General features: G+C 34.0%; 72 protein-coding genes and 3 pseudogenes (2 of these 75 running past the window's edge). 33 read left to right on the forward strand and 42 right to left on the reverse strand.

Annotated features, from left to right (window positions below; translation table 11 throughout):
- The 3 genes and pseudogenes from DSQ20_RS07520 to DSQ20_RS07530 form a co-directional block, all read left to right on the forward strand.
- Positions 1–156: pseudogene (locus DSQ20_RS07520) on the forward strand (DEAD/DEAH box helicase); it begins 1,190 nt to the left of the window's first position.
- A gap of 47 nt (positions 157–203) precedes the next feature.
- A complete protein-coding gene (locus tag DSQ20_RS07525) occupies positions 204–431 on the forward strand; it encodes an Lrp/AsnC ligand binding domain-containing protein (RefSeq protein WP_048109893.1) in 228 nt (75 codons plus the stop codon).
- Between the two features lie 52 nt (positions 432–483).
- Positions 484–699 carry a hypothetical protein gene (locus DSQ20_RS07530; protein WP_179365176.1) on the forward strand — a complete coding sequence of 72 codons (216 nt, stop codon included), beginning with the start codon at positions 484–486 and terminating at the stop codon, positions 697–699.
- A 22-nt stretch (positions 700–721) separates the two neighbouring features.
- On the opposite strand, the gene DSQ20_RS07535 is transcribed toward DSQ20_RS07530, so the two are convergent.
- The 4 genes and pseudogenes from DSQ20_RS07535 to DSQ20_RS07550 all read right to left on the reverse strand — a co-directional run bounded on the left by DSQ20_RS07535 (position 722) and on the right by DSQ20_RS07550 (position 4,931).
- Positions 722–1,522 carry an amidohydrolase family protein gene (locus DSQ20_RS07535; protein ID WP_179365177.1) on the reverse strand — a complete coding sequence of 267 codons (801 nt, stop codon included), beginning with the start codon at positions 1,520–1,522 and terminating at the stop codon, positions 722–724.
- Complete coding sequence (locus DSQ20_RS07540; protein ID WP_179365178.1) at positions 1,519–2,169, reverse strand: GNAT family N-acetyltransferase; 651 nt, start codon at positions 2,167–2,169, stop codon at positions 1,519–1,521. The genes DSQ20_RS07535 and DSQ20_RS07540 overlap by 4 nt, the downstream gene beginning before the upstream one ends.
- Before the next feature lie 40 nt (positions 2,170–2,209).
- Positions 2,210–3,055 carry a hypothetical protein gene (locus DSQ20_RS07545; protein WP_179365179.1) on the reverse strand — a complete coding sequence of 282 codons (846 nt, stop codon included), beginning with the start codon at positions 3,053–3,055 and terminating at the stop codon, positions 2,210–2,212.
- Between the two features lie 113 nt (positions 3,056–3,168).
- A pseudogene (locus tag DSQ20_RS07550) lies at positions 3,169–4,931 on the reverse strand (mechanosensitive ion channel family protein).
- Between the two features lie 150 nt (positions 4,932–5,081).
- Between DSQ20_RS07550 and DSQ20_RS07555 the strand changes: the two are divergent.
- The gene (locus DSQ20_RS07555) at positions 5,082–6,449 is read left to right on the forward strand and encodes a KamA family radical SAM protein (protein ID WP_179365180.1); all 1,368 of its coding nucleotides are present in this window, start codon (positions 5,082–5,084) and stop codon (positions 6,447–6,449) included.
- 71 nt (positions 6,450–6,520) lie between these two features.
- Positions 6,521–7,963, forward strand: a complete 1,443-nt coding sequence (gene glnA / locus DSQ20_RS07560) for a type I glutamate--ammonia ligase (RefSeq protein WP_179365181.1) — start codon at positions 6,521–6,523, stop codon at positions 7,961–7,963.
- 20 nt (positions 7,964–7,983) lie between these two features.
- On the opposite strand, the gene DSQ20_RS10835 is transcribed toward glnA, so the two are convergent.
- Both DSQ20_RS10835 and DSQ20_RS07565 read right to left on the reverse strand, forming a co-directional pair.
- The gene (locus tag DSQ20_RS10835) at positions 7,984–8,262 is read right to left on the reverse strand and encodes a CBS domain-containing protein (RefSeq protein WP_255458190.1); all 279 of its coding nucleotides are present in this window, start codon (positions 8,260–8,262) and stop codon (positions 7,984–7,986) included.
- A complete protein-coding gene (locus tag DSQ20_RS07565) occupies positions 8,256–9,611 on the reverse strand; it encodes a cation:proton antiporter (RefSeq protein ID WP_255458191.1) in 1,356 nt (451 codons plus the stop codon). Before DSQ20_RS07565 ends, DSQ20_RS10835 begins: the two co-directional genes overlap by 7 nt.
- 80 nt (positions 9,612–9,691) lie before the next feature.
- On the opposite strand from DSQ20_RS07565, the gene DSQ20_RS07570 reads away from it, so the two are divergent.
- Together DSQ20_RS07570 and DSQ20_RS07575 are read left to right on the forward strand one after the other, a co-directional pair.
- On the forward strand, positions 9,692–9,979 hold the full coding sequence (locus DSQ20_RS07570; protein ID WP_007551007.1) for a hypothetical protein: 288 nt from the start codon (positions 9,692–9,694) through the stop codon (positions 9,977–9,979).
- Positions 9,980–9,981: 2 nt separating this feature from the next.
- Complete coding sequence (locus DSQ20_RS07575; protein ID WP_179365182.1) at positions 9,982–10,473, forward strand: hypothetical protein; 492 nt, start codon at positions 9,982–9,984, stop codon at positions 10,471–10,473.
- 2 nt (positions 10,474–10,475) lie between these two features.
- Here the strand turns inward: DSQ20_RS07575 and DSQ20_RS07580 are convergent, their stop codons facing one another.
- On the reverse strand, positions 10,476–10,931 hold the full coding sequence (locus DSQ20_RS07580; protein ID WP_179365183.1) for a hypothetical protein: 456 nt from the start codon (positions 10,929–10,931) through the stop codon (positions 10,476–10,478).
- A gap of 75 nt (positions 10,932–11,006) precedes the next feature.
- On the opposite strand from DSQ20_RS07580, the gene DSQ20_RS07585 reads away from it, so the two are divergent.
- Positions 11,007–11,333: a hypothetical protein gene (locus DSQ20_RS07585; protein WP_179365184.1), complete on the forward strand. Its 327-nt coding sequence runs from the start codon at positions 11,007–11,009 to the stop codon at positions 11,331–11,333.
- 169 nt (positions 11,334–11,502) lie between these two features.
- The gene (locus DSQ20_RS07590) at positions 11,503–11,823 is read left to right on the forward strand and encodes a hypothetical protein (protein ID WP_179365185.1); all 321 of its coding nucleotides are present in this window, start codon (positions 11,503–11,505) and stop codon (positions 11,821–11,823) included.
- Here the strand turns inward: DSQ20_RS07590 and DSQ20_RS07595 are convergent.
- The 7 genes from DSQ20_RS07595 to DSQ20_RS07625 form a co-directional block, all read right to left on the reverse strand.
- On the reverse strand, positions 11,820–13,847 hold the full coding sequence (locus tag DSQ20_RS07595) for a thioredoxin domain-containing protein (RefSeq protein WP_179365186.1): 2,028 nt from the start codon (positions 13,845–13,847) through the stop codon (positions 11,820–11,822). The genes DSQ20_RS07590 and DSQ20_RS07595 overlap by 4 nt on opposite strands.
- Before the next feature lie 38 nt (positions 13,848–13,885).
- Positions 13,886–14,122, reverse strand: a complete 237-nt coding sequence (locus DSQ20_RS07600) for a hypothetical protein (RefSeq protein WP_179365187.1) — start codon at positions 14,120–14,122, stop codon at positions 13,886–13,888.
- 104 nt (positions 14,123–14,226) lie between these two features.
- A complete protein-coding gene (locus DSQ20_RS07605) occupies positions 14,227–15,636 on the reverse strand; it encodes a sorbosone dehydrogenase family protein (protein WP_179366353.1) in 1,410 nt (469 codons plus the stop codon).
- 281 nt (positions 15,637–15,917) lie between these two features.
- The gene (locus DSQ20_RS07610) at positions 15,918–16,271 is read right to left on the reverse strand and encodes a hypothetical protein (protein WP_179365188.1); all 354 of its coding nucleotides are present in this window, start codon (positions 16,269–16,271) and stop codon (positions 15,918–15,920) included.
- Between the two features lie 88 nt (positions 16,272–16,359).
- Complete coding sequence (locus DSQ20_RS07615; RefSeq protein WP_179365189.1) at positions 16,360–16,689, reverse strand: ATP-binding protein; 330 nt, start codon at positions 16,687–16,689, stop codon at positions 16,360–16,362.
- A 43-nt stretch (positions 16,690–16,732) separates the two neighbouring features.
- Complete coding sequence (locus DSQ20_RS07620) at positions 16,733–17,851, reverse strand: HAMP domain-containing sensor histidine kinase (protein WP_179365190.1); 1,119 nt, start codon at positions 17,849–17,851, stop codon at positions 16,733–16,735.
- 159 nt (positions 17,852–18,010) lie between these two features.
- Positions 18,011–19,594, reverse strand: coding sequence for a DUF4377 domain-containing protein (locus DSQ20_RS07625; protein WP_179365191.1), 1,584 nt, complete (start codon positions 19,592–19,594; stop codon positions 18,011–18,013).
- Positions 19,595–19,644: 50 nt separating this feature from the next.
- Between DSQ20_RS07625 and DSQ20_RS07630 the strand changes: the two genes are divergently transcribed.
- Positions 19,645–20,007, forward strand: coding sequence for a proteinase inhibitor (locus DSQ20_RS07630; protein ID WP_179365192.1), 363 nt, complete (start codon positions 19,645–19,647; stop codon positions 20,005–20,007).
- Between the two features lie 83 nt (positions 20,008–20,090).
- On the opposite strand, the gene DSQ20_RS07635 is transcribed toward DSQ20_RS07630, so the two are convergent.
- The 3 genes from DSQ20_RS07635 to DSQ20_RS07645 form a co-directional block, all read right to left on the reverse strand.
- A complete protein-coding gene (locus DSQ20_RS07635; RefSeq protein WP_179365193.1) occupies positions 20,091–20,822 on the reverse strand; it encodes a CbtA family protein in 732 nt (243 codons plus the stop codon).
- Between the two features lie 11 nt (positions 20,823–20,833).
- Positions 20,834–21,049 carry a CbtB domain-containing protein gene (locus tag DSQ20_RS07640; protein ID WP_179365194.1) on the reverse strand — a complete coding sequence of 72 codons (216 nt, stop codon included), beginning with the start codon at positions 21,047–21,049 and terminating at the stop codon, positions 20,834–20,836.
- A 452-nt stretch (positions 21,050–21,501) separates the two neighbouring features.
- A complete protein-coding gene (locus DSQ20_RS07645) occupies positions 21,502–22,611 on the reverse strand; it encodes a PEFG-CTERM sorting domain-containing protein (protein WP_255458192.1) in 1,110 nt (369 codons plus the stop codon).
- A 368-nt stretch (positions 22,612–22,979) separates the two neighbouring features.
- On the opposite strand from DSQ20_RS07645, the gene DSQ20_RS07650 reads away from it, so the two are divergent.
- A complete protein-coding gene (locus DSQ20_RS07650; protein ID WP_179365195.1) occupies positions 22,980–23,492 on the forward strand; it encodes an ABC transporter permease in 513 nt (170 codons plus the stop codon).
- A gap of 36 nt (positions 23,493–23,528) precedes the next feature.
- Here the strand turns inward: DSQ20_RS07650 and DSQ20_RS07655 are convergent, their stop codons facing one another.
- A complete protein-coding gene (locus DSQ20_RS07655) occupies positions 23,529–25,298 on the reverse strand; it encodes a cation:proton antiporter (RefSeq protein ID WP_179365196.1) in 1,770 nt (589 codons plus the stop codon).
- Positions 25,299–25,460: 162 nt separating this feature from the next.
- On the opposite strand from DSQ20_RS07655, the gene DSQ20_RS07660 reads away from it, so the two are divergent.
- Entirely contained in the window at positions 25,461–26,453 is a 993-nt protein-coding gene (locus DSQ20_RS07660; protein WP_179365197.1) for a hypothetical protein, read from the forward strand.
- 9 nt (positions 26,454–26,462) lie between these two features.
- On the opposite strand, the gene DSQ20_RS07665 is transcribed toward DSQ20_RS07660, so the two are convergent.
- The 6 genes from DSQ20_RS07665 to DSQ20_RS11030 all read right to left on the reverse strand — a co-directional run bounded on the left by DSQ20_RS07665 (position 26,463) and on the right by DSQ20_RS11030 (position 30,870).
- Complete coding sequence (locus tag DSQ20_RS07665; RefSeq protein WP_179365198.1) at positions 26,463–27,038, reverse strand: NADPH-dependent FMN reductase; 576 nt, start codon at positions 27,036–27,038, stop codon at positions 26,463–26,465.
- A gap of 34 nt (positions 27,039–27,072) precedes the next feature.
- Positions 27,073–27,498, reverse strand: a complete 426-nt coding sequence (locus tag DSQ20_RS07670; RefSeq protein ID WP_255458193.1) for a hypothetical protein — start codon at positions 27,496–27,498, stop codon at positions 27,073–27,075.
- Between the two features lie 73 nt (positions 27,499–27,571).
- The gene (locus DSQ20_RS07675) at positions 27,572–27,934 is read right to left on the reverse strand and encodes a helix-turn-helix domain-containing protein (protein WP_179365200.1); all 363 of its coding nucleotides are present in this window, start codon (positions 27,932–27,934) and stop codon (positions 27,572–27,574) included.
- 68 nt (positions 27,935–28,002) lie between these two features.
- Positions 28,003–28,917, reverse strand: coding sequence for a pirin family protein (locus DSQ20_RS07680; protein ID WP_179365201.1), 915 nt, complete (start codon positions 28,915–28,917; stop codon positions 28,003–28,005).
- An 84-nt stretch (positions 28,918–29,001) separates the two neighbouring features.
- A complete protein-coding gene (locus DSQ20_RS07685; RefSeq protein WP_179365202.1) occupies positions 29,002–29,859 on the reverse strand; it encodes a VOC family protein in 858 nt (285 codons plus the stop codon).
- A 45-nt stretch (positions 29,860–29,904) separates the two neighbouring features.
- A complete protein-coding gene (locus DSQ20_RS11030) occupies positions 29,905–30,870 on the reverse strand; it encodes a nitroreductase family protein (RefSeq protein ID WP_179365203.1) in 966 nt (321 codons plus the stop codon).
- Positions 30,871–30,974: 104 nt separating this feature from the next.
- Here DSQ20_RS11030 and DSQ20_RS07695 point away from each other — a divergent pair, with 104 nt between their 5' ends.
- Both DSQ20_RS07695 and DSQ20_RS07700 read left to right on the forward strand, forming a co-directional pair.
- Positions 30,975–32,006 (forward strand): alcohol dehydrogenase catalytic domain-containing protein, encoded by a 1,032-nt coding sequence (locus DSQ20_RS07695; RefSeq protein WP_179365204.1) that lies wholly within the window; start codon positions 30,975–30,977, stop codon positions 32,004–32,006.
- Between the two features lie 291 nt (positions 32,007–32,297).
- On the forward strand, positions 32,298–32,486 hold the full coding sequence (locus DSQ20_RS07700; RefSeq protein ID WP_179365205.1) for a hypothetical protein: 189 nt from the start codon (positions 32,298–32,300) through the stop codon (positions 32,484–32,486).
- A gap of 79 nt (positions 32,487–32,565) precedes the next feature.
- Here DSQ20_RS07700 and DSQ20_RS07705 read toward each other — a convergent pair whose 3' ends face one another.
- Positions 32,566–33,063 carry an ATP-binding protein gene (locus DSQ20_RS07705; RefSeq protein ID WP_255458194.1) on the reverse strand — a complete coding sequence of 166 codons (498 nt, stop codon included), beginning with the start codon at positions 33,061–33,063 and terminating at the stop codon, positions 32,566–32,568.
- Positions 33,064–33,208: 145 nt separating this feature from the next.
- On the opposite strand from DSQ20_RS07705, the gene DSQ20_RS07710 reads away from it, so the two are divergent.
- The 3 genes from DSQ20_RS07710 to DSQ20_RS07720 all read left to right on the forward strand — a co-directional run bounded on the left by DSQ20_RS07710 (position 33,209) and on the right by DSQ20_RS07720 (position 34,307).
- On the forward strand, positions 33,209–33,580 hold the full coding sequence (locus DSQ20_RS07710) for a CxxC-x17-CxxC domain-containing protein (protein ID WP_007551043.1): 372 nt from the start codon (positions 33,209–33,211) through the stop codon (positions 33,578–33,580).
- A gap of 82 nt (positions 33,581–33,662) precedes the next feature.
- On the forward strand, positions 33,663–33,860 hold the full coding sequence (locus DSQ20_RS07715) for a YwbE family protein (RefSeq protein WP_007551044.1): 198 nt from the start codon (positions 33,663–33,665) through the stop codon (positions 33,858–33,860).
- Between the two features lie 213 nt (positions 33,861–34,073).
- The gene (locus tag DSQ20_RS07720) at positions 34,074–34,307 is read left to right on the forward strand and encodes a hypothetical protein (RefSeq protein ID WP_007551045.1); all 234 of its coding nucleotides are present in this window, start codon (positions 34,074–34,076) and stop codon (positions 34,305–34,307) included.
- Here the strand turns inward: DSQ20_RS07720 and DSQ20_RS07725 are convergent.
- On the reverse strand, positions 34,297–34,779 hold the full coding sequence (locus tag DSQ20_RS07725) for a hypothetical protein (protein ID WP_179365206.1): 483 nt from the start codon (positions 34,777–34,779) through the stop codon (positions 34,297–34,299). The genes DSQ20_RS07720 and DSQ20_RS07725 overlap by 11 nt on opposite strands.
- 119 nt (positions 34,780–34,898) lie before the next feature.
- Between DSQ20_RS07725 and DSQ20_RS07730 the strand changes: the two genes are divergently transcribed.
- On the forward strand, positions 34,899–35,147 hold the full coding sequence (locus DSQ20_RS07730) for a hypothetical protein (RefSeq protein WP_179365207.1): 249 nt from the start codon (positions 34,899–34,901) through the stop codon (positions 35,145–35,147).
- Between the two features lie 84 nt (positions 35,148–35,231).
- Positions 35,232–35,444 (forward strand): hypothetical protein, encoded by a 213-nt coding sequence (locus tag DSQ20_RS07735; protein WP_179365208.1) that lies wholly within the window; start codon positions 35,232–35,234, stop codon positions 35,442–35,444.
- Positions 35,445–35,457: 13 nt separating this feature from the next.
- Here the strand turns inward: DSQ20_RS07735 and DSQ20_RS07740 are convergent, their stop codons facing one another.
- On the reverse strand, positions 35,458–36,147 hold the full coding sequence (locus DSQ20_RS07740) for a hypothetical protein (RefSeq protein ID WP_179365209.1): 690 nt from the start codon (positions 36,145–36,147) through the stop codon (positions 35,458–35,460).
- A 104-nt stretch (positions 36,148–36,251) separates the two neighbouring features.
- Between DSQ20_RS07740 and DSQ20_RS07745 the strand changes: the two genes are divergently transcribed.
- Complete coding sequence (locus DSQ20_RS07745; RefSeq protein ID WP_179365210.1) at positions 36,252–36,458, forward strand: hypothetical protein; 207 nt, start codon at positions 36,252–36,254, stop codon at positions 36,456–36,458.
- On the opposite strand, the gene DSQ20_RS07750 is transcribed toward DSQ20_RS07745, so the two are convergent.
- The 4 genes from DSQ20_RS07750 to pth2 form a co-directional block, all read right to left on the reverse strand.
- Positions 36,448–36,678 (reverse strand): Lrp/AsnC ligand binding domain-containing protein, encoded by a 231-nt coding sequence (locus DSQ20_RS07750; protein WP_179365211.1) that lies wholly within the window; start codon positions 36,676–36,678, stop codon positions 36,448–36,450. The two genes, DSQ20_RS07745 and DSQ20_RS07750, sit on opposite strands and share 11 nt — an antisense overlap.
- 58 nt (positions 36,679–36,736) lie before the next feature.
- Complete coding sequence (gene truD / locus DSQ20_RS07755; RefSeq protein WP_179365212.1) at positions 36,737–37,933, reverse strand: tRNA pseudouridine(13) synthase TruD; 1,197 nt, start codon at positions 37,931–37,933, stop codon at positions 36,737–36,739.
- Positions 37,930–39,456, reverse strand: coding sequence for a lyase (locus DSQ20_RS07760; RefSeq protein WP_179366356.1), 1,527 nt, complete (start codon positions 39,454–39,456; stop codon positions 37,930–37,932). The genes truD and DSQ20_RS07760 overlap by 4 nt, the downstream gene beginning before the upstream one ends.
- 93 nt (positions 39,457–39,549) lie before the next feature.
- Positions 39,550–39,903, reverse strand: a complete 354-nt coding sequence (pth2, locus tag DSQ20_RS07765) for a peptidyl-tRNA hydrolase Pth2 (RefSeq protein WP_007551055.1) — start codon at positions 39,901–39,903, stop codon at positions 39,550–39,552.
- A 66-nt stretch (positions 39,904–39,969) separates the two neighbouring features.
- On the opposite strand from pth2, the gene DSQ20_RS10845 reads away from it, so the two are divergent.
- Genes DSQ20_RS10845 through DSQ20_RS07790 form a run of 6 tightly spaced genes read left to right on the forward strand, consistent with a single transcriptional unit; the run spans position 39,970 to position 44,098 of the window.
- Positions 39,970–40,569, forward strand: a complete 600-nt coding sequence (locus tag DSQ20_RS10845; protein ID WP_255458195.1) for an NAD(P)/FAD-dependent oxidoreductase — start codon at positions 39,970–39,972, stop codon at positions 40,567–40,569.
- Entirely contained in the window at positions 40,470–41,105 is a 636-nt protein-coding gene (locus DSQ20_RS10850; RefSeq protein WP_255458196.1) for a hypothetical protein, read from the forward strand. The genes DSQ20_RS10845 and DSQ20_RS10850 overlap by 100 nt, the downstream gene beginning before the upstream one ends.
- 51 nt (positions 41,106–41,156) lie before the next feature.
- Positions 41,157–41,336, forward strand: coding sequence for a zinc finger domain-containing protein (locus tag DSQ20_RS07775; RefSeq protein WP_255458197.1), 180 nt, complete (start codon positions 41,157–41,159; stop codon positions 41,334–41,336).
- Between the two features lie 4 nt (positions 41,337–41,340).
- Entirely contained in the window at positions 41,341–41,622 is a 282-nt protein-coding gene (locus DSQ20_RS07780; RefSeq protein WP_007551058.1) for an elongation factor 1-beta, read from the forward strand.
- An 8-nt stretch (positions 41,623–41,630) separates the two neighbouring features.
- Positions 41,631–43,799 carry a CDC48 family AAA ATPase gene (locus DSQ20_RS07785; protein WP_048109923.1) on the forward strand — a complete coding sequence of 723 codons (2,169 nt, stop codon included), beginning with the start codon at positions 41,631–41,633 and terminating at the stop codon, positions 43,797–43,799.
- Positions 43,800–43,801: 2 nt separating this feature from the next.
- Positions 43,802–44,098, forward strand: coding sequence for a hypothetical protein (locus tag DSQ20_RS07790; RefSeq protein WP_179365214.1), 297 nt, complete (start codon positions 43,802–43,804; stop codon positions 44,096–44,098).
- A 7-nt stretch (positions 44,099–44,105) separates the two neighbouring features.
- Here DSQ20_RS07790 and DSQ20_RS07795 read toward each other — a convergent pair whose 3' ends face one another.
- Positions 44,106–45,014 carry a heme o synthase gene (locus DSQ20_RS07795; protein ID WP_179365215.1) on the reverse strand — a complete coding sequence of 303 codons (909 nt, stop codon included), beginning with the start codon at positions 45,012–45,014 and terminating at the stop codon, positions 44,106–44,108.
- 73 nt (positions 45,015–45,087) lie between these two features.
- Between DSQ20_RS07795 and DSQ20_RS07800 the strand changes: the two genes are divergently transcribed.
- Entirely contained in the window at positions 45,088–46,179 is a 1,092-nt protein-coding gene (locus tag DSQ20_RS07800; protein ID WP_179365216.1) for a plastocyanin/azurin family copper-binding protein, read from the forward strand.
- A 2-nt stretch (positions 46,180–46,181) separates the two neighbouring features.
- The gene (locus DSQ20_RS07805; RefSeq protein ID WP_179365217.1) at positions 46,182–46,583 is read left to right on the forward strand and encodes a Mov34/MPN/PAD-1 family protein; all 402 of its coding nucleotides are present in this window, start codon (positions 46,182–46,184) and stop codon (positions 46,581–46,583) included.
- Here DSQ20_RS07805 and DSQ20_RS07810 read toward each other — a convergent pair whose 3' ends face one another.
- The 3 genes from DSQ20_RS07810 to DSQ20_RS07820 all read right to left on the reverse strand — a co-directional run bounded on the left by DSQ20_RS07810 (position 46,584) and on the right by DSQ20_RS07820 (position 47,892).
- Positions 46,584–46,781 (reverse strand): hypothetical protein, encoded by a 198-nt coding sequence (locus tag DSQ20_RS07810; protein ID WP_179365218.1) that lies wholly within the window; start codon positions 46,779–46,781, stop codon positions 46,584–46,586.
- 55 nt (positions 46,782–46,836) lie between these two features.
- Complete coding sequence (locus DSQ20_RS07815) at positions 46,837–47,268, reverse strand: AAA family ATPase (protein ID WP_179365219.1); 432 nt, start codon at positions 47,266–47,268, stop codon at positions 46,837–46,839.
- A 153-nt stretch (positions 47,269–47,421) separates the two neighbouring features.
- On the reverse strand, positions 47,422–47,892 hold the full coding sequence (locus DSQ20_RS07820) for a Dps family protein (protein WP_179365220.1): 471 nt from the start codon (positions 47,890–47,892) through the stop codon (positions 47,422–47,424).
- A gap of 157 nt (positions 47,893–48,049) precedes the next feature.
- Here DSQ20_RS07820 and DSQ20_RS07825 point away from each other — a divergent pair, with 157 nt between their 5' ends.
- The gene (locus DSQ20_RS07825) at positions 48,050–48,307 is read left to right on the forward strand and encodes a DUF2024 family protein (RefSeq protein ID WP_179365221.1); all 258 of its coding nucleotides are present in this window, start codon (positions 48,050–48,052) and stop codon (positions 48,305–48,307) included.
- 65 nt (positions 48,308–48,372) lie between these two features.
- The gene (locus tag DSQ20_RS07830) at positions 48,373–48,552 is read left to right on the forward strand and encodes a hypothetical protein (RefSeq protein ID WP_007551071.1); all 180 of its coding nucleotides are present in this window, start codon (positions 48,373–48,375) and stop codon (positions 48,550–48,552) included.
- Here the strand turns inward: DSQ20_RS07830 and DSQ20_RS07835 are convergent.
- The 4 genes from DSQ20_RS07835 to DSQ20_RS07850 all read right to left on the reverse strand — a co-directional run bounded on the left by DSQ20_RS07835 (position 48,549) and on the right by DSQ20_RS07850 (position 52,763).
- Positions 48,549–50,588 carry a sodium-translocating pyrophosphatase gene (locus DSQ20_RS07835; RefSeq protein ID WP_179365222.1) on the reverse strand — a complete coding sequence of 680 codons (2,040 nt, stop codon included), beginning with the start codon at positions 50,586–50,588 and terminating at the stop codon, positions 48,549–48,551. The genes DSQ20_RS07830 and DSQ20_RS07835 overlap by 4 nt on opposite strands.
- Positions 50,589–50,639: 51 nt before the next feature.
- On the reverse strand, positions 50,640–51,002 hold the full coding sequence (locus DSQ20_RS07840) for a hypothetical protein (protein WP_179365223.1): 363 nt from the start codon (positions 51,000–51,002) through the stop codon (positions 50,640–50,642).
- Between the two features lie 150 nt (positions 51,003–51,152).
- Positions 51,153–51,650, reverse strand: a complete 498-nt coding sequence (locus DSQ20_RS07845) for a GTP-dependent dephospho-CoA kinase family protein (RefSeq protein ID WP_255458198.1) — start codon at positions 51,648–51,650, stop codon at positions 51,153–51,155.
- Between the two features lie 9 nt (positions 51,651–51,659).
- A complete protein-coding gene (locus DSQ20_RS07850) occupies positions 51,660–52,763 on the reverse strand; it encodes an Mrp/NBP35 family ATP-binding protein (protein WP_179365224.1) in 1,104 nt (367 codons plus the stop codon).
- Positions 52,764–52,804: 41 nt separating this feature from the next.
- On the opposite strand from DSQ20_RS07850, the gene DSQ20_RS07855 reads away from it, so the two are divergent.
- The 3 genes and pseudogenes from DSQ20_RS07855 (at position 52,805) to nadC (ending at position 54,544) form a co-directional block, all read left to right on the forward strand.
- Positions 52,805–53,503, forward strand: a complete 699-nt coding sequence (locus DSQ20_RS07855; RefSeq protein WP_255458199.1) for a DNA-directed RNA polymerase — start codon at positions 52,805–52,807, stop codon at positions 53,501–53,503.
- Positions 53,504–53,692, forward strand: coding sequence for a transcription elongation factor subunit Spt4 (gene spt4, locus DSQ20_RS07860; RefSeq protein WP_007551079.1), 189 nt, complete (start codon positions 53,504–53,506; stop codon positions 53,690–53,692).
- 37 nt (positions 53,693–53,729) lie between these two features.
- Positions 53,730–54,544: pseudogene (nadC, locus tag DSQ20_RS07865) on the forward strand (carboxylating nicotinate-nucleotide diphosphorylase).
- Here the strand turns inward: nadC and DSQ20_RS07870 are convergent.
- The 3 genes from DSQ20_RS07870 to nadA all read right to left on the reverse strand — a co-directional run.
- Positions 54,545–54,925 (reverse strand): tetratricopeptide repeat protein, encoded by a 381-nt coding sequence (locus DSQ20_RS07870; protein ID WP_179365225.1) that lies wholly within the window; start codon positions 54,923–54,925, stop codon positions 54,545–54,547.
- 101 nt (positions 54,926–55,026) lie between these two features.
- Positions 55,027–55,668: a hypothetical protein gene (locus DSQ20_RS07875; RefSeq protein ID WP_179365226.1), complete on the reverse strand. Its 642-nt coding sequence runs from the start codon at positions 55,666–55,668 to the stop codon at positions 55,027–55,029.
- A 98-nt stretch (positions 55,669–55,766) separates the two neighbouring features.
- Positions 55,767–56,448: the 3' portion of a quinolinate synthase NadA gene (gene nadA, locus DSQ20_RS07880; protein WP_179365227.1), read on the reverse strand. Its footprint extends 275 nt past the window's final position; the window shows 682 of its 957 coding nt (coding positions 276–957); its start codon lies beyond the right edge, outside the window — the gene reads right to left on this strand; the stop codon is at positions 55,767–55,769.

Consider the following 56,448-nt stretch of genomic DNA (forward strand, 5'->3'; position numbering starts at 1 on the left):
AAGAGGCAGAAGTGGTGGCGGATATGGAAGGTCTGGAGGTTCTGGCGGGTATAGAGGTTCCAATAGAGGAGATGCAAGAGATGACAGAAGTGGCGGAAGAAAAGATACGGTGACCGCAATAGTGGAAACAGCTATGGCGGACGCAGTAGATGGTAGTAGCTGTAAAACTTAAAGACAAGTAATAGAACTATTATTCTAAGAAAATGCATATTGGATTTATTTTGTTAAATTGTGATCTTGGTGCCGAAGAATACATTGTTGAGGAATTAAAACAAATGCCCAAAGTCAAAAACGCACATCTAACTTATGGAGCATATGATGTAATTGCAGAAGTAAACACCGAAGAGCAAAAAGATTTTGAAAAAGCGGTTGCAGACATTAGAAAATTATCAAGAGTAGTAAGCACAATGACACTAAATGTCATAAATTAAGAATAGTAATCTTAACTAAATTTTTATCAACTAGTAAGTTATTGAAAAATTATTGACGTATAGAATAATGGAAGATGTACTAAATGCATCTGAAGTCAAAATCCATCTTGAGACTTGCAGTGTCTATCAAAGTAATCCAAATGATACCGCCACATCAAAATGGCATAAAGCCAGCAGTATTGCAGAGGCAGAGAACATTGCAAAAGAAACATCAAAGAAATACAACAAGGGTTGGAAAAAAGCAGACTGCTGTATGAAATTTGCTTAGGCTCAATTTTGTGAAATTTGGTTTATGAGATTTTAAACAATTCTTTTGCATTTTTGTACATGAAATTGTCTCTAAATTCCTGTTTGATTTTCAGCTTTGCAACAAAGTTAAGGTATGAATCCATTGAGCTGATAGGCCAGTCAGTTCCATAAAGTAGGTATTTTGGTTCTCCTGCATAATTAATTAGCTCGGCAACTTTTTCTTTGATCATTTTTTCAAAAAAGTGATCAAAGCTACCAATAACTAAACCAGAAATATCAGCATAGACATTTTTATTTTTGTATATAACTTCTTGGGCATCTTGAATCCAGGGATTTCCTAGATGACACATTACAATTTTTAGCTCAGGATTGTCTACTGCAACATCATCAAGGTTTAACGGACGAGAATAACGAAGTTTTCCTTTTGGACTGTATGTATCACCAGTGTGAAACATTGCAGGGACTCCAAATTCCACACAAGTATCATAAATTTTTTGATATCTTTCATCATATGGATAATAATGCTCATAACCAGAATAGATTTTGAGGCCTTTTACCAATCCATCTTTAATCCAAGTTCTATAATTTTTTAAATCCTCATCAATATGATTGTCAATTGAGAATCCTGCGACGACGCCAAGATTATCATATTTTTTAATTGCATCAATGATCTGTTTTGCTGAAGGTCTCTCCGAATTGGTTTTGTAGGATGATAAAATAATAGCATAATCTACATTGTTGCCTGCCATTTCTTTTTGAAGTTCACCTATTCTATCATCTAAAACAGGAATATGGTGAATTAGTTCGTATTGATTAACATGGACATGGCAGTCGATGATCATTTTGCTTTGTAATTTGGATTAATCCATTCAATAAAAGTGGCGTGGTTAAGTGATCGTGGATCCTTCATGTAATCATTAAGAATTTTTATAAATTTGAAACCATTTTTAACTTGAAATTCTAAAACAGGTTCTCTAATTTCATGTTTCAAGACTTTTTGAACATATTCAAGAGGAGATAATTCTTTTGCAAATTCACAATAGTTGAATAGTCTTGCACCTGCAATAATTCTACGTAAATTGAGTTTTATTGCAAGTGCTTTTCGTGCATCATAAATTTTAGTTGCTACGCCTAATCGTCTATTATCTGGATGTGTCGAGATATCTGCACCATATAACGAATCTCCTTTTGGGTTATGTGCTGAAAAGATGCTATCACCGCAAGCTTCTTTCCAAGTGTGTTCTTTGTATTCAGGGTCAAATTTCACAATTAAACTACTACATGAACCAACAATCTTGCCATCATAATCAGCCACAAATTGGCCTTCTGGAAATACTTTGAGATGTGCTTCTAATTGTTCAGGTTTCCAGTAAACCCCTTCAGCTGCCATATATGGAAATGCGGCTTTTTGTAATTCTACAATTTTGGGTATGTCTTCTTTAGTCATATTACGAATGATTACTTTATTTTTACGAGTTTGATCAGACATGTGTCAATAAAACACTTGACGACTATTTAATGAATCGGAATTAAATGGGATGTTCGGAATCATCGACTTTGGATTTTTTCTCTTTGTGAAAAAATCTGATTTTAATTAGATAAATGATGCTAAGGAAAATTTCAACAATCATTGCCACAATCATAAATGATGCAATTTGTGTTAGAAATGATGGCATCTCAGATAATCTTTGGAGAACATCAACGAGTGAATAAAATTGTGGATCGAATAAAAATATAGCAAGTAATGCAAATGGAAGTAATTTTGCAAGGTCTCGTGAAAGATCTTCCCTATAATATGCAGATATTCTAATTGCAATAATTAATGAGCTTGATACAAGAAAGATTGTTGCAGTTGGCATATGTTGTACAAGAATAAACATAAATGAAGAATATCCCAAAAACCACAAAAATATTACAAATGGAAATACAAAGAAATTAGTAGCGATAAATGCTGCAGCTCTAGGTGCACCAGATGATTTTTTTCCAGAAGATGAAAAATGACCTTTAGAAATTTTTTCTATGTTGATATTAAATAAATCTCGTTTGGATAGGAATCTGTAAAAATTATAAACAAATACACCGTAAACAACCATTCCAATAGAAAATCCAATAATATCATAAATGGAGGAATCCTTTGCAATTTCAGTAATTAGACTATTGATATAATCAATAGGCAGAAAATCAGAATTTTCTACTTTTTGAAAAGCAGTTCGAATATTATCGTAAAAAGAAGTTGCATCTTCTTCGAGTATTTGGGTGGAAGACGGTTCATTTCCATTTTGAAGTAAAGTAAATGAATCACTTAAAGAGAAAGAAGATACAAGTAAAATCCCAATAAATGCAACCATGAAAACAAAAAGGAGATTGTTACGCATGAAAATAGTTGATTCCTGGCTTTTTGTACCTTTATGTTCTAAAATGTGTAAAAAAGAGTGAAAATATTGAATGTGGTAAAATTATCAAATTTGGGATTTAAAATGAATTCGATTTAGGTAGAATCTCCACCATCGCCTTTTAGCAAATCTCCGATACCATATTTTTCAATAAGCTTTTTGCGTTCAGTGTTGAGTTTATCAATTTCTTCAGCCTCTTTTTTTTCATCGCCTTGATAGATAGTTCTAATTGGCCATGGAATTCTAATATCATATTTTTTGAATTCCTCATAGATCATCATTCTCATGTCAGTTTCCATTTTAAATTGCGAACCATAATCTCTTACATACACCCAAATTGCAAAATCAAGTGAGGAGTCATTGAATTTTTGGAATCTAACAGTTGGTTGTTCTAAATCTAAAATGAATGTCTTATCACATCCACAGCTAGGTTTGTTTTCATCAATATTTGGACATCTTGATTGAACTGCAAGATGTTTACCTTTAGAGTCCTTTACTTCATTTAATGCACGAGTTCCTACTTTCATCAATGCAGCTGCTACTTGTTTTGGGTCATTTAGGTAAGAAACTCCAACTTCAACTGTTGCAGGAACAATTGCAAATTCTTTGGTGTAGTTGATGATCTCACTTGTTACTAGTTGTCGTGTAGGAACAATTGCTACGGATTCATTTAGTGGATGACGTACAAATGTTACACGTGAAGTAATTTTATAGACGATACCTTTGTATCCACTTGCTAATGCAATTCTTTCTCCTTCAACAAAGATCTTGTCTTTTCTTATCATCATATATGCAAAGTAATTTTCAAAAGTTTCTTTTAATGCAAAACCAACGCCAAGGGCAATACCACCACTGGCAGTAGCCAATACAAAGAGGTCAACTCCCCACCAAGCTATTATGCCCAGAGCTGCACCTAGAACAACTCCAAGTGGAATAAAATTTCTAAATGGTTTTGGAAGTCCTTCTCTTTTCTTTTCTGCATAACCTGGAGGTTTTGAGCCAGCAATAATTGGCTCATAGGAATTAGTTCTCTTTTCTTCAGCCCATACATCAATTTCATAAATTTCGTCCGGAGTTTTACCAGGAAGTAATGGTCTACCTAGATCATTTTCTCCAGTTATACAATCATTGTAATATTGTTCATATTTTTTTGTTCTGACTTTTTCCATTCTGAAAAAGGATCTTTTACAAGTTTTTGATAACTGCCAATTCTTGCACCAGTTGAAGTGGTAAATTTTTCTAGGAAATTTCTACCTTGCGGAGTTTGTAAAAGTTCGTTGAATTCATTATTACTTATTTCTTCAGGGGGATGTTTAGGTGGAATCCATTTGTAACATCTATGAAACAAATCATTCTCATCATCTTTAAAACCATTCAAATCTCGCCAAGATTTAAAATCCTCTTTTTCCTGCTTGATCCTTTCTCCTTTTTCAAGAAGAATTGTTATGATATGGCCTGCGGTAAATGCAATAACAAGAATATTCATTGAGTTGAGAAGCTTAGCAAATGTTTCTCCAACAGTAAGTTCGGCACTTAATTGTTCTTCAATAATTTCTGCAGGATCATCAAACAATTCAAAAGTCTGAATGTAAATATTAATCGAAGAGATCAAAGCTAATGCAAGAATAGGTAAGATGGCTCTTCGAACTATATCAGCCAATATAGGATTAGAATAACTGAATTTTTTGGTTCTTGTCCATTGTCTAAATTTATTATAAATTGTACCAATCACAATCAATCCTACTACTAAAATTACAAATGCTATTTGAAGTGAAACTGAAGATGATAATAATTCTACTAGAGTTCCAAGTTGTCCGACTGCTTGTCCTTCTGCAAGTGTTACTTCCTCTCCAGCCATTATTTTTCACTATTTCCTTCTAAATACAAAGATTTCATAGAGATATTTTAGATGTTATCATTTTTTATAAATCATTCAATTGGATTTTTTTAAAAAAACTAGAATGAATCCGTCACTAACATTTAACAATGATAAAAACTATCAATTTACATGCAAAATCAAAAAGCAGAATGGGCTACGAATGAATCACCACGCATTATGAGTTACACTTTAGCAAATTTTCGACAATTACCACAAATTCAAAAATTAGGCGAGGAAAAACAGTTTGAAATGGAAGTTGTGGGTAATGTGCTTCCATTTAAGACAAATAATTATGTAGTTGAGCAGTTAATTGACTGGAATAATGTTCCAAATGATCCAATGTTTGTTTTAACATTCCCACAAAGAGGAATGTTGATTCCTGAACATTATGCAAAAATGGAAGCATCTCTAAAAAAAGGAGATAAAAAAGAAATTCAAAACACCGCAAATGAGATCAGATTACAGTTAAACCCACATCCAGCAGGTCAAATGGAGTTAAACGTACCAACACTAAAAGATGGAACAAAACTTTATGGAATGCAACACAAATACAAAGAAACTTGTCTGTTCTTCCCAAGTCAGAGTCAGACATGTCATGCATATTGTAGTTTTTGTTTTAGATGGCCACAATTTGTGGGAATGGATGAACTCAAATTTGCAATGAAAGAAGGCGAACAACTAGTGCAGTATCTGCGAGAGCATCCGGAAATATCAGATGTTTTGTTTACAGGAGGAGATCCAATGATCATGAAGGCAAAAATATTTTCAACATACATCAATCCGCTTCTTGAAGCAAATCTACCAAATCTTAGAACTATACGAATTGGAACAAAAGCATTGTCATATTGGCCATACAAATTTCTAACAGAAGATGACACAGAAGAAATGCTAGACATCTTCAAACGAATTGTAGATAAAGGGATTCATCTAGCATTGATGGGACATTTCAATCATCTGGTAGAATTAAAAACAGATGCAGTAAAAGAGGCAATCAAAAAAGTACGAGCTACTGGAGCTCAAATTAGAACTCAATCGCCGATACTTCGTCATATCAATGACGATTCAGAGATGTGGGCCGAAATGTGGAAGACTCAGGTTCAACTAGGATGTATTCCGTACTACATGTTTGTTGTAAGAGATACTGGTGCACAGCATTATTTTGGAATACCATTAATCGAAGCTCAAAGGATATTCCGGGACGCTTACAAAAAAGTAACTGGACTTGCAAGAACTGTAAGAGGCCCAAGTATGTCTGCAACGCCAGGAAAGGTTCAGATTCTTGGAATTGCAGAATATGGAGGAGAAAAGATTATGGTGTTAAGATTTTTGCAAGGAAGAAATCCAGATTGGGTACAAATTCCGTTTCTAGCAAAATATGATGAAAAAGCAATTTGGCTTGACGATTTAAAACCAGCAACTGGTGACAAGTTTTTCTTTGAAGATGAATTAAATGAAAAAATGAAAGTAATTAAAAATCAAGACTATCCGGAATCTTAGATATGAATTTACAAAATAGCTTAAACAATATCACAGTATCACATTAGTAATGTAAGAAAATAAACAAAATGATGAATTCAAAACAAGTTATAGAAAAAATAAAAGAAGAAAATATTTCGTTTATTGATTTTTGGTTTGTAGATATTTTTGGAGAACTGCGTTGTATGGGAATGCCAAGTTATTCTCTTTCAGAAAATGATTTTAATGATGGACTAGAAAAACTTGATGCGAGTTCCATTCTTGGTTTCAAGTCAGTAAATAAATCAGACATGATATTAAAACCAGATCCTTCCACATTTCGAATTTTACCACCAGATTATGATCCAAGCAGAAAAAATGCAAGAATATTTTGTGATCTTTATGAAGGAAATAGAGCAGAGGAGACACGCTTCAACAGAGATTCTCGTGGAATTACTTCAAAAGCTAAAGGAAAGCTAAAAGAATTTGGATTAACACATTCGATGTGGGGTCCAGAAATTGAATTTTTTGTATTTGATGCAATCAACATTTATCCTTCACCATACGGTGCAACTCACTCATACGGAGGTTCTGGTTATTCTATTGAATCAAAAGAGTCACCATGGGCAAAAGGAAATGCAAGCACTGCAATTGATCTCAAAGAAGGATACTATCCATCACAACCTAAAGATACGCTAGGTAGCCTCAGAAAAGACATTTGTGATGATTTGTATCGTTACTTTGGAATTCAAGTTGAAGCTGAACACCATGAAGTTGCAACATCAGGACAGAGTGAGATTAATTTCAAATATGGTGAAATGACTGAAATTGCAGATGCAGTAGTTACAATAAAAAATGTTGTTAAAGTAAAAGCCAAAAAAAGAAACAAGGTTGCCACGTTTATGTCAAAACCAATTTTTGGAGACAATGCATCTGCAATGCACACTCATCAAAGCATATGGAATAATGATACAAATAGAATGTATGATCCAAATGATAGTGTTGCACAGTTATCGCAAGAAGGACGTTACTACATAGGCGGACTTTTAGATCATGCATCTGCATTATGTGCAATAACAAATCCAACAACAAATTCATACAAAAGACTAGTACCTAATTTTGAAGCACCTGTCAATGTTTGCTGGGGGTTAGGAAATAGGTCTGCTGCAATTCGTGTACCAATGTATCTAAAAAATAGAGAAAAAAGTAAACGAATTGAATATCGAGTACCAGATCCTACTGCAAACATCTACTTACTTGAAGCAGCATTATTACTTGCAGGATTAGATGGAATTAAAAATAAAAAAGATCCAGGAGATCATGTGGAGGAAAACGTCTACAAGCTTAGCGCTGAAAAGAAGAGAGAACTCAATATTGGCTCTCTTCCTACATCGCTTAAGGAAGCACTAGATGCATTTCAAAGCGATATGAAATTTCTTGAAGATGTGTTTACAAAGGACTTTCTTGATGCATACACAGAATTAAAATACAAAGAATATCATGCATTTGCACAAACTCCAACTGCATGGGAAGTTTCAATGTATACAGATGCTTAATCATAAAAAAATAGAACAGATCAAGATTTCGTGGATTCTGTTAACAAATTCATGATACCTTGTGTTGTTACAATTCCAAGTACATTTTCATTTGCAGGATCAACTACAGGAATAATATCAAAAGGATGAAAATTCATTTTTTGAATTACTGAATACAGATACTCATCAGGAGATACTGTATGAAATTTTTTGTACATTATATCACTAATAGTAATTTCATCAAAAGTTTTTTTATGGAATTTGCTAATTTCTCGTTTTGAAACAAGTCCTACAAGTTTGTTATTAGCATCAATTACCAAAAAGGTATTTTGTTAATTTCATTTTGTTCTAGAAATTCCTTAATTGTAAGTAAAGGAGTTGTTTTTGGAAAATCAGTGATAATTACAGCAATTGCAGGTACATCTGATACAACTCTTCTAAAATAAATCGGCATTAATCCAAGCTCTACAGTTCCTACTTTAACATGAATTATTTTCTTTAACTTTCGTTGAAGTTCAACACTGGATATTATCATAGTTAAAAGAGTACCAAATACAAGTAGTGAAAAAAGATCATCTTCCAAGATGTTGGCCTGTAGCAAAGATAACATCAAGGCTAAATCTACTGCACCTTTTGCCATTACACCATATGCGACAGTGGTAGCAGGACGCATCTGTGCAATTCGAACAGCAATGTATGAGCTTATAAATTTCACACCAATGATTATTCCAATAAACACAACAATAATCCACCAATCTAGATTTAGAAAGCCCAAACTAAAATGAAGACCAATACCTGCAAAAAATATTGGAATAAAAATTCCATGTCCAATCACACCAATATTTGTTGAAATTTCAGAATACTCATCCTTAGCCATTCGAGAAACAGCAATTCCTAAAAGAAGTGCACCTATTGCACCATGAATTCCACTAACCTCAGCAAAATATGCGACAAGCAAAATTACGCCTATGATAATACCAAAATAAATTTGCTGATCTTTAAGATGTTTTTTCAACATACGGAAAAATCGCGGTAAAATAAAAACTGAAAGCAAACCTGCAACTGCAAAAAAGATAATCATCTTTGCAAACAACCAGAAAAATTCTGAAACTTCTGGGGTTTCACTTGAATTTACCTGGATCAATACACTTGTAACAATAATTGCAATAAATTCTACAATAGCTGTAACTGTAAAAATCTCAAGACCGATTGTAGATTTTAGCTTACCAAGATCACTTAGTATTTTTGCAGTCACGCCAAGACTAGATGCAGCAATTACGCTTCCAATTGCAAATGCTTGTGTAAAATTCATGTCTAGAGATAAACCAAAAAGTGCTGCTACAAAAAAAGGAATTAAAAATGCCACCGCAGAACCTACAAAAATTCTACCTTTCATAACACGAAATATTCCAGCTAAATCAATTTCTTGAAGACCAATTAAGAAAAATAAGAAAAACACTCCAATTGAGGTAAAAAGTTCTATTGCGTCAATTGGCTCAACTATAGCTAAAAGCGCAGGTCCAACAATAATCCCGGCAAGGACATTTCCTATTATCGTTGGCTGATTAATTCGATGCATGAGTTCGCCAAATAATTTGGCGGCAATTATCAACACTGCAAGATAGAGAATTGCTTCAAAGACCAATATACAATAATCATGTGTAATCATCTCATATCCCTTTCGAAAGAGAACACACCTACCAGATAACAGAATAATTGTTATAGGAGATAATTCAGGTAAATTTCAAAATGGAGAAAATAGATTATGAAGGAATTGTATGGGCAATTAATCACAATAACCCAGAACCACTAGTTGAACACGCTATTCACACATTAGTTATGCATGGAGTGAAAAAAGAAGATATTCAATTAACAGATGCCCCAGACAATGTCAAAGTTGGAGCTATTGTAGTTGAGATTTGGCCATATCATCTAGATGTTGCCAGAGTAAGAACAATTAGAAATGAATCTTTTATCAGCGGTACAGTTATGACTATTGAGCTAAAATTAGACGGCGAAGGAAACTATACAGATTAGTTTTGAAAAAAGCAAAGAAACAAAACATCATCATTGCATCAATTGCAATTATCATCGTAGGCGCAATAGTTGCATACAATTATTCATATGATCAAACAAGACAAAAAGGTTTCAAATTTGGAAATGAACTTCAACAGATTCAAGAAGAAGTAAAACAAGCTCAAATTCAATTTGATTCAAAGATTACACAGTGGAAAGAGGGGGATTTGAGTTTAGAAGAATTGCTGGATTACTCTGAAATACATTTGGATAATATGCAAAATAAGATTTTAAAATATGACAAACTAAATCCGCCAGCTCAATTTGCACCATCAGTAGAATTGTTCAAGCTTTCAACACAAGCACAACTAGATAGCGATAAAGAATTCATAGAATGGATAAAAACGAATGATGAATCTCACAGCATTAGGTCAGATTCATTATTACAAGAATCGTTTGAATATGAAATGCTTGCATTGGGAGAGTTTAATTCGGTCAAAGCAGGATTAAAGTAGAATTATAATAAATTTAATTTCTGCAATAGATCTAAAATTGGCGAGATTTCTTTTATAATTTCATTTTTATCCAAAGGTGTCGGTTCTGAGAATTTAATTGGGAATGTAATTGTAAGCATGTCTTGGTCGGTATGAGATATATGAATAGAATGAACGGTATTGTTTGTTTTTGTAATGAAATCTTTCCATTTTTTTAAATGCTCTCCAACACGACTAACCTGAGTATCCAATTCATCAATATTAATATCCAAATCAGAGTCAAACAATCCAAATTTTACAAGAGGAATCATCATCAATCCTCCTGAAATTTTATCATGATTTTTTAGCATTTGTGAGATAATTTTTACAGAATTTTCTTTAGGATAAATAACTCCATAATCAGGATCAAAATATCCTGCTACAAGTTTCTTTGAATCTAAAATTCGAAAATATTCATCATCTAAATCTAATTTCCACAACAACTAGTCAATAATACATAATTAAATAAACAGTTTACCAATGACAGTTAAATAAACAAGGTGAAGATAAAAAACATGACAATTTCCAAAGAAAATAAAACATTCATCGATAGTTTAATTGATTATTACATCAGTGAAGCAGAATCATACAGACAGATTGCAGAGAACTTTGTACCAGAGGTAGAATCAGTTCCAGACACAGCGTTTGGAATTATTACTGGATGTGTATATTCAGGATTTTTGCAGGCATATCAAAATCAGCAACTTACGCCAGGATTAGAAGACATGAACGAGTTTAATCAAATCATAAAAAAACGTGCTCCGCTAATCAAAAAGGCACTACTTGGACCCGTAAAACAGGAAAATAAGCCAAAAGATACTCCTGAAAAATCAGACACATAGTTTGGAAATCACAGCTAAAGTTTAATTTGATTTTATAATACCGAAATGCATGAAGGTAGATGGAAGTAAAATTATCTTTGGGATGGGAGTATCATCAGCAGTAGTGATGGTAATAGTAGTGCTTTATTTTGCAATACGTTGATAAATCAATTTTTCTATAAATAATATATTGTCAGCAACAGATGAGTTTAAAATTACACAAATTGTAGATAATGGGCAAGTAGTACAATTAACATTGATTGAAAATGTGTCAACTGAGCCAATTTCTCAAAAACAAATGATCATAGACAATGTTTCAAAGAGACTAGATGCCGAAACAAAAGAGCAAGTCATGCCATTATTAGAAGCAATATTGCAAGCTCAACCAACAGTTAACATTAGAAGTTATCAACAAACACAAATTACAATAGGTATGCCAAAATCAAGATATGAAAAAATGGGCAGACCGCAAGTTGGAAGTGTACTTGGAATAGATATAAAAAAACTCTAAAGGTTTGATTTTATATCGCTTATAGTCTCCAAAGGTAACGAACAAGTGAAATTTTTACAAACAAAGACAGATGTTTTATCACTGTAGGATTTGCCTGCAAAAAATGGAAAGTTAGATAGACGTTCTAGTTGGGATTTATTGTTAATTGATATCATAATTGATTCAGGTAAAAATTTAGAGTAAAGGAAATTACAAATTTCTGAATTCTCAAAGTTGATAATTGTAATTTCAGTTGGATGTTGCATGAAAGTGTAAATTGTATTTAGCAGATAGCCAAAGCCAAATGGGTTTTCAGCTGCAATTTGAGCCTGAGATTCCATTATTTGAGTTGCAATTTTTAAGAATTTTTCTTCTTGTGTAAGATGATACAATCGCAACATTACAAAACATGAAACTGAGTTACCAGACGGCAATGACAAATCATAATTGCTCTTTGGTCGGATGATTAATTTTTCATGATCATCAGATGTCATAAAAAAGCTGCTACTCTCAGAATCCCAAAAGTGATCAACTAAATGGTGTCCTAATTTAACTGCCAAATTCAAGTATTTTACTTCAGGTTCAATCTCAAAGACATCAAGTAATGCGTTTGCAAAATAAGAGTAATCTTCCAAATAGCCATCTATTTTTGCCACATTATTTTTGTAAGTTCGTAATAATTTAGCATCATCAAGTAGTTTTGTTTCAATAAATGAGACACAGTTTTTTGCTGCATCCAAATATTTGGCTTCTCCAGTTACACGATAACCTTTAGCAAATGCTGTGATCATCAATGCATTCCACGAAGTGAGTACTTTATCATCCAGTCCAGGAGGAACTCGTTTGGAACGAACATTCAATAATTTTTCAGAGCAACGTACAAGAATTTCTTTGATTTTTTCTTCAGGCATTCCAAAATGAAATGCGACTGCAGAGATGTTGATGTTATTACACAAAATGCTGTTTCCTTCCCAATTACCGCCATCGGTAACATCATAATACAAACAAAATATCTCAGCATCATCACCAAGTATTTCTTTTATCTCACTTTTCTTCCATACGTAGAATTTTCCTTCTACACCTTCTGAATCAGCATCATATGCCGAATAAAATCCACCTTCTTTTGAAGTCATTTCTTTTAGAACAAATCCCAAAGTCTTGTGAAGAACTTCAAGATAGAATGGGTCTTGGGTAATCTGATAGGCTTCAGCATAATTTACTGGGATTAGGGCATTATCGTAAAGCATCTTCTCAAAATGAGGAACAAGCCATTTTGCATCAGTGGAGTATCTATGAAATCCTCCACCTATCTGGTCAAAGATGCCGCCTTTGGCCATTTTATTTAGAGTTTTGAGTACAAATTCATTAAATTTCGATAGTCCTGTAAGTTTTGCATATCTGAACAGAAACGAAATATTAGCTGCGTTTGGAAATTTTGGCGCAGAGCCAAATCCACCATATGCTGCATCACCAAGCTGAAATAAATTCATTGCAGCTTCATCAAGAATAACTTTTTCTAGTTTAGATGGAATTTTTACAGTCTCTGCTTTTTGTAATGCAGATAGAAAGTTATCAGCAGACTTTTCAATATCTTTTGGTTTTTCTTTCCAAGCTTGCGCTAGCTGTCTTGTAATACTTCCAAAACCTGGACGACCATAAGAATCCAAAGCTGGAAAATAAGTTCCAACGTAAAATGGCTTTTGATCAGGAGTTAGGAAAATACTAAGAGGCCATCCGCCCTGACCGGTTGCTATCTGACAAACTTTTTGATATATATCGTCGAGATCTGGTCTTTCTTCTCTGTCAACTTTGATGTTTACAAAATTTTCATTCATGAATTTTGCAACTTCGTCATTTTCAAATGATTCGTGTGCCATCACATGGCACCAATGGCAAGCACTATACCCTACACTAAGAAATATGGGTTTGTTTTCATCTTTAGCTTTTTTTAGAGACTCATCATTCCAAGCATACCAATCAACGGGGTTTTCTGCATGTTGTAATAGATATGGACTGGTTTCATGAATTAGATGATTTTTTGCCATGATTAATCAAGTTCCTTTTGTTATTTGTATCTAATTGACTAGTAAAAGATGCCTTTGCCTTCTTCTAATTCATAAATTCTTGTATTGATTTTGTTTAATAGTTTTTGTTTTGATTTTTGGGCTTTTTTATCATGACTGTAATCTTTTTTTTCAAGTAATTCTTGCAATCGCTTTAATTGATCTAGTGTTAGTTTTTTAAAGTCATTTTTTGATCTTGAAACAATTTGGAGTAGAGTTACTCGTTCACGGTCCTCAGCAGATACATCATCAGTCAATGATTGGTAGATGATTAGGATCTTTATTTTTCTAATGAATGAGATAGGCTCACAGGGACTCGACTACCATTTCGGGGATAAAAATACACAGGTAGGCGTGAAAATTAAATTCGTTTTTTAATTTGCCACACAGTAATTGCAGGTGCTACAAAATACATTCCTACATTTAGCAGAATCAAAGAGATGCCATATCCTAGCACTTTAGATTCTGAATCCATATCCACATAATTTAGAATTGATAGGCTAGAGATCATTGGGGTAAGCATGAGTTTAACTGCTTCTTTGAATATTGGATTTTCTCTCTCCAAGTCTGCCACAGTTGGGCTAAACAAATAGTAGAATTGATTGAATGCACTCATAAATGATGTACCTGATGCTGTTTGGAGTAAAGAGTTGTCTCGTAGTTCACGCAATTGTTGTATTTGTGGTGTTAATTCAGAACCATATGTGGCAGTAGCAATTAAACAACCACCACCATTATCTGAAACGGTAGAATTTGTAATTGTTTGAGCAGGAAGTATTCTATAGATGGCTCCTTCACTCAATGACACCACATATAGAAAACCATCAGGGCCTCTTTCAATATCAGTTACACATCCAAATCCAGTACCAATTATAATTTCATCCAAAGACTCATCTTTGTTTACTACATTATCTTGAAGAACTGAATTGGTAAATTCAAAACCATTACGATTTTCATTTAATTCAAATTTATAGAGATTTCCTGTATTACAGTCTCCTACAAAAAGAGAGTTATCATAATTATTGATTTCTTGAAATTTTGCAAAATCTAATCCAGTTGGTGCTACAGATTGTTCCCAAGAGAATTTTGGATCATCGTAAATGTAATCTTCGTATCCTGGAAGACTAGCAAGTTCAGATTCAGTTGCAGGGCCCATAATGACTATCCAACCACTGTTAAACTTCTCTGGAATCAAATTAATTTCATCAAAATTATCATCTCCATTTTCAGTAGCCCACAAATTTCCTGTAACAGGATCTATTGCTAAACCAAAGCTATTTCGTATGCCCATAGCAAAATAAGGATTTTCTCCCTCTAATTGTAAAATTACCCCATTATCTTTCAGATTAAGATCATCACCTTCTAACCAGTCTAGAGGTTTGTTTTGAAGAAGACCATATCCTAATGTATCACCAATTACTGCATAGACTTGTTCATCTAATCCTACAACCATTGCCCCGCCATTATGAGAAATGTTTGATGGTAGTTCTTTTAGTAATTCGGGATTTATCAAATAATCTCCAGTCCATTCATATTTGTAAATTCTATTTCCTAAAGATTCTCCTCCATCTTCATTTGCTTCTGTGTAATAGAGGTATACCGTTGACCCAACGCTAGTTATTCCCAACATTCCTTTTTCTCCATCTGGATCAACATTTACATCAAGCACAGGCTTGTCTTGTAAAACTCCGTCTCGAATTAAACGAACTACTCCATCACTTTTTTGTAAAATTAGAATGTCATCTTCAACAAAGGTCATTGTAGTAATCATACAACAGAGATCTGAAACATATTTTTCAACAACCAAGTCCTGTACATTTAGTGATGGTTCTGCAAATGTTTCATCAAGTGTAGTCGTACCAAGGAATACCAACACTAGAAGGAAAAAAATGAATCTCATGGATATTAAAAATTGGAACAACTAATAAAAGAATTATTAATTTTGTGCCTAAATTCCTGTTTTAGAAATACAGGCGAATCCACAGAGATCTGAACCATTTTTGGGGAATAAAATGGGCGCAAATAGGTATTGAAAAGTTTGATTTTCATTTTCTAACTACTCGGTCTGATCTTATCACGTACTTTGTTTTTTATTGATTCATTTTCGTTAAAAGATAGTATTATTCTCTTATAGAATCCGTTTTTGAGCTCAATGTTAAGAAACGAGTTGTTTCTTGTAGTATACCAAAATTCCCATCCCCTGTTTGTAAAATAAGTTCCAGCTTTAATTAGTCCTGGAAAACATGTTCCAGGAATTCGAAGTTCTTTAAATGATTGTTTTGGAACATCGGTATGAATGAAGGATATGTTATTCAGCGGAATAACAAATGAACCATGCACTCCCAGTATTTTTTCTACAATGTTGAATTTTATCTGCACAACATCATCATCTACAATAATTTGCATTCTATTATTTTAAAAAAGATCATAATAAAAAATCATTCTGATTCCACATGACAATGATTAAGCCATATTTTAGGATGAAAATAAATTTTCAAATAGTAGGCAGTTGAATATGAATTTCAGAACCTTTATCCAAACCATTTGATTCTGCCCAGATTTTGCCATTATGATTTTCTACGATAATCTTGGATAATGACAAACCTATGCCTGTTCCTCCATGCTCTCTAGTTAATGTGGTGTCTACTTGATAATACTTTACAAATATTTTGTCTATGTTTTCTTTTGAAATTCCCATTCCGTTGTCTTTGATAATAATGTGAATATTATTTTTAATTCTGTTTGTTATTATCTCAATTTTTCCTTGTTGCTTTGGGCAAAAATCAATTGCGTTACTTAATACGTTGATAATGACCTGACTCATTCTATCTTTATCACAATTGCACATTAGATTTTTTCAAGAGATTCTATAATTGTAATTTTTTCTTACTAAATTCATCTTTTAACATATCTATAGCAAACATGACAATTAAAGACATATCATTTATTTCCATATTGAATTTCAATTGATTGGTCCCCATTCTATTAATGTCAAGAATATCAGTGACCATATTTTGCATCCTTACACAGTTATTTTTTATCTTCAATAATCGCTCTATTTGATTTTGATTTAAATCTCCAAAGTGTTTTGATAAAAGTAAATCCACATATCCAATTATTGGAACTAGTGGAGTTTTTAATTCATGTGTGATCATGGCTGAAAAATCATTTTTCATGATATCAATTTTATTCAGCTCTATCACCATCGTCTTAAAATCCTGTATCAATTCCTTTATCTCATCTGGCCCACGTACTGGAATGTTAACATCAAAATTCCCTGCAGCAATAAGTTTTACAGATTTTTTTAAATCGCCTATTGGTGCGGATAATCTTTTTGAAAAAAATATTCCCAGTAAAATAGACAAAGACACCAGAATTGGAAAAATAATTTCTAATACAATTGTACCTTCTTTTGTCACTCTATCTATGTTTGAAGATAGTAGCAGGGATGTATTTTCTAATGATCTGATACCATCGTTATATTCTAAATTATTATTTTTTGAGTGAATCTTCAATGAGTCTGTGTAATGTGATTTTAGATTTGTGTATTCATCACTTTCCAAAAGTGATATGGCTTGTTTGTATTCTCCATCATCGGTTAATCTTATTGCTTCTTTTTCCATGTTAACAAGTTCAATATTTATTTTATTTAATTCAAAAAAAACACTATTGTTTGCATCACTATATGGTTCTTTGATCAGTTTGTCTAGTACAGGTTCAATTTGAAGATACCTTGATTTCCATTTTTCATCATGAGTAAAAGCATAATTTCTGGCTGATTGTGTTAAAACTTCATCATAATACATAATCAATCGATCATTTTCTAAAATTGACGCTTTTGTTTTAAAATCCTCGATTGATTCTGGCACTGCAGTTTTTAGTGAATCTATAATCGTAACAAACTGATATAATGAAATTACCCCTATGACTCCAGATATTGCAGCAATTACAAGAAATCCCAGGATTAAACTTTGTGAAAATTGCATATGAAATTATGATCATATTCATTGATGAAACAATCAATGTAAAATTATGATATAATTGGTTAACGATAGTATACTTTTATTATAGAATTTTTTTGATTCTACAGATAATTCTACACCTATCCTTTGAAAAATAAATGACTCAATTTTTTGTAAATTTACTCATGGTTTCTCATTAAGATAATCTATCATTGCATTACAATGATCAGCCATGAAGGTCTCAAGATTTCCTAGCTTTCCTTCCCATTGATTTATGGTGGTTTGGGCACAGTTTCCAGTAGGATCATTTGAATCTAGAGCATTTTTTGCATTTTCCATAACACTTTCTGCAAATTGCTTGTTTGTTTTAATATCATCTTTAGTTGCAAGCAAATTTGTATGGCCAGAAATTAAAACGTCAAAATCAAATGAGTCTAAAACATCATGGGTTTTCAAATACAAATCAATGTCAGGAGTAACACCAAATGCTCTGTAAGGTGGTTCACCTGGACGCATCAAGTCAACTATCATTGCAACTTTTTGTTGAGGAGCTAAAATCAAAATATCCCCATTAGAGTGGAAATTTCCAAGATAGTGCAACTCTAGTGTCTGTTCTCCAACTGTTAGAGAATACATTGAATCATCAAACGTTACAGATGGTATTGGTCTAGTACCGTTTTCTTGTTTTAAAACATCGGCTGTTTGTTTGTGTGAAACATATATAATATTTGGTGAAAATATTTGATCTACTGCACCAGTGTGATCTGCATGAGAATGGGAATAAATCATATGAGTTATTGGTTCTGAAGTCACATCTTTAATTGCATCAAGATATTTTTCTCCAATAGGTTGTGGTGCATCAACTACAACTACACCTTGTCCTGTCGTAACAAACATTGTCTGATAACCGCTACCAACTAACCAGTACACATTGTTAGCAATCTCTGTTACAAAATATCCCTTGTCTCCAATAACTACAGGGTTGACAGTGTAATCCATGGTACTCTCAAATATTCCAGTAGTTGGTTCAACTGCACATTCACCTTTATGGTTCATGGCAACATGTTCTGCATTAAGAGCACACATGTTCCCATATGTCTTTGCATCCATTCCACATACAGGGGCATATTCTAATGTACATGCAACAATTGGTTTTTCAATATACCATCCTCGTTCTTTTAGTTTGTTAACTGATTCAGGATTAACACATGCAGGAGATATGTCATGTTTGAAGATTAATTCTAAAGGTTCGGCACAGATCACGCTACCTGTAGGAATTCCTGCGTTGCCCTGCTGTAATGGTCTCAGGTAAGGTTGTTTTATTCCATCCATAACACAGACTTTTCCAGCATAGATGCCAGGTCCACATCTATCATTTAATACACAAATTTTACCAAGTGAAACAAATCCAGGAGCACACAGATTCTTGTAAGGCACATGTCTTGATGAAGATTTTTCTTTGACTATTTGCACTAGTTCATATTTTTTGCTTGAAGCATCAGCTGGAGGATTTGCTACATCGGTTACTTTAACAGAGAGTTTGTATGAATTTCCTTCTACAAAATCAAACCCTGTTATTTTGTCGTAAAAATTAGTCCATTCTGATTTTTCATCATATCTTATTTGCATGCATTTTTGTGGACCAACTCCAACACAATCAACCAAATTTGGGCCAACAAAGATAGTTTTTATTTCTTCAGCATATGATAAGGGAATTAAAAATACAAAAAACACAGACAATACGATTAATGGAATTGTAGATTTCACAATAAATTACAAGTAAGATCATTTTTATCTTTAACGTTTCAAAAATACTTGTGAATAGAATAATTCCCATCGGAATAGTATGTGCAGTTGTTGGGATTATTATTATAACGATGATTTTTTCAGGAGATGCCAAGCCAATTCCTCCTGTAACACAGCACGATTTACGAATACTAATTGATCAATGGATGAAAAACCCAGATAAAGATGACAGAAATCAACGCCTGGAAATAATGAAGGCATACTATACTTTTGAAGAATCAGGTCAGAAATTATCAGACGACCAAGAAGGCAGAGTGATGTTAAACCAGATTAGAAAAATGGTTAGCTTTGACATTCCAAAAACAGAACTAGATCAAATGAAAGAAGAGATTCGTGATGAACTAAGACAATTAGGATTCAAAATAGAATCTTGAGTCATAAATGAGAATACTAAATACAATTTGAATCAATATTGGAAAAATGGATGCAGACAGACATGAAATTTAAAAATTACAAACTAATATTTTTCTAGTTTAATTTGAGAATCAGGTCGAAATTTACTCCAAAATACGCCTAAAATAGTAGCCACAGACACCCAAAATACACTAACTGCAATAACAGACATTGTTCTGAAGTCATTTACCAATTCCATAGGGGCAGATATTTCATCAGGATTTGGAGGCATCACTACAAACACTGTGCTGATAAAAATTGCATATCCAACAAAGGAAACAATCTTTTTTTGTGATTGTAATTTTTTGTATAATTGATAAAATCCCACTGCGCCAAAACCAGAGATTGTGATAAATGAAAGATACAGAATTGATCTCAGTATCACAGTTTCAGGGTCACCTACTGTTGGTGGATTTGCAGGATATTTCAAAAATGGGATAAAGTAAATTGCTAACCACATTATTGCCGCAAGTGTAAATGTTTTTTTCAGATCAGTTCTTCCAGGTAATGAACTTCTAGAATATGCGTAAACAATACCAAACAATGCACCAATGGATGTTCCCAAAATTGCTCCAGCTAAAACCTGTCCACCTTTTTGCCAGTATCGATATGAATCAAATTCTGCTCTAAATTCAGGAGTGTCTTTTTCTTCACCTGATGCAAATAGGTGTTGATTTTCAATTCCAATTGCCGTGTCAAGATAGGGTTCAACAAGTATCAAATTTGCAACACCATGTATGGTACCTGCAAGAGCACCTGAAATCAAAACAATTGCAAGAAATAAAGCTGTTTTCATATCATATCACCTTAATGGCACGGGAATCCTGCTGCATGTCTCATGTCGTGAGTTAATTCATGAATGTAAAGATCCTCAAATGCTTGATTACCTAAAACAATGCTAAACAAATGTCCTTGATCGTAACCTACAAGGAATAATCCAAATGCAAAAATAATTGCCAAAATTGCAATTGAGAGAATAGGAACATTAGATTTTGAAACTATAATTTCTTTTGATTGTGACATGAATCATGTAATTTTGCACCACGTACTTAAACGGTTGGATGGTTTATCCAATTAATATACTCTAGGCATGAAAATAATATGAACATATGAAAAAATACAATCATTCTACATTCATGGAATTAACAAATAGAATCACAATCAGATTTAAAATATAAAATACATTTTAAAATTTGTGATTCTAGTCATAACAAAAATATGCAGTCATTGCAATAGTGTTTATTCACATTTCACAAAAAAATCAAATGCATGCCCTAAATGCAGAATTCAATATGACATGTAGAGGAATTTGTGAGAGACACCGTGCTGAAAAAAACAGATACACAGACAATACTAAAAGATGTACTTCGTGTAACGTATATCTGTCATATGACGGAATAAAATGTCCTTGTTGTGATACACAATTACGTTCTAAGCGAAAGTCAAAATTTCGTAATGAATTATAAAGTAAAAATCTAAAACTTTGGAATCATTTTGGTTTTTGCAGTTACTGCAATTATTGAAATGATTGCAATGGCAAGTATCATCATTGCAACTGTACCAAACTCTGGAACTGACACTTGTACAATATCCATGTCTGAGATAATTACATCAATTTTTTGATTGACTTCAGATGAAGGTGCACCATTTTTTATCATGTCTCTTAGTTCTATTCGCATATTGGTTTCAACTTTTTCCATAAGTTCTTGTTGTCCTGCTTGCACTAGTGGAGCCTCCAAGAATTCAAAGTTATCAAGATATGCTTTGGTAGCAAGACTAAGTGCTAAATCGGTATTTCCATTGGCATATTCTGTCTTGGCTTGGGTAAGCAGACTTTTGATTGTATCAACGTAAACTATCAAGTCTGCATCTTCGCTTTCCAGTCCAAGTATTTCATCAATCTCATGAATAATTCCTCCTGCGATTGTTTCAACATCTGCTGGGTCTGCTCTGTTATCATATGCATCATGCAAACCAGTGTAAAGTTCTTCAATCTCTTCTACCTCATGTTCAGGCAAATCAGACTTTACCTCATCAAAGATTTGCTGTGATCTCCAGACAAATGCAGAGCCATCCTGAAACTCTGCCATCTCTCCTATTACACCATCAGATACTGCTTCATGATACTCTGCAATTGAGGTTTGTAGTAATATTTTCATCAAGTTAATTTTAAAATCAGAATCATTACTTAATTCAGAGCCTACAACTGTTTGTCGTGCAATGGACACTATCTCTTTTGCATCATCGATTGCTTGCTGTGCTTGATCTCGAGATACGGTAGTGGTTGCTTTTTGTCCAAGATTCATCAAAATTGTTTGGACTTGAGAGTCAAGTGCGGGATCAGATGCTTGCAGTATTGGCTTCATGGAGTCATATAGCTCGGCTACTGGGTGTGTTGCATGAACCAATGCAAGTTCTGCATTCTTTTCATCAAGATTTTGTTCTAATGCCCAAAAGTGTCCAAGTGTTTCTTCAAGGGATGATGCAAATGAGAGCTTGTCTTGGTCTGATTCTGCAAAAATTAATTGTGAAGTAGAAATCATAAAAACAGCAAAAACAAAAGATATTGCAGTTATGTTATTCAACAGAAATTTACACGATAAATAAATGATTTAAATGGTTTGCACATTATGTGATATTGTTCTATAATCATAGAATAGATATTTGAAAAAATTACAAATTATCTAATCAAATTAAAATCAGTTTTTTAATGAAGATGTGTTTGTGTATTCTCTTTTTGCTTACAGCACACCATTAACCAAAAAACTTGTTTTGCTTCATCCACACGCTTCAGGATCTAGTTGCTATTGGCATTACAAGTCGTCTTAGTGGGTTAATGGTCTCAATTTTTTAAAATCCATTGTATGATTTAGTAATATATGAAATAAGAAATTAAGAGACATATTCCAACATTCATGTTTTTGTAATCATATTATTTTGTATTAGATGAGCATTGCTTGCAGCAAGAAACATCTCTCCATCGTATGTAAGTATAATTTTTAGAGGCCTACTTGGAATATTGTGGTCAATACCTCCTTTGTTATGGGCGATTTTGCTTGTGGTAGTTGTAGGATTAGGTCCGACTGCTGGAATATTTGCAATATCTCTATACATTATGGGATTAAGTGGAAAATACTTGTATGAAATCTATGAATCACAGAATGCATCGGCATATGATGTGATGCATGTTATGGGTGCAACAAGAATGCAGATTGCTAAATTTGTAACAATTCCAGAAGCATTGTCACATATGGGAAATCAGTACCTGTTTTTATTATCATACAGTGTGAGAGAATCATCCATTTTGGGATTAGTAGGGGCAGGAGGAATCGGATTTTATATCATGCATCATCTTGAAAGTCTTAATTATGGAAAGGCAGCCCCGTTTATACTTGCAATACTTGTTGTGACATTAGGTATGGATTATGCCAGTACAAAACTGCGAAAAAGATTGGTTCACAACTAAATTCAATTTCTTATTACAAGAGGTTATCACAATGGGCTATTCTTTGTCTGAAGACATCCAACTATCAAACAAATGAGTTTGTGTGAGTTTTCGTATTGAAAATATTGTGTTTAGAATCAGAGGAATCATTACTACAAAACCTATAGTTGAAATGATCACCTTTGCATTTTCCATCTCCCAATCCACAAAACTGATGAATATTGCAACTAAAAGTAAGATTAACCCGATAAAGATAATGTTGCGTAATACTCTGTGTATTGGTTTATTGACAAGTTGTTTTTCATTTTGTCCATAATTGACTGTAATTGTATTTGATATCCTATCTATTATTCCCTCAGTTTTTCCTATCATCAGAAATATTGGATATGATACAATAAGCGCAGTTAAAATTCCAAGAAACAAAGATGGGCTCATAAAGAATGGTATGTCTGGATTTTCTAAAAGATTTATTATTGTTGGTGTAAAATAACTTAACAACGCAAGTAAGGATACAATTATTACAAAATGAACCATGATTTTTGGTCCATACTTTTTCAAATTATCTTTTTTATTACTCTGTTCTGTTTTTTCTTTAAACGCACCTGCTCCTACAAATCTGCCTACAAAGAAAACATAATTCAAGAGTTTTTTTGGAATGATTGATCTTTGGTCTACAACTGTAGGTAAAGCTCGTAAAAGAAGAGGCATTGCAAGCATGGTGGTAAGGGACACTAATATTGTGACAGGATAGATGGATTCATCTATACTTCCACTGTCTACTCCTAATTTAGCTATGATAAATGAAAATTCTCCAATAGGAATCATCATGGCACCGATAGTGGATGCGCTGATGAATGTGTTTCCTGACATTGATGCTGCAAACATGTTTCCAATGAATTTCCCAACTATAGCTATAATGACAATTGGAATCGCAATCCAAATTGCATCTGGAATTAGTGTGATGTTTACAAGCATTCCAATTGACACAAAAAATATCACAATGAAAAAATCCTTTAACGGTAAAACACGTGGAGTTATCTTTTCAGAAAACTTTGAGGACGCAATTATCATTCCCATCAAAAATGCTCCAATCGCACTGCTCAAACCCAAAAAATGTGCAAGAACTGCCAAACCAAATGCCAAGCCAAGTGCAGTTACAAAAGGAGCTTCCTCCATGTTTATTTTGGATACACGTTCCAATAGCTTTGGAATTACTTTGATGCCTATTGCCAAAGTCAAAACAAAAAACAATATGCTTTGAATTATCAATGATCCTGCGTCAGTTATTGCAAAATGTTCTCCACTTGAAGCATTGCCCAGCAATGTTAAAAGAAGAACAGCCGCAAGGTCCTCTATTATCAATATGGTGATTACAGTATCCCATTCTTTGGTATTTACCAAGTTGAGATCCCGCAAGAATCTAAGCGATATTGCGGTACTTGTAATGGACAAAATACTGCCCAAGAAAAGTGCTTCTAGATGAGACCATCCAAGTGCAATTGCAACAATATACCCCAAAAAGAATACAATTCCAAGCTGGACTGTTCCTATGATGATTCCGTTTAGTCCAACACGTTTTAACTTGTTAATGCTAAATTCTAATCCTACGACAAAAAGCAGTATAATGATTCCAAATTCTGCTAACAGGTTGATTAATTCGGTATCTTCTATTACACTTAATCCGTAAGGTCCTACGATTATTCCAACTAGTATGAATCCTATGATTGTTGGGAATTTTATCTTGTGCATCAGCCAAGCGCCAATCATTCCTCCGCCAAAAAGAATTGCAAGTAAGCTTAGAAACTCCGTTGTTCCTGCTGATACCAATAATTTGTAATGTTAGTTTACAGTTAAAAGTTTACTTTATTTACAATTGGTTTGATACTTCTGTACTAACTTGAATTTTGATTAAAAACCATTACTGCTCATTATGTATTTTACTTTAAATGCCAAAAAATCCATTTAAAATTATTGCAAAGGATATTGTTGATGTTTGGATTGATTGCCATGCTGTTTATTAGTATAATTTCTCTTGCAGCAGGATCTAATGAGCAACTTCTTTTAGATAATACATTATCACAATCAGTTGAAATTCCTAAATGGATTAAAGATAATGTACAGAACCATTCAATTCAAAATAATTCTAAACAAAATATCATATCATTACTTGAGAATTTATCAAATATCGGAATGATAAAAAATGTCGTGCATACTCAAATGCAGATCTATGATATACCACCTAAAGGTGAGATAGATTTTGTAAGTATCTCTGGAAATGTAAATGAGTATGGAAGATCAGGATTTGTGACATTAGAGATACAAAAACCAGATAATACAAAAGAAATTCTATACACACCCATATTGGAAACTGGTTTGTATTCTACAGTTTTTTCAATTAATGATCAATCACAAAAAGGAACATATCGAGTGGCATCTGAATTTAATGGCAAACAACTTTCTGTAATCTATTTCTCTATTGCAGATACTGTTAATGACTCCAAAGGAATTCCATCTTGGTTTGTTACTACTTTTCACTGGTGGATTGACGATAAAATAACTGATGCAGAATTCATTCAGAATATTCAATATCTGATAGATAATAAAATCATAATTATTTTTATAAATAGTCAAACTACTCCAGAACTAGAACTTTCTGTTGAGGGTCAACATTTGGTTCGAAGAGGTACAACTCACACCATAACATCGCATATCACTTATGGAGAGAAACCTGTTGAAGGTGCAAGAGTAACGTTAACAATAGAAGATTATGATGAAGATATAATTCGAGAATTCAATGGATTTTCTGACAATTATGGGAAATTTGTTTTTTCATGGGAAATTCCTAAAAAATATGACGATCTTGAAACTCTATTTGCATATGTCAGTGTGACCTACGAGGATTCATCACTTACAAAATTATTTAAATTTCAAGTATATTGTCTGCCTGGGGAATCTAACTGTAAGATTGATGGAAATAGATGACATACGATTTTAATTATTTAGTTTCAATAACATTTGAGCTAGATTAGCACCAATCTTTTTTACTTGCTGTTCTTGTTTTTGATCTTTCATAGTTCCATCCAAATTGAAAGCTTCATGAGCTTTTGATATTGCTACTTGGGTTGGAATTACAAGTACGCCCATATTTTCAAGAATTGCACGAACGTGAACCAGTCCTCGCAGTCCTCCCAATCCACCAGGTGATGCACTCATTATTCCTGCTACTTTATCTTTAAAACAAGACATTGGGAATTCATCATCGCCTTGTCTTGATGTCCAATCAATAGTATTTTTGAGAACACCAGAAATTGAGCTGTTATACTCTGGAGACGATATTAGAAATCCATGATGAGATAACATCAATTCTTTTAGTTTGTGTGTGTTAGATGATAATCCTTCTTTTTTTTCTAAATCTTCATCATAAAGCGGCATTTGAAAATCACGAAGATCAATTATTGTTACATCTGCACCTGCTTCTTTTGCTCCAGCGGCTGCTACTTTGACTAGTTTTTTGTTAAATGATTCAGTTCTAGTGCTACCTGCAAATGCAAGTATTTTTGGAATCATAAATAAATTTGGTAATTGTTATTTAACAAGTTTTCTAGGACTTGCAATTGTTTATTTCATTGAATTTTGCCCAAGTTTGAGCAAATGAATTCATTGCAATGTGAACAAATTGATCATATGATTTTACCATGGATAATTTTGTATCCACATATGACTGTCGATACTTTGAGCCCAAATCAATCCAATTCTGGTATGAACTACTTAATGACGCTAGATACTTGTCAAATTCCTTTAGAGTTTCTTGAGGAATGTTTAGTTTATCAAAGAATTCTTTTTGCGAGATATAACATGTACCAAACATGTCATCAAATGAATGAAGATATGCAGTGTACAAATCAGAGTATTGTTGCATAGTTAATGGCAGTTGACATTCCATTTTTTTAACTATTTCAGATGTCCTATTTTTCATAATATCGCAGATTGAAATTGGAGATTCATCAGATTTGGTATTTTTTGACAAGGTTGTAATATACACTTGAAGAGATAAAAACATTTTCCAAATTGGTATAATATTTAATTGTAAGATAATTTACTCATCGTTTCTTTGTGAGCTTTTCTTTTTTTCTTTGTTCAACCCAGTTATCAAGCTGCTTTAGAATTTTCCCGAGATCTTGCGTCTGTTTTGTTATACTATATTCTACACGTATCGGTACTTGAGCATAGATTTTTTTTACAATTAACCCATGCTCTTCAAGATCACGTAATCTCTCAGATAATACGGTATTACTTATCATGGGTATGGCTTTTTTTATTTCATTGAATCTGGTGGAATTACTTTCTGAAAGTTTTTTTAAAATCAACAGAGCCCATGTCTTTCCAAGAACACTCCATATTTCATCAGCCTTACATTCTACGTGGTTACGGGTCCTTGCCTCTTTCTCAAATTCTGTTTCCATACCTAGTAGCAAAATACTATCTAATTATAAAAAGGAAGTTGTGAGAAGAGTTTAGAATTGAATTTATTTTAAAAGTCAATTTTACCCATCTTCCCAGTGTTGTAATCCAGTATTGCTTGTGCTATTTCATCTTCAGTATTCATTACAAATGGTCCATAACGAGCAACAGGTTCGCCTAGAGGAATACCTGCAATCAAAAGAACATCCAAAGGCGATGATATTTCATTTGAGGCTTTGATTGTTATCTCATTTCCATCTTGTTCAAATAAAACAATCTGCTCTTTGTGAGCAGAGATTTGTTTGTCTCCAAACAATCCTTCTCCATTTATGACATATGCAAATGCATTGTAATTTTGAGGAATAGCTTGTGTCACTTTGGCATTTGGATGTAAAGTAAAATGAAGATACATTATAGGAGTTCTTGTATTGATGATTGCTTTTTCTCCCATTGATTCTCCTGCAATTACTTTAACCTTGACACCATTCTTTTGTGCAATTGGGATTTTATTTGCCGGTAAATCCTGATAACGTGGATTCATCATCTTGTCTTTTTTTGGCAAGTTTACCCATAACTGAAATCCATGTAATGTTCCACCTTTCCGTGAAAATTCTTTTTCTGGCATCTCTGAATGGATTACACCAGAACCCGCTGTCATCCATTGAATGTCACCTGCCTTTATTTTTCCAGAATGACCTTGCGAGTCTTTGTGTTCAAATACGCCATCAATCATGTATGTGACAGTTTCAAATCCTCTATGCGGATGATCTGGTGCACCTTTAGCTTCTCCAGCAGATATTTCAATTGGGCCCATCTCATCTAACAAAAGAAATGGATCAACTTCTCTAAGGCTGCCATTTGGGAATGCTCTGTGTACCACAAATCCTTCACCTTCTAATGTTGTTTTTGCATTAGTAACTTGCAATACTGAACGAGTCTTTGTTGTGTTTTTTACTAGATTTTGATTTGTTGTGTTTTGTTTCACGATATAGTATGCACTGCTAATTATTTAAATATGGTAGTAATTACTTACTTAGTAGGTTAGAATAACCTTACCACGATAACCTGATCATTTTACAGTCAAATGAATCGATATTTTATCTTCATCAAATATACTAAATGAGCCATCTTCTAATGATTTAACAGATATTTTAGAAGATTCTAATTTTCTTATCATATCGTTTAGTTTATCCTTGCTTGAAAATTGAATTGTAAAATAATCTAATCCTGCAAATTCTGTAGATGCTTGTGATATGTCTTCTCCAAGCCAAGTATTTGTGGCAATATGGTGATGATATTTTCCTGCTGCAAAAAACAATGCACCTTTCATACTTGCAGTGGTTGTAAGACCAAGAATTTCAGAATAGAATTTTTTTGCGTTTGCAAGATTGGATACATGTAGGTGGACATGTCCTATTGATGTATCTGATGGAAATCCACTCCAAGATTTAGTTGATTCGGCAAGCAATCCTTCCATATCAAGTGGTTCTATTGCCATTACTACTTGGTTTTCAATCCATTTCCATTCGGATGGTATTCTATCACGATAAATTTCTATTCCAATATTATCAGGATCACGGATGTAAATTGCTTCAGATACAAGATGATCTGAAAAGCCGTCAATTTTTATCGTATCTTTGTGTTTTAGTAAATGTGAAAGAAATTCTGCCAAATTTTTTCTTTGTGGAAGTAGTATTGCAAAATGATACAGCCCTGCTCTTTGAGTTAAATCGACAGGTTTAGCTGTAGAAAGGGCAACAAGATAAGGCATCTTACCGTCAGGTGAAAGAAATACGATATGATCTGCTTGTTTAACTATCTTGAGACCCAGAAAGGATGTGTAAAATTCTAGAGATTGGTTTATGTCAGATACTTTAAGATGAACTTGGCCTATTCTTGCATTTTCATCAATAGGGGTCACAGTCACATCAGTATTAGAAACTTGAGATATAATGATAGTGTGAAAAATAAATCAGTCTTCTAAAACATGAATTAGATCTTTTAGTTTACGTCTTGATTTTGGTGATTTACGAATATCAGGATAGCCGATACAGAGAATAGATGAAGGCCTCAAATCGGTTCCAAGAACTTGTTTTACTTTATCTTCATCAATCATTCCAATCCAGATAGAGCTTAATCCCAAAGCTGTTGCTACCAATTGAGAGTAAGATGCAGCTAAAGTAGCATCTTGTAGAGAAAACTTTGCAAGCATTTCAGGTGAGAAATTCATCTTAACCCTGCTAGGATTCATACAAAAAACCAAAACCAGTGGAGCATTAACAAATGGTTGACGATTTGCAGCCTCCACAAGTGCTTCTTTTGCTTTTTTACTTTTTACATAAAATACTTCTAATCCCTGAAAGTTTCCAGCAGATGGAGCAGTATCAGCTGCTGCCAAAATCTTTTCAATCTTCCAGTCTTCAACCTTTGTTTTAGAAAATTTTCTTGTAGAACGTCTTGTAGAAATGATTCTAAATATATCAGATTCGGATATTTCAGTTCCTTTTGTTTTGTTTGATAGTATTGCATTAAGAAGAGATGTTGGTTTTTGAGATTTTTTTTCAGATGGCTTTGCATCATCATCTTTTTGAATCCATACAGATGGATAGAATTCTTTTGGGAAGACTTGAACGTATAATGGGTCATGTGGAATTTTTGCATATTCTAAAATCTTTTCCCTAAATTCTCTTGTATTTGCTTCAAGCTGATCTCTGTCTTTTAGTCTAAACTGAACAACATCAGAATTTATTAAAATTTCACTAAAATTGTCTTCCAGTTCTACTTTGCCTACATTATTGTTTTTTAGAATTTCAACTAATTGGTCTAACTCATCTTTGTTTAATACAACAGTATCAATATCATCTTCATCTATACCACTCCAAATGATTCTGCATCCATCCTTTGAAAAATAAGATGGTTCTACTTTAGAAAAAACCATTAATTCAGATATCAAAATCATACATAAAAAAGTAATCTGAGATTTCTCATTTCGATGACAAATAGAAAATAAATATTAAAATTTCACGCAAAAAACAGCTAAATATGAATAAAATGCGAGCTATGGTATTATCTAAATGCGCACCAATTGAGACAAATCCTTTGAAATTAACTGAAATAGATAGGCATGAAATCAAAAGACCAGATGAGATTTTAATAAAAATTGAGGCCTGCGGGGTTTGCCATTCTCAGCTGCATGGAATAGAGGGAGATTGGAAAGATATTGGAATTCCACCGACTTTACCAACAGTCCCAGGTCATGAATTGGTAGGAAAAATTATCGAGGTTGGCAGTAATGTAACTAAATTCAAAGTAGGGGACAGAGCTGGAATTACTCCACTACTTGAAGCTTGTAAAACATGTCAGTATTGTAAAGAAGGTAAGGAACAGCTTTGTGAATCTTCAGAGATCACAGGGGAATCACTCAGAGGAGGATATTCAGAATACATTACAGTATCACAAGACTTTGCAACAAAGATTCCAGATAAAATGAAAGCAGAGTATGCAGCCCCGTTATTTTGTGCGGGAATTACAGCTTACAAAGCAGTAAAAGCTGCAGAACCAAAATCTCACAAAAAGATTGGAATATTTGGAATTGGTGGTGTGGGCCATATGGCAGTACAGTTTGCAAAAGTAGAAGGATCCGAAGTTATTGCATTTTCACGTAGTAAAAATCACCTAGATGTTGCAAAGAAACTAGGAGCAATTGATGCCATGGTATTTTCAGATAAACAGGAATTTCTTGATGAGCTAAAAAATAAACATGGAATGTTAGATGCTGCAATTGTCTTTGCACCAGCAGATGTAGTAACTGATGTTGCAATAAAATCAGTAAAGAAGGGAGGATTAATTGTAATTGCAACAGTTGGAAAGAATCCTACATTTTTTGCATTTGAAGAAAAGACAATTCGTGGAACTGTGATTGGTTCAACTAAAGACATGGAGCAAGTAATCAAGATATGCGATGAAAATAATTTGACAGTAGTCACAGAAACCTATCCTCTTGAAAAAGCAAACGAAGTTCTCAAGAAACTAAAAGAGTCCCAGATTCAAGCAAGAGCTGTATTGATACCTTAATCTACAAAATAGGCTCAAAAATGTCTATATAGATTATTGATATACTATAGGATTACAAGAAAACATTGTGATTTGGTTATACTTTCACATAGCAACTAATAATCATGACAAAAACACCAAAATTTCAACTCGTAGATGATTTTATTGAAGGCGAGTTAGATTATGACGATGATGGAACCTATTATGGAGAATAATATTCCACATTATTTATTGTAAAAAAAATAAAAACATGAATAAAATAAATTTTTAAACAAAATCAACATTAATGTACTATTAGATACAAGAATAATCATGGTAAATTACACAACACAAGTAAATACAATCCACAAAAAATTTACTAGTGCATTAAAAAAGGCAAAAACAAGACAGGCAATAAACAAAGCATACAGTGCACATAGAAAAGATCATGAAAGATTGCTCAAAAGTCATCTTGCCGAAGAAATGAGACAGATTAAAAAAGCCAAAGCAAAACTCGATTAATCAAAAATATTTTTTTATTTTTTAATAAACAAGATTTTTATAAATTTGCAAGATTTGGTTTAAAACTATAAAACAAGAATTATGTGATTCGCTCTATTGCAACAAATCCTTCATCCAAAGTTGGGATATCAAATGAATTGATTTGGTCTAGAATTACTTCTTTTGGTATAGATTTTCCGCTCTTTTTTTCTCTGTTTTTTAATCGTTCAAATATTACATTTTTTGGTAATTCAAAACTAACTGCACTTAATTCCAAGTTTTTTCCATGTTCTAACGCAAATGACTTTAATTCATTAATCAGAGAGATTCGAATGTGGCGTTTTAGATGAGTTCTATCAATTACAAAGTCTTTATCATTTAAAATGCAATCATGTATCTTTTCAAAAAATTTTGAGGTAATGTAATCGAATTTTTTTTTATTTTGTATATAATCAAATGCTTGAGTATATGAAATTCCCATGATATCAGCTAATTCTTCAATAACAAAATCAGTAGAGCAGGCGACGTATTCCTTATGGGAATTGACCCAGGTAGTTTTGCCAGAGCCAGATACGCCAATCATAAATATTCCCTTCATGGAGATAGATGGATTTTGACAATTATTTGGGTATAACCAAACATGCCAAAAGAGGCAAAATTAGAGCAGAATTTAGGCATATTTTGATTCAAAGGGTTTTACAATAGTTTAATTACGACTCGATTTCAAGGAGCTTCAGAAAGATATGCCCTTCGATAGAGATGGCCCAAGAGAAATGTTTACTGCAACCTGTGGTGACTGTGGCAATGAATGTCAAATACCATTCAAACCAAAAGACGACAGACCTGTATATTGCAGAGAATGTTTCCAAAAGCATAAACCTCAAGAACGCTCCGGCGGTTCTAGATTTGGCGGAAGATCAAGTTATGGCGGTAGATCAAGTTATGGCAGAGGATCAAGTGATAGAGGCTCCAGATTCAGTAGAGATGATAGACCAAGAGAAATGTTTACTGCAACCTGTGGTGACTGTGGCAATGAATGTCAAATACCATTCAAACCAAAAGACGACAGACCTGTATATTGCAGAGAATGTTTCCAAAATCACAGACAAAACTAGTAAATTGTTTTGAGTAAAACTCAAAACTCCGAATATTTTATCTAACCAAAGATTTAGAATCTTTCATTTCTGCCAAATATCATTGAATGAAATACCAACCAGGGATAAAATAAAAATTGGAATTAAAGTAAAGATTGTTCAAAAACAAGATCAAAGAAATGGAAACTTGACTGAAGGGACGGTAAAAAGAATTCTTACATCAAGTAAATTTCATCCTCATGGGATTAAAGTGGAATTAGATAATGGAAAAATAGGACGCGTTCAAAGTTTAGTGGCTTAAATAACAGATGATAGAATTTTTCGTATGAACTGTAAAAGATGCCATCATACTAATGAAGCGCACGTATCATCAAATGAGAGTAAATCATTGATGAGGGCAGGTAAATGCAATATTCCCAGTTGTACCTGTAAGCAGTATCTAGACCCTATTCAAGAGATAGATGAAGACTTGATGTAACAATAATTCATATAGTAAATTCTAGTAAAATAGTTTATGAAAAAACATGCACCAGCTGAAGAGATGAAGCAAGAGTTAGACAATTTATTATCCAAACTAAACGCAATGGAAATTGTTGCATCAGATGAATTTCAAAAAGGATCAGTTAAGGTGTTAAGAGCGCTAGTAGAAGGACAGATTCACTCAATTAACGAATTTGAACATTTGAAAAAAGCAATGGACTTGCTTACATTAGAAATTTTCAAATTACAAAATAAGATTAAGAGTTAAGTCTAGTATCACTAATTCCACATTCAGTACAACGAATAATGGTTGATTTTTCTAGTACCTGATCAACTTTCATTTCAGAGCCGCAACAAGGACATGATATTTTTTGAGTGTCTGATTTTTGACGTATCTTATAATCAGGTTTTACCTCTTTTACTTCCTCATTGCAGATAGGACGATATCTTGCAATGATAAGATCAGATATTCTTTTTCGTTCTTCATTTCCTGATTCAAACATTGGTAATATTGCCAGATGTAGTGATTTTTCCAAGGCTGAATTATTCCAGCATTTGAAACTAGGATGATTGGTGAAAAACTTCTCATCTGAGGTCTGCTCGCAATCATCGGCATAAATTATCTTAAAAGAGTCCTTTTGTCTAGACATTATCAAATAGACAACTTTTTCCATTGGAGGTCCCCATTCTGAAAGTTTGATTGGACCGAGAAACTCGTATTGGAGAATTTGAATGCTCAATGAATATAGATCAGATTACTGACTTTTGTTTTTTGCTAGTATGATAAAAATAGTGCCAAGATTTGATCGTAATTAACTTCTTGAAAAGAATAAATTCAAGAGAATAAGATTTTTGTTGAATGAAAGAACCTCATAATCATGCTCAAGTAGGCTATAGCATGATTTTGGTAGCAGCGAGTCTTACAGCGATTGCTCTTGTTGCACTGGCAATAGGTGCAGATGTGCTTTTTGGAGACCATATTCAGAGGGAAAATACGGCTCATTTTGAAGAATGTAAAGCAATTGATTTTAAATCAAAAGACTGTGAGAAATACTGGGATAGAATTAACAACGAAGTATCTGGAATTTATGTAGATCTTGGCAAATAAGTGCAAGACCAAAATAGAAAACTCGATTTATTTCAAGACAATTTATCATTAAAGCATATTAGGTTGATTTCACTAAATTAACCCATGAATGGTTATGAGTTTCCTAAAAATTCAGAAATCACACAACTGCAAGAGAAATTAGATATGCTAATTGAACATCATAAACAAAAATGTAAGTTATATGAAAATGCCAGAAAAAGCAAAAACACAGAGATGGCAAATCGTTTGTATGAGGACAGTAAAATTTTATGGAAATCAATTGAAGACGCAAAAAAAGAAATTAAAAAACTACAATAATTCAGAAAATAATCTAGTAGCCGTTTGCAAAATCTTCCATTGTGTTTAGATTTTTAGTTAGTTTATTCATCGCATAAAATGCGCCACCAACGATTCCTGCATGGTAAAATGTATACAAAAATACAGCCGAAGATGTATGATCAGATTTTGTAAAACTGAGAATTAGCATGGTAAAGAAAACAAATGTTCCAACGCATGTTACAAGTTTATTGAGTATACCATCATTCATTCCAACAATCCTCTTTGTGGCACCTGCCATCAATGCGATGCTAGTAAGAATTAGAAAAGTTGCACCACCGTTTGCAGTTACGTATTCGTTTAACCATGGAAGTAGACCATCTTTCAATATATCAGATTCAGGCATTGTACTGCCTCCGTTTAATGCAAAGTTTACTGCACTGAACATGCTTCCGATAACAAAGAAGAACAAGAATGTTTTAGCAATGGACCTTTTGAGTGGACTGCGTATCTCACTTGGTTTTACGGCTCGCTCAGTAATTCTTACACCATAAAGAAATCCTATTGCAGCTGCTGGCAGAAACATCAGATTAATCAAAATTGGAGATTCTTGGTTAATTGCTTCAATTTGAGGATAGAATACTAGAAACAAAAGTATGGCAAAGGAAGCAGATACTACAAACAAGATCAAATTAAGATATTTGCGGTCACCAGATGCTGTCTGGTCGTATTCCCAATTGTACATTTTTAAGAATCAGAACGAAATCATTAAAGTTCAAGTCGAAAAATCATTTGGTCAAAGTATCAATTCTCTTTACCCTTTTTACAGACTTCAGCCTAACAAATTCAATGAAATTGATTACTTTGGCAGGTGCCGGGATAACAATTATGGGGGTAATTTTTCATCTTCAAGGCCAATCAATAGTGGGTCCAGAATCATCGTTTATGTATTCAAATCCAGAGTGGGTCGACTATGGAATTCAGATTGCAGTAATAGGGACCATAATCATGGCAATTGGAATTAGTTTGAGATTTATTAGAAAATCTAAGCGGTAACTCGAAGAGTTATAGTGCTACGAATTTTTCCTACTTTACGAATCTTTGTTGAGATGATATTATTTAGTTGGTTTATGGTTTCAGTTTCTAATGAAACTACAATATCATAATTTCCAAATGTAATAGTGCAGTCTTTGATTTCTGGAATCTCTTTTAGTTTTAAATAGATTGGATGTTCTTCTCCAATTTCACAGCTGATCAGCATGTATGCTTTTTCCATTTCAATTGCAATGAAAAACACTACAACTTAAAGACATCTTAGAAAAGGTTCTACGATCTCAAAATCCAGATCCTAGTGGATCTTCAGGTTTCATAATTTCACGAAGAACTATAGTAGCAAATGAACCTCGAGATAAAGTAAACTCTACCGTAGTATCTTTTGAGAAATGATCTGTACATTGAATTGCAGCTTGTCTAAATCCCCCTTCACTACTAATTTCCTGCATCTCTTTGATGAAAAAATCTTTGGGAGTGATTTCTTCAGTCTGTAGAATTTTGGATATCTGAAAATCAAAGCGAGTTTTTTTGTAATACGAATAACCTACAAAAGGCAAAGCAAGAAACTGATCTAGTCCTTTAACATATTTTCCAATAATTCCGTGAGAGTCATAACAAACATCACCCTCTTGAGCAGCAAAGAGATTTTCACCGTCAGTAAATGCGGCACTTAATGCATGATTAAAAAGAAAAGATTGGTAAGCTTGGACGTAAAATCTTCGTAAAGGTAGTGGTACTGCATGTATTGCTTTTTGTGAATCATCATGTTCAATCATTTCTTGGAGTACGATTCTTTCAACATCCATTTGGGGAGGAACTTGGTCCAGGTATTTTTTGTAATTTGAAGGGTCTGCAAGTTTTTCTCTTATCTCGGTATTTTCTTTAGAATCATAAGTAGAGGTAAAAGATAGGAGTAAATCGACTGCTTTTTTGAAATTTCGCTGCAAAAGAGCCTTACCAATAAGATGAGTTACGGCTCTTTTAGAGCCAAATCGTTGGTAACCGTAAAAATTTAGAATTTTATCATATTCTGCAAAGTCAGATAAATTTCCAACACAGTCTGAAATTTTAATGCTAAAATGATTACCAATCATATCTTTTTTTGATAGAGGTTTTTTTACATGGCCGATTTTTTCAAGAGAATATTTTTCGGAAGAATAATTATCAATGGATTTACTTTTGCTATCAGAGCAAACAAATTGTTCAGTAACTGCAGATGCATCCTTTAATCCAAGTGATTTTAATCTGATTCCTGTTTTTTTAAAAATATCAGATAATGCGTGGTTGGTGTCTATTTTTTTCTTTTTTAGTTTGTATACAGCATAACCATCTTGTTGGATAATTGATTTAAGTGATTTTGGAGAGAGTACTTCATTTACTTTAAAGTGTTCAGCTTCATCTTTAATTCGTCCGCCAATTCCATTAAATTTTGTACTATAAACTAAGATTCCTATTTGAGAATCTATTTTCGGTATCACGGTAATATTGTCACTGTAACAAATTTACTAATTGAGACATCTTCAATTTGAGCACCTACCAATACTTTGTATGTTCCAGGAGCTGCTTCGTCAGATGCAGAAATTTTTACATCTCCAGTTATCGAAGAATCTAACTGGAAAGGAACAGATTTGTCAGAAGTGGCATCTAAAAATGTTACATAATCAGAGAGTATTAAGGACACATTCTCATCAACTGTACTCTGGGGTGTGATTGTCAGAGAGATATTTTTTGATTCTCCAGGAAGTAGTGAGATATTTTGAGTGTCAAGAGTTACATCAAATGGTAAAGGTACAGAAGTGTCAACTACTCCAATTTTATTTTCCACCCATTCAGTGAACCAGATTTTATCTTTGTATATGGCAAAGTCAAAGACTTGAGCTAAACCACAGTTAAAATTAAGATCACAGTCTCCCCAGGCGGGATTTTTTGATGGAACGAGGTACTCTACAAGAGAATCAGTTTTTGGATCTAATACTGCAATACTGTTTGCAGTTTGTTCGTTAAACACTAGCTGACCAACAGAATTACTTTCAATCCAATATGGTCTAGATATTGGAGATTTAATGACGCCAGTAGAATTACCATAAGTGGATAATTTAGGATCAGATGTAGGATAAGAGATGAATTGGTTTGTGTCTGGATTAAAAGTAAAGATTGCAGAGTTTGAGGTGTCAGCAATCCAAATCAGACCATCAGAGACTGCTAATCCGTTTGGAGTAAGTAGATCAGTTGGTAATTGGAATACTTGAATGAAATCAAGAGCTGGAAGTGAGTTTGCATTAGCAGTTGCTATGGAAGTACGATATGCATCCTGATCAAATTTTACAAGTACTCCACCTTGTTGGAAGATCCAATTTGTATACCAGACATTGTTGTCTTCATCGATTGCAAAATCACCAGTTACAGAACCATCTACGGGTGATGGAATATTGAGATAACTCAACTCCTCATCGGATAAAGTAGGGTCTAAGAAAGTGAGTTTGTTTCCATTAAAATCATTTATCACTACTTGTGAGCCAAGTATCTTCAATTTTTGTGGCAGAGAGTCACCATCAGATGGGAAATCAATTCGTTGGTATTTTTGATTATCTGGAGTAAATTTCCATATAGAGTCATAAGATTCATCAGTATACCATACAGAACCGTCAGGAGAATAATCCATTCCCCAGATCATTGAGCGGCCATTTTGGGGCCAAAGTGGATTTTCAAATTCAGTAAAAGATTCAGTGATAGGATCAAATTTTCCTAGTTTGCCAGTATTTGTTTCTGCAAACCACACGTTTCCACTATAATCTGCAACTACTGCTAAAGGATTAGTACAAACAGTTGGAATAGAATATTCTTTGATAAATTTAGTAGATTTTGCAGTTGAGGATCCACAAAATTGTGCACGTTGAGAGTCAGGAAAATTATCGGCCGGAGTTCCAGTTTTAGTTATCTCTTCATCTTGGATCATTGGCTGGTTATTTAGGAGCACACCTGCGGATAATGACGTCAGCATGATTGTTCCAAAAAATATAGCTACAATGAGGCCTTTTTTCTTCACAAATTAAAAAATAATTAACCCAAGTTATATCTTATTGCAAGAAAAGATCTAAAGTAATTTCAGATCACCAGTTATTTTATCAATTAAATTCTCAGGAGCAGGTCCAATTGAAATACACGTGATAGTCCCTGGAGCGATTTGAGTATGACCTGCATCTGTGACTTCAGACCAGGGAAGATCCAGATCAATAGCATGTTTTTTTACTTCTTGTAATTCTTTAATTCCTGAAACTTTGAGTACAACTTTTTCTTGGCCTCCCCACCATTTATTGAACCATTCAGGATGAGATTTTCTCACATGTTCAGCACCTAAAACACAAGCATGGCCTACTTGTGCAGCAATCTTTCCCTTTCCCATTTCAAGATCAGTTCTAATCACAATTACTTGCTTGATATCTCCCATAAAGATATCAAAATCATACTTAATGAAAAACTTTTGAGTTAAATAATTGACAATGAAACGAGAATTGTGTACTATGACGTAATAATTGCCGGTGGAAGTGTTGCTGGATTGATTTGTGCAAGAGAAGTGGCCAGAAATAATCATAGTGTTCTTGTAATCGAAGAAGATTATGAAATTGGTACGCCAGAACACTGTGGTGGATTAGTAAGTACCGCAGGTCTTGAAGAACTTGGAATAATTCCATTTAGAAAGACTTTTGATCATTTGATAGACTCAGCAGAGATACATGCCCCAAACGGCAATAGTTTTTCTATAAATTCAAAGAAGCAAAAAGTTGCAGAGATTAGCAGAAGAGAGTTAGATAAACAATTAGCACATCAAGCACAGAAAAACGGGGCAGTAATCAAAGTGAGAAATAGTTTTCAAGAAATAACAGATAAAGGAATAAGAACTAATGAAGAAGAAATTGAATGCACAATCTTTGTTGATGCAAGAGGAGTATCATCTTTAATTCACAAGGATAGAACTGGAATTTTATCTTCGGCACAGTATGAGATTTATGCAAATTGGATAAAGAAAGGAAAAGTAGAAGTATTTTTAGATCAAGAAAAATATCCAGGGTTTTTGCGTGGGTCATACCGTCTGATGAAGGTAAAGGAAAGATAGGAGTTGCAGGAAAAGGAATCAATGTTGCAGAGACAATAGAAAAATTTCTGCAAACAAAGGGAGATTACTCAACAGTTAGGAAAATTTATGCTCCAATTTGGATTAAAGGTCCAATTGAAGAATTTGTAAATGGAAAAACAGTAACAGTGGGGGATGCAGCAGGACAAGCAAAACCAACTACAGCTGGTGGGATTTACTCTAGTGGTATGGGTGGAATGTATGCTGGACAAGCTATTTCGAAATATCTAAAATCAAAGAAAATATCAGATTTAGAAGAGTATCAAAAAAGATGGACCGAGAAATTTGGAAAGGAATTTGAAAAACAGTTGTTTGCAAGAAAAATTTTAGAAAGATTAGACAACAATACAATCAATAAATTATTTGAATCAATAACACCTGAAATAATAAAGGAGATTTCTGAAAAAGATGATTTTGATTTTCATACTGGATCAATTGTAAAATTACTTGGGATCAAAGGATCACTCAAAACTGCTCAAGCCATAATTGGTGGAGAATTTAAAAAACTCCTAAGTTAGAAAGCGTAATTTCTAAGCAAGGTATAAATGATGTTTACAGAAAATTGTGGCATGTCATCTACGATTTCGTTACCAGCATGTAGTTGTTGTCACAGACATATTATGCCTAATGATAAATGTGTAAAATTCAATTGTCCAAATTGCGGTGAAAAATTAATTTGGAGATGCGAGAGTTGCAGAGAATCCGCAAAATCATATACTTGTGATTTGTGTCATTCTCAGGGACCTTAGAAAATTGACTCAGTTACTATTAGTTACAAAAATTCTTCCAACTGGAATGGATGTCGATTTAGATAAATTATCAGATTCGATCAAAGGAGTTCTAAAAGAGGGAATACAAATGAAAAGACACGCAAAAGAGCCATTGGCATTTGGATTAGAATTTCTCAAAGCAGAATTTGTTTTAGAAGATAAAGAAGGTCAAATGGATTCACTAGAAGATGCTGTTAAATCAGTTGAGGGTGTAAGTGAATTCGAAGTACTCAACATGAGTAGAATGTCTGTGGACATGAAATAGGTGATTTTTTGGTACGCAAAGATGAACCTTTGCAGATGAGAGTTGGTGAAGCTAAGCAAAGAGATGTTGGTAAAAAGCGCGCCAGAGTTGGACCAGAAGCAATGGACCAGCTCAAAGTCACACCAGGAGACATCATCGAAGTTATGGGTTCAAGAACTAGTTGTGCCGTTGTTTGGCCAGTAGATGAAGATGAGAAATCTCCAGATATTATCAGAATTGACGGACAAACAAGGAAGAATGTGGGAGCATCATTAAATGACATTGTAAAGATTAGAAAGGCAACATCAAAGATTGCAAAATCAGTAGTATTAATTCCAGTTAATGATTCAGTTACAGTCGATAAAGAGTTTACAGACTTTGTAAAAAATAGATTGAAAGGATTACCAATTACACATGGGGATGAAATTTCAGTTATGATTTTAGGAAACTCGATGGACTTTAAGATTAGCAAGACATCTCCAAAACACATTGTAAAGATTGACAGATCAACTATCCTTACAATATCTGCCGAAGCTTCAGGAGATAGGAAATCAAGAGTAACTTATGAAGAAGTTGGAGGATTAGGTCATGAAATTAAAGCAATGAGAGAGATTGTTGAACTTCCATTAAAGCACCCAGAATTATTTGTAAGATTAGGAGTAGAGCCACATAGTGGAGTTTTGTTGTATGGTCCTCCAGGTTGTGGTAAGACGTTGATTGCAAAAGTTCTTGCAAGTGAATCAGAGGCAAACATGTTTTCAATTAATGGTCCAGAAATTATGAACAAGTATTACGGAGAAACAGAAGCAAAGCTTAGAGATATCTTCAAAGAAGCTAAAGATAATTCTCCAAGCATTATTTTTATTGATGAAATTGATGCAATTGCTCCAAAAAGAGAAGAAGCTTACGGAGACGTAGAAAAAAGAGTTGTAGCTCAGTTATTGGCATTAATGGATGGTCTCAATGATAGAGGAAACGTAATTGTTCTTGGAGCAACCAACAGACCAGAAAGTATTGATCCTGCACTTAGAAGACCTGGAAGATTTGATAGAGAATTTGAGATATCAGTTCCAAATGATGATGGTAGATTAGAGATTCTCATAATTCACACAAGAGGAATGCCAGTTGCAGATGATGTGGACCTTAAAGATTTAGCTGCAGAATTACATGGATATACTGGGGCAGATATCAAATCACTTTGCAGAGAAGCTGCACTAAAATCAATTCGACGTTATCTTCCAGAAATTGATTTAGAGACTGAGAAAATTTCATCAGAGGTTTTAGAATCAATGCAGATAAAATTAATTGACTTTTACGATGCAATGCACGATGTAATTCCTACAGCAATGAGAGAGTTTTACGTTGAGAGACCAAAAGTATGGTGGCACGATGTTGGAGGATTAGACGAGATCAAAAAATCATTAACAGATAATCTCATTGTAGCTATGAAAGAGCCAACTAAATTTACAAAGATGGGGATAAAGCCACCAAAAGGCGCGTTAATTTATGGTCCTCCTGGTTGCGGCAAGACGTTGATTGCAAGAGCATTAGCTACGGAAACTGGAGCCAACATGATACTAGTCAAAGGTCCAGAGATTCTTTCAAAATGGATAGGGGAATCAGAAAAAGCTGTAAGAGAAATTTTCAGAAAAGCAAAAACATCATCACCGTGTGTTGTAATTTTTGATGAACTAGATTCACTTGCACGAATCAAATCTGGAGAAGGTGGAGTAGGTGAAACTGTTCTTAGTCAGTTGTTAACTGAGATTGAAGAAGGCACGTCATCACGTGTAGCTGTAATTGGAATTACAAATAGACCAGATGTTTTAGATAACTCGTTACTTAGAACGGGAAGATTAGATATTGTACTCTATGTTCCACCACCAGACGATAAAGGCAGATTGGAAATTATCAAGATTTTGACAAAGAAAATGCCACTTGCAAGTGATGTAAAGTTAGAAGAGATTGCAGTTGCCACACAAAATTACACAGGAGCGGATTTAGCTGCACTTTGCAGAGAATCAGCAGTTCAAGCAATGAGAAGTAATAATGCAAAAATTACAAACTCTGACTTTGCTAAAGGTATGAAGCAGATTAAACCGTCAATCACTAAAGAAGTGGATCAATGGTACAAGACGGTAAGAGAAAGTATATCTAATGTCGTACCTAAAGTAGGAGATAAATCATTTTACGGATAAAAATGGCAATACCACTAAGAAACAAAGTATTTGAAAAAATCAAAGAAGTAAATTCTCTTACAGATGTAGAGTTGTACAAAGCTTTGACTAAAGATGGGATGATTATTTCTGAAGACAAATTCAATAAACTATTACTAGATTTAGAAATTCTAGGATTAATCAAAGTTGCATGGATTACAAAAGATGCACGAAGAATAGAAATTGTAGTGATAAAAGAAGAGATAGACATAGTAGATGAACAAAATCAGGAAATGATGGAAAAAGATTATGAAGCAAGCTTTCCTGGCTTTGAAAAATAATTAATTTCTAAAATAACGGAAAATGAAATGCTGCATCTAATGCAACTGCAACAAAAATTATTGTAAGATAAGGGGCAGTTACTTTGTATGCTTTCCATGCAAATTCAGATGTAGGAGTCTTTGTTAGTTTGTAATGATATGCTAACATCAAACCACCAGAGACTGCAGCGATTGCAGTGTAAACAATTCCCATACCAAATGCAGGAAGAATCATCGAGTATGGAAGTAGGATCAATGTATTTCCTAGAATGTATTTTGATGTTCTTTGCATTCCAATTACTACTGGCAACATTGGAATGTTTGCTTGTGCATATTCATCTTTAATCTTCATTGCAAGGCACCAAAAGTGTGATGGGGTCCATACAAACACCAGAAATCCAACTAGGAATCCCAAGATATCCATACTGCCTGTTGCAGCAGACCAACCAGCCCAAGCTGCAGCACTGCCAGCAATTCCACCAATTACTATATTTGATGTGTTTAATCGCTTAAGCCACACTGTGTAAATAATTACGTAAGAGAAAATTCCTAATGCAATAAAAAATGCAGATACTGGGTTTAATGCAAAAAATCCGTAAATTACAGAGACGCAACTTACAACAACTCCATAAAGTAACACATGAGATGCTGCCATTCTACCAGAAGGAATCGGTCTAGTGCTGGTTCGAGTCATTTTTGGATCAATGTCTTTATCATAATAATGGTTCAGGGCACTTGAACCAGCAGATGCCAAAGCTCCTGCAATAATAATATGCAAATAATGAATCAATTCAATTGGATTATCAGTTGGAATTAGTTTATTTGCAGCATACATCGATGTTACAGCAGTAATTACCAATAGTACAACAATTCGTGGTTTGGATATTTCCAATATTTCCTTAAATCCCAATCTCACTATATCCAAATCAGAAGCCATTTAATTTATTCGACTTTAATGATCTGGTGTATTTCAAAAGGAATAAGTATCACAATCCTAACAGCTAGCTTGAATGAGTAATTGGGACCTCATGATGCCAGGCATGGGATTGACAGCTATTGGAGTTGCAGGTGTGACAATATCGTATTCAGGAATAGCTCACACATTCATTGACGGAATGCACGCTCTAACTGGGCTAACTATGTTTGTTGGATTGATCTTTTTGGCAGCAGGTATCTTAGATGGGGGTGTCTCTACTAGTAATAGGGCCAAAGCAACTACTCTAGTAATCGTATCAATTGTGTTATCTTTTGCAACATTTGGACTTACAATGAACTCTTCAAATTATACCATTACACTTGCAGGACTCTTGATGGCAATTGCATTTCCATCAATAATTATATCATATCTAATAATGAAGATGCCCCAGTATGCTAAACCGGTAGGAGCCATAGTTGGAATGGCAGCTGCAACTGGAATTATCATGTGGTTTGCATTTGGTCTAGTTAGTCCAGATACGTATATGATTAGTGAGCCTGTAATTGAAGAGCCTAAAGAAGAGATAGTGGTATCTTCAGCGCCAATATATCCAATAACAATATTGAAAAAATCAGACATTCAAGGAAATCCAGATTATGATCCAGATGTAGCACATGTTCCAAAAGGCAATGTTGTTGAATGGACTAATGCGGATGCAGTAGTACACACAGTTACTAGTTCTGCTGACTTTGGAGACACATTTAACTCAAATATGATAAATGCAGGTGAGAAATTTTCACTAGATACAAACAATCTTGATGCTGGGGAATATGAATACATGTGTATAGTACATCCTTGGATGATTGCAACTTTGATAGTTGAAGAACCAAAAGAGGATGTTAAAGTCGTAATTCCACAAGGGGCTGGAATAATTAGTGAAGGTCAGATCTATTATGATCCACAAGTAATTCAGATTGAATCTGGAACGACTGTTGTTTGGGAGAATGCAGATAGTGCAATGCATACAGTAACTTCAGGTAGTGCAGAGACAGGAGCAGATGGAAAGTTTGATTCAGAGATGATGGCAGCTGGAGATTCATTCAAGTATTCGTTTAATTCCCCAGGAAAGATAGATTACTTTTGCATGTTACATCCTTGGATGGTTGGTACTGTAGACGTACAATAGATTTGAAATTAATAATTACAGAATCTCAAAAAAAGATACTAGCAAACTATGCAGATAATGAAAGACCAAATGAGTCGTGTGCTGTTTTATTTGGTGCCGCAAATGACGAGCAAACTACAGTAAAAGAGATATTTCTTACACAAAATATTGAAGAATCGCCAGTCAATTTTACAATATCAAATGATGAATTACTCAAAGTCTACAAAACTGCTGAAGATAAAAAAATGCAAGTTGTGGGAATATTTCATTCTCATCCAAATTCAGAGGCATATCCATCAGAGACAGATAAGAGATTCATGCAAAGTAATCCCGTAATATGGGTGATTTATTCAGGAGTAACAAAGGACTTTAAAGCATATTTTCTAGAATCAGAAATTATTCAAGTCGCAATTGAAGTAAATTAGCTATCTAACTGAAACTCGTTTTTTAGTATTTTTTCTTGCAGGTCGGTTAACTTTTGCTTTTTTTAGTTTTGGTTTGTCAGTGGATATGCTAACTCCCTTTTTTTGGCCTTTACGTCTAGCATCATTTCGTATTTTTTCATTTTTTTGTAATTTTTTTAACTCTTCAGCATTTGTTTTACGAGTTTTACTTGTTACCACATAGTAGAGTAATTTTTTCTAGTAGTTTAATATATTGAAAAAAATCAATTTTGGTTTAAGTTCCTTTAGGTTGTTCATAGTCTTTTTTAATAATTAACTCATCAAATCCTTCATCAATTATTGGTGTTTCAAGTTCTTTGAGTTGTTTGTAAATTACAGTTAGTGGAAATGGGTCATGTCTACTTTTTTGTCTTTTTTCAAGTAATCCCCTTGAGGTATTCATCAAGACTCCCCTTACTTTGGCATTGTATTTCTTTGCAAGATCTATGTGTTGCTTTCGTATGGAAGTAGTCAGATTGGTGTCATCAATTACGACGTTTTTTCCTGCTTTTAGACATTCTTCGATGTATTCAAGTTCTTTTTTTCTATTATTATCAAAAAAGGATAATGCTATACGTTCATGATCAAAATTTGCCTTTATGTAAGTGGTCTTTCCACTCAACGCAACTCCAATCATTAAAACATATTCTAATTTTGACACATACATCTCATACCAATCAAAGATTTAAAATTAGATTTTTGTTTTAAGCAGGATTGCAGTAGGAATAGCAAGATATACAACAATACTTTCTTTTGTATTGAAATATCATTTTTTATTCATAAAAAATCCAAAAAACACTAATGTAAAAAAGTAAAAAAATTATGCGAGAAATGCTCGTAGCATCCAAGCCATCTTTTCATGTTTTTCCATGAGGCCTGTTAAGAAATCAGAAGTTCCTGCATCGCCAAGCTTTGCACATGTTTCAAGGTCTTGTCTTAATGCACGAATCACAGATTCATGATCATCTAATAGATTTCTAAGCATTGTTTTTGGTTCAGGATATGTATCTGGTTGTTCTTTTAGTCTACTATTTCCAATAAACTCTGCAAGTGTTGCCTTTGCTTTACCACCTAATGCTCTGTTTCTCTCTGCAACATCATCAATGACTTGATCTATTTCCTCGTATTGGGACTCGAAGAACTTGTGTAGATCATTGAATTGCATTCCAATTACATTCCAATGATAGTTTCTTGTCTTTGTGTACAAGATGTATTCATCAGATACAAGGCGATTTAGAATGTCAGAGATGTTTTTAGAATTTTCAGATGATATTCCGATGTTAGTTTCCATGATAATTTTTTATCAATCATAAAATAAAAGGTTTGTTTTGATTTTCAGAAAGATTACAAATTTTATTTCATTTTACAAGTGTAGAATGAATATCTAGTAGATATCTCTCGTATCAAGAGGAGTTTTGAATTAAATATCCCTTCTTTCAAACGAAATTATGGAAATTCACGTATACGACACATATGTCAAAGCTAAAGATGGCCATACCATGCACTTTGATGTAATTACTGGTGAAAAAGATCACAACAAAGCCATTGAATATGGTAAAGAGTGGTTAAAATCAGTAGGTGAGCCAAACGCCCAAATGACTACAAATGAATGTCAATTTTGCCATTCACAAGGTGCACCAGAACCTGTAGAACGGGCAATTAAGGAAAAAGGTTATTTCATCCAAAAGATGGAAGGCTGTCCTTAAACATCTTTTTTCCTTTTTTAATTATTTTGATCTATATTTTTTAGGCAAGATATTTTTTGTAAAGTATGACAGAACAATATGCAAAGTGGACAGTTGAAGGAGATAAAAAAACAAAATGGATTTGTGGATGTTTTCTAACTGCAGATGATTATTTTAAATTCTGTAAAAATCATAATGATATTTTGAAAAAAGCAATTCAGACACAGATTGATGAATTGGATATGACTTTAGTTATAGAAGACTAGAGTGCAAGTATTGCAATAAATGCAGATACAAAGACGATTGCGATTGTGTTTAGTAATTTAATTACAGTGTTTAATGCAGGACCTGCTGTATCTTTGTAAGGATCACCAATGATATCACCAACTACTGCTACTTTGTGAATTTCAGTTCCTTTATCACCTTGCATCTCGACTAATTTCTTAGCATTATCCCATGCACCACCAGTGTTTGCCAAGTGATATGCAAGTGGAATTCCAGTAACTACTGCACCCATTAGTAATCCGGCAACAGCTGTTGGGCCTAACAAAATACCTAAAATAATTGGAGAGATAATTGCAATGATTGCGGGTTTCCAAAGTTCTTTAATTGATGCAGCAGTTGCAATGTCTACACATTTTGCATAATCAGGCTTTGATGTTCCTGCTAAAATTCCAGCGTCTGATTTGAATTGTCGTCTAACTTCATCTACCATCTTTCCAGCAGCACGAGACACACCGTTGATTAGTTGTCCGGTGATAATAAATGGAATTAATCCGCCAACTAACAATCCAACAATAACTGTTACATTTGTTAAACTATAATTCAATTCTAAAACTCCTTCAAAGATGTGTGCTGCCTCAAATTGGAATGCCTGTATCATTGCAAGCGCGGCCAACCCGGCACTAGCAATAGCAAATCCTTTGGTTACTGCCTTTGTAGTGTTTCCTACAGCATCGATTTCATCAGTGACTTTTCTATTTTCTTCACCCATTCCAGTCATCTCGACAATTCCACCTGCGTTATCTGCAATTGGTCCAAATGCATCGATGCTAAGAACAATTCCTGCAAGACTAAGCATGGCCATTGCAGTTAATGAAGTTCCAAAGATACCATACAAGATTGGGTCAGTGCCTTCAGGTGCTGCATTTGAAGCTACACTAAATGAAATGATAATTGCAACAATTAATGCAATCATAAATGGTCCAGTTGATTGCATTCCTTTGATAATTCCCATCAATGTTAGTGATGCGTATCCCCATTTTGCAGATTCAACAATATCTTGAACAGGTTTGTATTTGTAATTGGTATATCTGTCAGTAATCTTTTGAATGACTGGAACTAGAATGACACCAATGACGGTTGTGGCAAATAACGCATAAGCAATTGCGGTTTGTCCGAGAAAGTAGTATGTAAAAATGAAATTCAAAATTATTGCAATTGTGGCAGAGACATAAAATGACAGATTAAGCGGTTTCATCACATCGGTAATATTTGAAGAGCGAACAATTACAATTCCAATGATTGATGCAATCATTCCAGATGTTCCAATAAGAATTGGATACATGAAAATTTCAGGAGCACCAATTAGTGCAGCGATAAGCAATGAAGCTAGAATTGTAACAATGTAAGATTCGTAAACATCAGAACCCATTCCTGCTGCATCACCTACATTATCACCAACGTTGTCAGCGATTGTTGCAGGATTTCTAGGATCATCTTCAGGAATATTTGCTTCAACTTTTCCTACCAAGTCTGCTCCCATATCTGCAGCCTTTGTGAAGATTCCGCCACCGATTCTGATAAACAATGCAATTAGACTTGCACCGATACCTACACCGGCAATTGTGATTGGATTAGGATAAACCATGTAAAGACCAGTGATTGCCAATAGGGCCATTGCTGGAACTGCCAGACCTACTGTTGCTCCGCCTCTAAAGGCCATTGCAAATGTCTTGCCTAGACCGCTACTACTTAGATGAGCGGCTCTAACTGCTGCTTTAACTGTAATTTTTAATGAGATTAATCCGGCAACAGCAGAAAGTGTTGCACCTACTGCAAATGCTAATCCGTTTGAAAATCCGATAAAATATCCTATAATAATTGAAAGTGCGATTGCAATTGGAATTATAATTTTCATCTCTCGTCTCAGAAATGCTGCTGCTCCAACTTTGACTGCATTTGAGATATCCATCATTTCTTTGGTGCCTGATGGTTGTTTTGTGATCCAAGCAACGATACCTAGGGCAACGACAAATGAAGCAATGCCTGCCACTATAGGCAAAATTTGTTGAAGATCCATACTATAATTTGCTTGCCTGAGATTAGGAAATATAAATCAATTAGGAATTGGTTATTTTCTTTTCTGATAGGGCAAAAATGTTTTTCCTCGCAATCCTTGCCTAACTAATTTGTTGAATCTCTTACCATGTGCAAGATATGGAAATCGCATGTGAATTAATTCATGAACCAGTGTATTTTCCAGGGCCTTTTCATCTGGAATTTTTCTAATATTGATAAAAACAAGATTATGTTGCAAATATGAAACTCCATAGTATTTGTAAGCTGAAGTTCTCCTGCCTTCAGTCATCTCTTTTGGCATTTCAAGTACTTCTTTTGTGGTGAGTAGAATTTTGGGTTCGGGTATAGAGAAACGACTTGAGTAAATTCCAACTTTTTCTAATATCTGCAATTTTAGTTCAGGATCTAACTTCACAATTATTTTTTATAAAATGGATGTTTATTCTAAAATGTCAACTCTTGTACAAGAGTTGGTGTATTATGTTTTGGATATTGAGAATTAATAGGGTCAGAATATTTTGTAGTGTAATCACAAATCATACAGCCACCGGCTCATCATACCCCTTTATTCCATTGAATCAAGTAGTCTTTGTGTTTTATTTCTAATTTCTGGAGTTACCTTGACTATGACCAATCCCTCATTTGGCTGACCATATAGCACTACAGAGTTTTCAGGCGCATGGATACATACTGGAATTACTAGCAGGTCCTCTTCGCCTACAACAGTTAGTCTTACAGGTGTCTTTGATGTAAATGCCTTTTTGATGATATCAATACTTGCAGAAGTAACCTCTGCTGCAGGATTATTGCATGTGAGTTCAGTATATACAGTTGGAGACATTGTTGGTTCTCGCTTTACTCGCTTTTCATAGTTGTCAATAATTTGCAAAGAAGGAGTTAAACCAAATGAGATCATCTTTTCAGTTGTTCTATCACCGACTGTAATGATATAGGAGTTTTTTTCTAGATGTTTTTCAACATTTGATTTCGATACTTGACTTTCAGGAATTAAAATTCCCATTGGAATTTTCAGTTGGGCTCTAAGAGAATCAGGTAATTTCACAAAAATCGCTTAGTTTGCTTTTGGAGTATCTTCAGGCGTCTCTGCAGACTTCATCTCATCTTGCATCTTTGCAGCAAGAATACTACATTGGGCTGCAATATTTTTTGCACTGGTTCTAAATGCAATTGCACTTGGAGAATCAGGACTAGTAATCATGATTGGTTTGCCTAAATCAGAACCTGACATAATTCCAGAGTTTAAGGGAATTTCACCTAAGAATGGAATCTTAAATTGTTCACTGATTTTTTGTGCACCGCCATCACCAAAGATATAGTGTTTATCGTTACAGCTTGGACAGATAAAGTGACTCATGTTTTCTACAACACCAATAATTGGGACGTTTAATTTTTCAAACATGCTGATTGCTTTTACTGCAACATTGCTTGCTACATCTTGTGGAGTAGTTACAACTAAAATTCCGGTAATTGGAATTGTTTGTGCAAGTGTTAATGGAATATCACCAGTACCTGGTGGAAGGTCTACAATTAGATAATCTAAATCAGACCAATTAGTATCAACTAAAAATTGTTTTAAGATTCCTGAAATGATTGGGCCTCGGTAAATTGCTGCCTGGTGTGATTGTTCTGCAAAAAATCCAAAAGAGACTACTTGAAGGCCATTATACTTTGCAGGTTGTAGTTTGTTATCTTCTACTTCCATGTGACCGCTCTTCATTCCAAGCATCAGAGGAATACTTGGGCCATAGATGTCTGCATCAAGTAAGCCAACTTTAGCTCCAGTTTGTTGTAAAGCTAAAGCCAGATTCAAAGAGACGGTAGATTTTCCTACACCGCCTTTACCACTTGCGACTCCGATAATATTTTTGACAGTTGCCATACTGGTGTCTGCATCAAGGGAACGGCCTTCCATCACTTTTGCAGTTACTTTCATATCAAAATTTTTGAGTTCTTTGAGTTCGCCTATTGCTTTTCTTACATCATCTTCAATCTCTACATTAAATGGACATGCTGGAGTGGTAAGCTCCAAAGTAAATTTTAGATTATTATCATTGAGTTCAAGGTCTTTGATCATTCCCATAGATACGATGTCTTTTTTCAAATCCGGATCAATTACTGTGCTAAGTTTTTCGAGGACTTGATCTACTCCGACCATTGGGTCAAAAAGTCGCTTTACATTATTTAAACATAGGTTAGATGAGTAAAAAAACGCAGATTATTTGGAAAATTGATAAAAATTTACTCAAACAAAGCGTAAATTACCCAAAGATTCATAAATTCAAATTCAACAAAAACACACAGTTGTTTTCTATATCCACCCTAGTTGATGTTGTTAGGATTCCTCCAAGCTTGTTTGGAACCGCACTCAAAAAGGCTGCAACAAACATTCTCAAAGACAAGTATGAGAGCATGATTAATGCAGAATTAGGTTACATCATTATGATTTTAGATGCCAAAGTTGACGAAATGGGAAAGATGATTGCCGGAGACGGTGGAACTTTTCACAGAGTAGAATTTGAAGCATTGACATTTTATCCAAAACTCCAAGAAATTGTTCAAGGAGAAATTGTAGACATTACAGACTTTGGAGCATTTGTAAGAATTGGTCCAACTGATGCATTACTACACTTATCACAAGTCATGGATGACTATCTAAAGAGCGATGTAAAGTCTGGAATGATTTTAGCTAATCAAAGTGGTAGAACATTAAAAGTTGGTTCTACACTTAGAGCAAGAATTACTGCAGTGTCATTAGGTAAAGCTGCTGCAATGGGAAAGATTGGAATCACATGCAGACAACCATTCCTTGGTGCAGATGCATGGATTGCAGAAGAGATTAAAAAATCATCTGGCGGTTCTAGCGATTCAAAAGAAGCTAAAGTAGAGGCAAGTTAAATGGCTCGAGAGATGGCTTGTAGAAAATGCAAGTTTGTAACTACAGGCAAAGTTTGTCCAGCATGTAAATCATCTGATTTGACACCAGATTGGAATGGAGTCGTACTAGTTGTAGACCCAACAAATTCTCAAATTTCAAAAACATTGGGAATTAAACAAAAAGGCAAGTACGCAATCAAAGTTACGTAAACTTAATCTTTAAAATCATACAAAGATCAATATCATCATGATATCATTTAATTCTAAAAAACAGTTAATGACATTTTTAGATGAAGATATAGGTAAAGGAGATGTTACCAGTGTTCTCTTACCTAGAAAAAAAATTACTGCTAAAATCATTTCAAGGGAGAGAGCTATAGTTGCAGGTGTAAATCATGCTAGAGAGATCTTCAAATTAAAAGGATGTACTGTGATAATTGTAAAAAAAGATGGCAGTAGGGTAAATCCAAATGATGTGATTTTGAAGATAACTGGTGATGCTGGAAAGATTCTCACATGTGAGAGGACCGTACTTAATTTGCTTACAAGAATGAGCGGGATTGCTACTCAAACTAGTGAATTGGTAAAAAAGATTTCAAATAAAACCAAATTGTATGCCACAAGAAAGACAGCTCCAGGTTTAAGATATTTCGATAAAGAGGCAGTAGAGATTGGAGGTGGAGTAAGACACAGATTAAGATTAGATGAGATGGTCATGATTAAAGACAATCACATTGCAGTAAGTGATTTGTTGTCTTTGATTAAAAGTGCAAAGAAAAAACATAAAAATTTGAAGTGGAAGTAGAAAATACAGCAGATGCAGTATTGGCAGCAAGAGAAGGTGCTACTATAATTATGTTAGATAATTTTTCTCCAGAACAAATTAAAAAAACAATTCAAGTTCTCAAAAGAGAAAAATTGCGAGATAAGGTACTACTTGAAGCATCAGGTGGAATTAATGCAAAAAATATTGCAAAGTATGGAAAAACAGGAGTGGATATCATATCTGTTGGAAGCATTACAAACTCTGTCAAGGGAATTGACATGAGTTTAGAGATATGATTATTTTATTTTAGATAGCAATTCAGCAACGGTTTTATTTTTTGGATCAATTTCTTTAATTTTTTCACAACACACAAGTGCTTTTTTTGGCTCCCCAAGAAAATAGTGAGAATTTGCTTTGAGAGTCAAGACTTCAACATCATAAGCTCCAATATCTAAAGCCTTTTCAAAATAGGGCATGGCAGTTTTGTATTGATTTTTCATATAGTACATTCCGCCTACGATAAACAAGACATTTTGCTCATATGGTGCTTTTTGCAGAATTTCTAATCCTAATTTCAAAGCATCATTATGTTGTTTTTGCTTGACAAGTTTTCTTAGTTGTTTTCTCATATTATGTATCTCTTGGATTTTGGGATTTGTAGAAAATAATCCAGTCATAAAATTATGTCAATACATCCCTTATTTAAAAAAAATACATTTCATAGAAGTTATAGAATATTTGAAAGTTATCAGATAATTCATAATGGAAATTTTTCACCCTATGATAACTGTGGTGCAAGTGGCAGAGAAAAGAGACTCACAGTAGCAATTGCAAAGATTATTCCACTTAAGATTAGTAAAAAGGTACGAAGTTTTATTTCAGAAAACTTGCTTAGTATTGCACCGATAAAAAGCACTGATGCATAAATTACAGTCAATAACATAAAACTATCTGAATTCTTATTTGCTTGTGCTGCATCTTTCCATTTTATTGCAGCATCATCTGCAAATTTTTTTGCATCTTCAGAAAATGTCTTTTTGTATTCATTCATGACAAAAGGGTGTGGCGGGGCATCTGGATTTTCAAAAGGATTTGTTTCCAACCAAGCATCAACAGCTGGTTTGAAATCAGATCTGAATCTTTGATAGAAAAAATTACTTAGATCATCATCGTTGTCATTTTGAGCCTTGATGTATTCGATAAATGTTATTGCATCAACTGTGCTGTATTGTGATTGTTGAATTGTACTCATGACATATTTCTGTGTATTTGCATTTACTTCACTTAGGGTAAATGTCATGATGCCGGCCCACAGTGTTGACTGGTATGCACTCCAACCTGTAGCAATTATTGCTAATGCAAGAATGACTACAGATAATGTTTCTATCTTTTTATCAAATTCTTTACTGTGGATATTCATAGTATTGTTAATGCTTCCAGACGTCTGTATTTTTTTGATTAAATAAGGATTTCAGATTTATTGTTGCTACAAGATGTGATACAGTTAAAAAATTGAGCCTAACTAATTGCAAGCATTCGTTCTATTGCAGTTCTTGCCTTGTCTGCAATCTCTTTTGGAACTATGACTTGGTTTTTCTCTTGAACTAGAGCATCATAGACTTTTTCTAGTGTTATCATCTTCATGTACTGGCATTCTGCTTTTTCAGAAGCTGGGATGAAATTTTTGTCTGGATTTTGTTGTTTCATTTTGTATAAGATTCCAGTTTCAGTTGCAACAACAAAGTTCTTGGCTTTTGAATTATTTACATGATTTAGCATTCCTTCAGTGGATAAGATGGATACTTTGTTTCCATCAAAACTTCCAGATGCTGCATCATACATCATTGGTGTGGTGCAACTGCATTCAGGATGAATTACAAATTCAGCATCTTTAAGTGAATTTAGTTTGTCTGTGATATCTTCTGGTTTGATGCCGGCATGAACGTGGCATTCACCTGCCCAGATGAACATGTTTTTTCTTCCAGTAACTTTGGCAACATAAGAACCCAAAAACATGTCAGGTAAGAATAAAATTTCTTTATCAGCAGGAATTGCATTTACTACATTTACAGCATTTGCTGAAGTGCAACAGTAATCTAATTCAGATTTTATCTCTGCAGTTGTATTCACATAACCAACTGTGATTGCATTTGGATGTTGTTTCTTCCAGTTTCTTAGTTCATCTATAGTAATTGAATCA

The organism is Nitrosarchaeum sp. AC2, from assembly GCF_013407385.1.
In the GTDB taxonomy this organism is placed as follows: domain Archaea; phylum Thermoproteota; class Nitrososphaeria; order Nitrososphaerales; family Nitrosopumilaceae; genus Nitrosarchaeum; species Nitrosarchaeum koreense.

Coding starts and splice junctions, on each gene's coding strand:
- DSQ20_RS07525 (WP_048109893.1), top strand. CDS start 204: ATGCATATTGGATTTATTTTGTTAAATTGTGATCTTGGTGCCGAAGAA.
- DSQ20_RS07535 (WP_179365177.1), bottom strand. CDS start 1,522: ATGATCATCGACTGCCATGTCCATGTTAATCAATACGAACTAATTCAC.
- DSQ20_RS07540 (WP_179365178.1), bottom strand. CDS start 2,169: ATGTCTGATCAAACTCGTAAAAATAAAGTAATCATTCGTAATATGACT.
- DSQ20_RS07545 (WP_179365179.1), bottom strand. CDS start 3,055: ATGCGTAACAATCTCCTTTTTGTTTTCATGGTTGCATTTATTGGGATT.
- DSQ20_RS07555 (WP_179365180.1), top strand. CDS start 5,082: ATGCAAAATCAAAAAGCAGAATGGGCTACGAATGAATCACCACGCATT.
- glnA (WP_179365181.1), top strand. CDS start 6,521: ATGAATTCAAAACAAGTTATAGAAAAAATAAAAGAAGAAAATATTTCG.
- DSQ20_RS07565 (WP_255458191.1), bottom strand. CDS start 9,611: ATGATTACACATGATTATTGTATATTGGTCTTTGAAGCAATTCTCTAT.
- DSQ20_RS07570 (WP_007551007.1), top strand. CDS start 9,692: ATGGAGAAAATAGATTATGAAGGAATTGTATGGGCAATTAATCACAAT.
- DSQ20_RS07585 (WP_179365184.1), top strand. CDS start 11,007: ATGACAATTTCCAAAGAAAATAAAACATTCATCGATAGTTTAATTGAT.
- DSQ20_RS07595 (WP_179365186.1), bottom strand. CDS start 13,847: ATGGCAAAAAATCATCTAATTCATGAAACCAGTCCATATCTATTACAA.
- DSQ20_RS07605 (WP_179366353.1), bottom strand. CDS start 15,636: ATGATTACTACAATGACCTTTGTTGAAGATGACATTCTAATTTTACAA.
- DSQ20_RS07610 (WP_179365188.1), bottom strand. CDS start 16,271: ATGCAAATTATTGTAGATGATGATGTTGTGCAGATAAAATTCAACATT.
- DSQ20_RS07615 (WP_179365189.1), bottom strand. CDS start 16,689: ATGAGTCAGGTCATTATCAACGTATTAAGTAACGCAATTGATTTTTGC.
- DSQ20_RS07620 (WP_179365190.1), bottom strand. CDS start 17,851: ATGCAATTTTCACAAAGTTTAATCCTGGGATTTCTTGTAATTGCTGCA.
- DSQ20_RS07635 (WP_179365193.1), bottom strand. CDS start 20,822: ATGAAAACAGCTTTATTTCTTGCAATTGTTTTGATTTCAGGTGCTCTT.
- DSQ20_RS07640 (WP_179365194.1), bottom strand. CDS start 21,049: ATGTCACAATCAAAAGAAATTATAGTTTCAAAATCTAATGTTCCTATT.
- DSQ20_RS07660 (WP_179365197.1), top strand. CDS start 25,461: ATGTTTGGATTGATTGCCATGCTGTTTATTAGTATAATTTCTCTTGCA.
- DSQ20_RS07665 (WP_179365198.1), bottom strand. CDS start 27,038: ATGATTCCAAAAATACTTGCATTTGCAGGTAGCACTAGAACTGAATCA.
- DSQ20_RS07675 (WP_179365200.1), bottom strand. CDS start 27,934: ATGGAAACAGAATTTGAGAAAGAGGCAAGGACCCGTAACCACGTAGAA.
- DSQ20_RS11030 (WP_179365203.1), bottom strand. CDS start 30,870: ATGGTTTTTTCTAAAGTAGAACCATCTTATTTTTCAAAGGATGGATGC.
- DSQ20_RS07695 (WP_179365204.1), top strand. CDS start 30,975: ATGAATAAAATGCGAGCTATGGTATTATCTAAATGCGCACCAATTGAG.
- DSQ20_RS07700 (WP_179365205.1), top strand. CDS start 32,298: ATGGTAAATTACACAACACAAGTAAATACAATCCACAAAAAATTTACT.
- DSQ20_RS07705 (WP_255458194.1), bottom strand. CDS start 33,063: ATGAAGGGAATATTTATGATTGGCGTATCTGGCTCTGGCAAAACTACC.
- DSQ20_RS07710 (WP_007551043.1), top strand. CDS start 33,209: ATGCCCTTCGATAGAGATGGCCCAAGAGAAATGTTTACTGCAACCTGT.
- DSQ20_RS07720 (WP_007551045.1), top strand. CDS start 34,074: ATGAAAAAACATGCACCAGCTGAAGAGATGAAGCAAGAGTTAGACAAT.
- DSQ20_RS07730 (WP_179365207.1), top strand. CDS start 34,899: ATGAAAGAACCTCATAATCATGCTCAAGTAGGCTATAGCATGATTTTG.
- DSQ20_RS07735 (WP_179365208.1), top strand. CDS start 35,232: ATGAATGGTTATGAGTTTCCTAAAAATTCAGAAATCACACAACTGCAA.
- DSQ20_RS07740 (WP_179365209.1), bottom strand. CDS start 36,147: ATGTACAATTGGGAATACGACCAGACAGCATCTGGTGACCGCAAATAT.
- DSQ20_RS07745 (WP_179365210.1), top strand. CDS start 36,252: ATGAAATTGATTACTTTGGCAGGTGCCGGGATAACAATTATGGGGGTA.
- DSQ20_RS07750 (WP_179365211.1), bottom strand. CDS start 36,678: ATGGAAAAAGCATACATGCTGATCAGCTGTGAAATTGGAGAAGAACAT.
- DSQ20_RS07760 (WP_179366356.1), bottom strand. CDS start 39,456: ATGCTGACGTCATTATCCGCAGGTGTGCTCCTAAATAACCAGCCAATG.
- pth2 (WP_007551055.1), bottom strand. CDS start 39,903: ATGGGAGATATCAAGCAAGTAATTGTGATTAGAACTGATCTTGAAATG.
- DSQ20_RS07775 (WP_255458197.1), top strand. CDS start 41,157: ATGTCATCTACGATTTCGTTACCAGCATGTAGTTGTTGTCACAGACAT.
- DSQ20_RS07790 (WP_179365214.1), top strand. CDS start 43,802: ATGGCAATACCACTAAGAAACAAAGTATTTGAAAAAATCAAAGAAGTA.
- DSQ20_RS07795 (WP_179365215.1), bottom strand. CDS start 45,014: ATGGCTTCTGATTTGGATATAGTGAGATTGGGATTTAAGGAAATATTG.
- DSQ20_RS07800 (WP_179365216.1), top strand. CDS start 45,088: ATGAGTAATTGGGACCTCATGATGCCAGGCATGGGATTGACAGCTATT.
- DSQ20_RS07815 (WP_179365219.1), bottom strand. CDS start 47,268: ATGTATGTGTCAAAATTAGAATATGTTTTAATGATTGGAGTTGCGTTG.
- DSQ20_RS07820 (WP_179365220.1), bottom strand. CDS start 47,892: ATGGAAACTAACATCGGAATATCATCTGAAAATTCTAAAAACATCTCT.
- DSQ20_RS07825 (WP_179365221.1), top strand. CDS start 48,050: ATGGAAATTCACGTATACGACACATATGTCAAAGCTAAAGATGGCCAT.
- DSQ20_RS07830 (WP_007551071.1), top strand. CDS start 48,373: ATGACAGAACAATATGCAAAGTGGACAGTTGAAGGAGATAAAAAAACA.
- DSQ20_RS07835 (WP_179365222.1), bottom strand. CDS start 50,588: ATGGATCTTCAACAAATTTTGCCTATAGTGGCAGGCATTGCTTCATTT.
- DSQ20_RS07850 (WP_179365224.1), bottom strand. CDS start 52,763: ATGGTCGGAGTAGATCAAGTCCTCGAAAAACTTAGCACAGTAATTGAT.
- DSQ20_RS07855 (WP_255458199.1), top strand. CDS start 52,805: ATGAGTAAAAAAACGCAGATTATTTGGAAAATTGATAAAAATTTACTC.
- spt4 (WP_007551079.1), top strand. CDS start 53,504: ATGGCTCGAGAGATGGCTTGTAGAAAATGCAAGTTTGTAACTACAGGC.
- DSQ20_RS07870 (WP_179365225.1), bottom strand. CDS start 54,925: ATGACTGGATTATTTTCTACAAATCCCAAAATCCAAGAGATACATAAT.
- DSQ20_RS07875 (WP_179365226.1), bottom strand. CDS start 55,668: ATGAATATCCACAGTAAAGAATTTGATAAAAAGATAGAAACATTATCT.